Here is a 57,671-nt window from a genome sequence, read left to right on the forward strand (position 1 = left end):
GGCCCGGGTTGCCATGCAGATCGGGCTGACTTTGGCATGCCTGAATATGAAAAAACTGGCAAATCTGCTGTACCGAAAACGAATGCGTTTTGGGTTGCCTTCACGTTTTATTCTGTTTTTTCATTTTGGGGCAGCAATATAAAAACCCGACTACAGCTTTGTTTGCTTGTAATCGGGTTTGTCTTCGCTCTGGGAGCTTTTATTAAGCTCTATTTTTAATGTGTCCAAAAACGGAATTTCAAGGCCACCTTGATTTCTCAATTATTTTATATTGACATCTAAAATATTGTCTTTATAATGAAAGGATAGACTTAATACTTTATTATGATACTTTTATTTCTGTTTTTAATAAATTTTCCACCTGAAGTTTTGATTAAATAAAACTTTAACATTTAAAAAACGTCAATAAAACTTAGAATTTTTTCAAATCAATTCTAACTCAAGGAGCTAAATTATTGAAAAAGTCAACCTTTATAACTTCTTTGGTTCTGTTTGCAGTCTTTTTTATTGTTTATTTAACTTCTGTTTTATTTCTATCTACCTTCTGGGTTAATATTTTATCTCCGATTGGAGATTTTCTCGCCTTTTTTTTCTTACTCATGACTTTCGTCAAATCAGATCGAACACATCCTGTTTATTATTGTTGGTTGCTGTTTAGTTTAGCCTGTTTATGCTTTTTTTTCGCCGATGGTCTTTGGGCGATTTTCGCTATAATAATTGGCGCCGATCCTGCCGAAGTTTCTCTGATCACCTTATTTTATACAATGACAAATGTATTTTTCACTTTCGGAATTTTGCTCTTCGCCTCTTATCAGTATAAACATTGGCACATGGCAAAACTTGTCCTTGATATCGTAACCTTTTCCGGTATCTGTCTGTTACTGGCATGGATCATTTTATTTAATAGAAGCACCACCGATTTTCTTTTCCTCTTCACTTCAGAAGGTGTTTTTTCTGTTATTAGCATCTTAGGAGACCTCATTTGTTATGTGGGTATTGCCATCTGGTATTTATCCATTAGAAAAGGCAATATACCATTATATTTTCGTTTTGTTCTAGGTGGCATTTTTTTCTTTGCTCTAACTGATCTTTATTATTATTATGTTCTCTATCATCATATTTATATTGTCGATTCATCCGTCGATTTTTCCTATCTGATGACATTATTACTGGTTGCTTTTGGCGGTCTGTTAGCCATGAGATTCGATAAAACAAATTTCATCAACTCAAATGAACTTTACAGTAACACCGGCAGACGCTCTAAAGAATTGATTACGCTTCTTTGCCCCATTATAGCAATCATTGTTCAGGGCTTTATACTAGCGGAATTTCTAATGTTTATTTCCCTAATTGTAATCTACATCGCGCTTGACTCCTATTTTGAATCGTCGATTAAAAATAAGGACCTTCTAAAAAGGGAGCTGCAAATCAATAATGAGCTTGAATGCATTATTGCCGACCGAACGCAAAAGCTGTCTGAAACAAATATGGAACTACATAAAAAGAACAAAGAGTTAAGCTATTTATCCAATGTGGATACCCTTACCCAATTATATAATCGCAGATATTTTCTAAAAACATTAGATATAAGCATTGCCAAATTAGATTCTGATCAGACAATCTCACTTTTTTATATGGATTTAGACCGGTTTAAGTTAATCAATGATACCTATGGCCATCAAATGGGGGATCAGGTTTTGATCGAAATTTCCAACCGGCTGGCTAGATCCACTTGTGAAAATTCGACCGTTGCCCGGATGGGCGGCGATGAATTTGTATTCGCTTATATCGGTTTACTGGATCATAATTCCGCCATTGAAATGGCCAAAAAACTTATTTCAACCTGCAGTGAAGAAATCATAATTGATGACTATGTCTTTAATCCCGGCTTGTGCATTGGCGTTTCCATTTATCCCCATGATGCTCAAACTGCAGATCTGCTGATGAAAAATGCCGACATTTCTCTTTATCATGCAAAATCCCAGGGTACTAATAAATTTGCAATGTTTGATTTTTCAATCAATAAAAGAACACAGAAGAGAAATGAAATTGAGCTTTTCCTGCAAAAAGGAGATTTTTTCAAGGATTTAAAGCTTTTTTATCAGCCCCAATTTAGTATCCCGGATGGGAAACTGATCGGTATGGAAGCATTGATCCGTTGGATATCCAATAAAAATAAAATTATGACCCCTGTCGAGTTCATCCAAATTGCTGAAGAAACCGATCAAATTAATGAAATCGGAATTTGGGTTCTCAAAGAAGCCGTTGAACAAATTATCGACTGGAACACCACCTATGGTCAAAACTTAAAAATGGGAATTAACATCTCGCCAAAACAACTCGACAGTACCAATCTATTTAAAGCATTAAACGACGTCACTCAGGAATCTCGTTTTGACCCCCAATGGCTGGATATTGAAATTACTGAAAATATTGCAATGGATAGCGAGTACCGTTTATCGCAAATCTTCAACTTGTTTAAATCCATCGGCATGTCCGTTTCCGTCGATGATTTTGGAACGGGTTATTCTTCCATTTCTTACCTGAAACATTATACCTTTGACCGCCTCAAGATTGCGAAACCTTTGATTGATTCAATGGTAACAAATCAGGCGGGAAAACAGATCGTCCAGGCCATTATTTTATTGGCTAAAACTATTGGCATTAATACCATTGCCGAAGGTGTTGAAACGCAAGAACAGCTTGATGTCCTGACTGAGCTCGGCTGTGAACAAATTCAAGGATTCCTGCTTGGCAAACCCATGCCGGCTGATGAGTTTGAAGCCCTGTTTCTTAGTACTCAAGGCGAAGCATTTCAATCTCTAGGAACCACTAACACACACTTGGCGAATTTCTCTCTCGTTCCCGGACAGGTGCCAAATATATAACGACTGATTTACATCGCGTAAAAAAGGACGGCTGCAAACTCATAAAGCCAATTCTGAGTTTTGCCGTCGTCCTTTTTTATGTTTACGTTAAACTAGTGTCACCACTAATTTCTTCCAGTGATTTTCCCATCGTCTCTTTTCCAAATAAGATTACGACCAGGGTGACAATTGCAAATACCAATGTCAGCATGATGAACACATTTCGATAGCCAATATCAGTTCCATAATAGCTATAGATTACCGGTACAATAAAAGGCGCTATGAATGCACCAATTCGTCCGAAAGCAGCTGCCCATCCGGCGCCGGCAGCTCTAAATAAAGTTGGATAGACTTCAGGCGTGTAGGCATAAACACACCCCCAGGCCCCCAAGCTGAAGAAATAAAGCATTGAACCGAACATTAATATTTGTTCTACGCTTCCGGCCTGTCCGAATAGCCATGCCGACAAAGCCGTTCCGGCAAAGTAAATCGCCAGCACTTTTTTTCGGCCCACTTTTTCAACCAGATAAGCGGCGCTAAAATATCCCGGGAGCTGAGCAAGGCACATGATTAGTGTAAATTCAAAACTTTTTGTAAGATCAAATCCTCTCGCCACTAAAAGCGATGGTGTCCATAAAACAAAGCCATAATATCCAAAGTTAATACCAAACCAAATAACCCATAATACAATCGTAGACCGGATATATTTTTTTGACCATAAATCAAAGAACGATGCTTTAATATTATTATCTGCCATCACTTCGGTTTGGTCACTTTTTGCCTGGCTGGTGATATTTGCTTGTTTTTCCATCTTCATCACCAATTCTTCAGCTTCATTTGTTTTTCCGACCGATAGCAGATAGCGTGGCGATTCAGGAACAGCCATTCGGAAGAAGGCAGCAAAAAGTGCCGGAACTCCGCCGACAAAGAATGCTATCCGCCATCCATATACCGGAATAAGCATATACGCCACAAAGGCAGCAATGATCCAGCCCCAAGCCCAGAAGCTTTCTAATATAATAACATTTCTGCCTCGTATTTTTGTTGGAGAATATTCACTCACCAAGGTCGATGCGGCAGGCAGTTCCCCCCCAAGGCCAAAACCGGTTAAAAATCTTAAAATTAATAACATTGTAAAGTTGACCGCAAAACCGGATAGAATACTAGCAATACCATAAATAACCAAGGTCCACATAATTACGGATTTTCTGCCCCATTTATCCGCCGCCATTCCCGACAGCGCAGCACCTAAAATCATGCCAAGCATGCCGATACTGCCCAGTAATCCAATTTGGCCAGTGCTCAGTACCCACTCCTTGCCGATGGCAGCCATAACACCTGATACCATGCCCTGATCCATAGCATCAAACATCCAGCCAATACCTGTTAAAAGCAAAATTTTCTTTAACATGGGTGTCATCGGCAGTTGATCAATACGTGAAGCAATGTTTATCATTATTCGTTAACCTCCTTATAAATTAATCTGACGTTATTATAGCATATTTTTTTGTTTTTTTACACCTGTCTTTTCAACTGCCATAAAAAATATGGAAAAGATACTTATCTATTCGTCTTACCTTTCTAAACATCGTCTTCAACCAAAGATGAACCTTTTATTTCTTGTCACTTTCGCACAAAGAAAGTGCGCCATAAAGAAATAGAAAAATTACTCTTTATGACGCATCTTATATTAAAATTATTATTTTACGTAATTATTTATAGCACTGCTCTGGCGGCACTATTTATTCTGGAGATACTGGTGCCGGCGCTTTTACAACAATCAGTTCCAATGGTTCTTCATGCAAATTCCATAGGTTCAGTTTTGTTTTGAAAGGAATTTTTAAAACGGTTCCTGCTTCATACTCATGGTTTTCCTGTTCATCCAATCGTAGGGATAGTGTTCCTTTCAGGATCGTCATATAAACGTTCGCGTTGGAATAATGTTCTGGAAAACCATCATCCTTATTTAAGGTCACATGTGTGTAATGAATGTTTTCATCCTGTATGACTTTTTCCACTGTCTTCTCGTTACTCTGACTTAATTTGAATATTTCTTCAACCATTTGGCACGCCTCACTTTCTCCTGAAAATAATTTCATATATTGCTTTTACCCAGTATAACGATTTCCAATCAAAAGTTCTGTGATTAATATCACAATTGCGTGGATAGACGAAATTTCTTATTCAAATTATTCGTTGATCGAAATATAAACATGAATTTCTGAATTTTCCATATCCCCTCCGCCTTGGTACTCTTCAAAATCACAACTGAATTTTCGATCCAGATCCATCCCCCACAATTTTGTCCAGAAATCCGCTACCGCCGTCTGGGCATGTCCCCGAACCACAAACCTGGCATATTTTCCCGCATCAATGGTTTTTGCATCTAAGTCAGTCGTCAATTCCTTGATTTCAGAAACTTCGCAGCAGACTGTTACATCATAGGCATCGCTGGCCCCGTTGTTATAATTCGAATACAATCCGATACTGCAATCGTTATTTTTGTCTGGAATCGATTCGTAAACCCCTTCTCCATAAAACTTCTGCCATAAACCGCCGATGGTCTTTGTCATGTTCTCATCTTGATTGCTCGTTCGCGCCGTTAAGCCCACAACCTTCTTTTCTTTTAGTTCAACTACTTCATAATTCATTTTTACACCTCATTCATTTAATGAACTCAGTTTAGCACAGCTAATGTGACACCAGCATGTCACATTATAAATACTTTTTCAGCGCTTTTTGATATTTTTCCGCAATTTTCCTTTTCATCCGTTCCGGTTCCAGCACCTCAACGCGTTCCCCATAGGACATCAGATAACCGTAAACCCAATTGGCCTCAGGCATACAGGTCTTAACGATAAAGCTTCCGTCCGGATTTGTCTTGATGTCTTCTGCCGAAAACTCATCGTACAGACGGTAGGCCATCTCCGCATCAAACTTCAATACCAGGTTGACAGTCCGACTCTCATAGCCGCTGTCTGTTTCCGTCCAAATGTTTTCAGGTGTCTCCCTTTCAAACGTCTCATCCTTCATGTTGATATTTCTGATCCGGGTTATTTTAAAAATCCGATAGTCACATTTCAACCGGCAGTACCCATATAAATACCAGCTTTGCCCTTTAAACATCAGTTTTAACGGTTCAATTAATCGCGTTGATTTTTCTCCGTAAGAACTGTAATAATTGAAGTCCAGTACTTTTTTATCCAAAATCCCCGTCTTTATTAGTTTGAACTTTTCTTTTTCCATTTCATCACTGCCCCAGCGGGAAAAATCCACATCAATCCAATTTGAACTGTTTTTATTAAACAGTGTTGCCATTTTATTCAATATCGGATCAACGCTGCTACCATTAAGGGCATTCAGACTTTGAAGCGCAGAAATAATTTCATTTTGTTCGGTGTCCGAAAGGATTGATTTGTTAAAAACAAACTCCGAAAGGATACTGATCCCTCCGCCTTTTCCCTTTGTTGTGTAAATAGGAATGCCTGTCTGGCTCAGAACTTCCACATCCCGATAAATAGTCCGTTGTGAAACCTCGAAGTGTTCAGAAAGCTCCCGGGCCGTCACTGTTTTTTTATCTAATAAAATATATACTATTTCGAATAATCGATTGATCTGCATTTTCATCACCCGTTGGTATTATATCACATTAGCATGACAGCATCTTGTCATATTACAGCCTGTTAACAAACTAAAAAAGCCAATATTATCATCCTTTGACTGTCCCCGATAATTTCATACAATCAGAATAATTAATTGACCTAAAAAGTTTTTTATACACTTTCATATTACATTTCGTTATTAAAATTCTATGTCAAAAATAGTCCTGATCATTTTATAAACTCAAATTGACAATCGGCTTTAATTTTTAAGCATCAATGAATTTTCCCTATATTATAATGCTGACACTCAACACAATTTTTACCCGAACAGTAATCTGATAAAATGTTGTTCAACGCGCAGGCACTGCTGCTGTGAGAATACACAATTTGAGCGCCCGATTTTTCGCCACTTTTTATTGCATTATGAACCATCTTATGTGAAACCGTATTCGTAAAAAGAACCAGGAGGTCTGGACTTCCAATCATGTTTTTCATGTCCCCAGGCATTTGTGTAAAAACCTTCACTTTGCATTTATATTGTTTGCAAATTTCTTTATATGTACAAACCATCCGATCATGGCCTCCAACAATTACTACACTCATATCAAATCACTGAAAATGGCACTTCTTATATCAACAACAACTTCTATAAACTAACACAGTATTTTTTGTAAAAGTAAAGTCATGTGAAATTTCAAAAACTCTGATTATCCAATTGTTGATAACAATTGGTGCCATAATTTCTTCCTCCTTTTTTTTATTTCATTCATATTATTCTTATATGTTTAATATATATTAACATGTCTTCTAGCTCACGTCAATATTTTTATTAATCTTTTTATTGTTCTCTTGATCAGTTATTTCAAAATAAATAAAAAGGATTAGTTCCTTTTTATAGCAACTAATCCTTACCTATTATCTGACAACAACATTCAATTTTAAAATGATTTTAAAATCGATATACCGCAGCTATGTCTCTTTCAGTTGGCATTTCTCCTTTTTCCATGATGACAACTTCTCCGCCCCGGCTAAGAACCGCCTCGGCCATATCATCATAAATATCGCCAATGTAATGATCCGCTGATTTGCCCTCTATGATGGTGCCGTGGTTGCTATCGAATCTTCCTGGATGGACTTTATCTTCCTCTAAATAGAGCGCTCCAACCCGGTTATCGGTAATTGCTCTGGCAATTTGAACAACATCGTCAGATCCCATATCTTTTGAATGTGCTTGAGTAAATGCTTCCATTCGCTCTTTCACTTCTTTTTTTAAAATCACTTTCATAATATCCTGAACCTTATCATGAAGTGTTTTTTCATCCATCGAATCAATATCACTTTTGATACCTTCATTAATGATGTATGCGTTTTTTGATAACTTTCGGAATTCTCCCTGATGTTCATCTAAGCCAACGAGAATCAACGGTACTTTGTAACGATTTGAATATTGCTCTTGAATAAAGGCATCAGCGTGACGAAAAAAACGCTCCTGATCCATGTTTCTCTCATCTTTTGCACCTCCATGTCCGCGATAAACAGATTCTCCTCCGCTTACTCTGGAAACACTTTGATAACGAGATGTTATTTCCGATCCCAAAACACCTTCCATCGTTGAGTCTTTTTCATCCAGCTGAATTTTGTGCATGCCATATCGATCTGCTTCATAGAGAGTAAAACTATCCCGATTGAGGCCAAGAACATGATAGCGGCCATTCAACTGGTAACTTTTCAATATCGGTTTTATATAAAAACTATCTGCAACGATGGTTCGATTGGTTACACTAATCGGCAGTTTGTATACTATACATTCTTCCTCATCTGCCAAGATAGCCATGCCTTCTGTGGCACCTTCCCAGAACAAAGCATCATCCTCAATTTGTTTAAAAAGCGAAAACAGATCTCTAAACCCTCTCACTTCCTCATGTTTTATAGACTCCTGCGCTTCTCTCACAAGATTTTTAAAATAGATGGGATTTTCAAGGCGATCTGGTTTTTTTATTTTGGTGTCAATATAAATAGAAATCACCGGGCTTTTTCCTTTTTCCATAATAGAATGAGGAAATTCTTTGACAATTTGGTATTTCATAATATTAATCCTCCTCTCTGGTTGTGTAATACATATTTACCCATTTTATTGCTATAATCACACAAACAGCCGTGCTCTTTAATACTTTTATTTTTTATCTTTTGGTTTTGTCAGCAAGGTTGAAATAACTATCTTTCCTCTTCATTCCAGTAAAATCATCTATCTTGACTTGATGAATTTCACCTCTGTTTTTTCTGATTATGAGCAGCTCATGAAAATAGCACAAAATAGTATCATAAAGCTTCTTTGACAAACGTGAAAAACAATGCTAAGATAGTGCCAACAATTAACTGTAAACGTTAATAAAACTTTGTGCCTGATCACAGGAAACTGTTCTCCGGCATGAAGCTTGTCATATTTATCCTAACCGAAAAGATTTTTCTGACCGGAAAGGTGCGCATTTGGCAAAGTGTGTAATTTTTGCTCTTACGCTCTCTTTCTGTCTATTTTCAGAAAGAGAGCTTTTATTTTTTGAAATTTTGAAATGAGGAAAAAATGCGAATAGAACATGATTTACTAGGAGAACTTGAAATAGAAGATAATGCCTATTACGGCATTCACACAGTTCGGGCTTTACAGAATTTTCATATAACTGGTATTCCCATCCACAAAGAACTCGTGGAAGCTTTGGTCACCATTAAAAAAGCAGCCGCCATCACCAATCGCAATATTAAGTCCCTGGATGAAAACGTGGCGGAAGCCATTATTCTGGCGTGTGATGAAATTCTGGCGGGCGCCTTTAGAGATCAGTTTGTGGTGGACTGCATGCAGGGCGGTGCCGGCACCTCTGCTAATATGAATGTCAATGAAGTCATTGCCAATAGAGCCATTGAGCATTTAGGCGGAAAGAAAGGGGATTACCATCTGATCCATCCACTGGATCATGTGAACATGCATCAATCCACCAATGATGTTTTTCCCACTGCCGTCCGTATTGCTGCCATCCGCCTTTTAAAACCGGTCACCGAGTCTTTTGCCAATCTTCAAACGGCACTTCAGGAAAAAGAAGAAGCGTTTTCAAGAATCATCAAGGCCGGACGAACCCAATTACAGGATGCCGTTCCCGTCACTCTTGGTCAGGAATTCGGTGCCTGGGCTCAAGCAATTTCACGAGATCGCTGGCGTCTTTACAAGGCGGAAGAAAGACTGCGCCAGGTAAACATCGGCGGAACCGCCATCGGAACCGGACTGAATGCCCCTCGTTCCTATATTTTCACCATGATCGAACGCCTGCGGGACCTGACTGGCATCAGTCTTGCTCGGACGGATTATATGATGGATCCTACCCAGAACTGCGACGTCTTTGTAGAAGTTTCCGGCCTCTTAAAAACAGCGGCCGTGAACCTTTCAAAAATAGCCAATGATTTACGGCTTCTGTCTTCCGGACCATACACCGGCATTGGCGAAATTACTTTGCCGCCCGTTCAGGCAGGATCTTCCATCATGCCCGGGAAAATCAACCCCGTGATTCCTGAAGCCGTCAATCAGGCTGCTTTTCAAATTATGGCCAATGACATGGCCATCACGCTGGCCGCCATGTCCGGGCAATTGGAACTCAATGCTTTTTTACCGGTGCTCTCCAAAAATCTGTTTGAAGCACTGGACATTTTAAAAAACATCCTGCCCTTGTTTACCGAACGGTGCATTGAAGGGATCGTGGCCAATGCTGATGTCTGCCGGCAAAACTTGGATAACAGTACCGTAATGCTTACGGCTCTGACTAACTATATCGGCTATGACAAAGCAACCGAAGCCGCATTATTGTTAAAAGAAACCGGAAAATCCATTAAGGAAATTATTATCGAAAACAACTGGATGGATGAAAAATTATTAGATGATCTCTTAAGACCCGAACGTCTGACATCACCCAGCTCAAATAAGGAAGGAAAATAAAAATCATGAATAGTATGAACGAAACACCCATGGCCAACAGAATGGCAATTGGTCTTTTTGGAAAACGAAATGCGGGAAAATCTTCACTCATTAATGCTTTGACGGATCAGCCCGTTGCCGTTATATCCGATGTCGCCGGGACAACAACCGACCCAGTTTATAAAACCATGGAGCTGTTACCCATCGGACCAGTTGTTTTTATTGATACCGCCGGTTTAGACGACTCCGGTGAACTGGGACTGCTTCGCATTGAAAAAACCTATGAGGTCCTGCGAAAATGCAATTTCGCTATTGTCGTCGCCGATATTGAAACCGGGATTACTGACTTTGAAAAAGACTTTATCGATCAACTCGCGCAACGAAAAATTCCCAGCGTCTTTGTCTTGAACAAGTGTGATAAAGGCGCCCCAACATCTGAAGAAATCGATACCTTACAAAAGTCGATTAAAATTCCACTCTCATTTACCAGCGTTTACGACGGCACCGGCATCAAAGCCCTGAAAAGAAAAATCATTGATCATGCCAATTATGAAGACGTGGAACCGGCGCTGGTCGGAGACCTCATTGACTCTGGCGATATGGTTGTACTCGTGACGCCAATTGATAAATCAGCTCCGAAGGGACGTCTCATCCTCCCACAGCAACAAACCATCAGGGATATTATCGAAAAAGATGCGGTAGCTATGATCACTAAGGAACATGAACTCAAGCATACCCTGGAAAGCTTAAAGAACCCTCCGGCCCTGGTCATAACCGATTCCCAGGCTTTTTTAAAAGTCTCTGCCGATACCCCGTCCGAAATTCCGTTAACCTCTTTTTCGATATTATTTGCACGACAAAAAACCGATCTTGCCGAAATGGTAAAAGGTATTAAACGGATCGAACAGCTCGTTCCCGGGGATAAGGTACTCATTGTGGAAGGATGTACCCACCATCGCCAGGCGGATGACATCGGCAAAGTGAAAATTCCCCGTTGGATCCGGCAGATTGCCGGCGGAGATATTGAATTTCATTGGGCCGCCGGCGCTCATTATCCAAAAGAGATTGACGAATACGCCGTCATTGTCCACTGTGGCGGTTGCATGCTCAATCGCCGGGAAATGCAATATCGAACGCGTACGGCCAGACAAAAAGGGGTGTATATTACAAACTATGGCATGCTGATTGCCTATGTTCAAGGAATCCTCAGCCGCGCTTTGGAGCCCTTCCCTGCCGCAAAATTGGCATTGGAAGAAAATGATCTGGCTTAAGGCTTATCCCCTTTCTGATGCATCCAAAACGCTAAAATGTTTTTATAAAGAACATTAAGACAAGTGCCTCCAATGAAGTGTTTCACTTGACTTGAATATTCATCCTATAATAGAATAGAGAAATAATTGCGTTGATTCATATCGACCATAATTTTAAAAGAAACTTTTAGGAGGAACAAATAAAAATGCCGATAACGGAAATATTGTCTCAGAATGCCAAAAATTTCGGTCAGGACATCAGCCTGGTTGAAATTAATCCGGAGACATTAGAAAAACATCAGATCACCTGGAGTGAATTCGAATTGGTTGAAGCGACTTCAGGAATAAAATTTCGGAGAGAGCTTTCCTGGGGCGATTTTGACAACCAGGCGAATCAATTTGCCAATCTTCTGCTGGACAGAGGTATCAAAAAAGGGGATAAAGTCGCTATCCTATTAATGAATTGCCTGGAGTGGCTGCCGATTTATTTTGGAATATTAAAAACCGGTGCCATTGTTGTTCCCCTAAACTATCGATATACTGCCGACGAGATAAAATACTGCCTGGAATTATCCGAAACTGATTTCTTAATTTTCGGCCCGGAATTCATTGACCGCATGGAAGCGATAAAGAATAACATTCCTCGTGTGGAAGCCCTATTCTTTGTTGGCAATGACTGTCCGCCCTTTGCTGAAAGCTACGATCTTCTCTCGGCAACATATTCCGCTGAAGCACCGGAAATCAAACTAACAGATGAAGATGATGCCGCCCTGTATTTTTCTTCAGGCACCACCGGTTTTCCGAAAGCAATTTTGCATACCCACAGCAGCCTGATGTCGGCATGCTATACCGAAAACAATCATCATGCTCAAACAAGGGAAGACACTTTTTTGTGCATTCCGCCCTTATATCATACCGGTGCAAAAATGCATTGGTTTGGAAGTTTTTTAGTCGGCGGAAAAGCCGTTTTACTTCGTGCCGTTAAACCAAAATGGATTTTGAGAGCTGTTTCAGAAGAAAAAATTACCATCGTCTGGCTTTTGGTGCCCTGGGCTCAGGATATTCTGGATGCCATTGAAAGAGAAGAAATAAAACTGGAAGATTATGATCTTGACCAGTGGCGACTGATGCACATCGGTGCTCAGCCGGTTCCGCCAAGTCTTATTCATCGTTGGAAAAGATACTTTCCAAACCATCTTTATGACACCAACTACGGCCTGAGTGAATCCATCGGACCCGGCTGTGTCCACCTGGGCACAGAAAACATACACAAAGTTGGGGCGATTGGAAAGCCCGGTTACAAATGGGATTTGATGATTGCCGATGAATCCGGATCCCCGGTTCCCCAAGGACAAGTTGGTGAACTGGTCGTCAAAGGGCCGGGCTTAATGAAATGCTACTACAACGATCCAGAAGCCACCGCGGCTGTTCTCAAAGACGGTTGGCTGTTTACCGGTGATATGGCCCGGATGGACAACGACGGCTTTGTTTATCTGGTCGACCGAAAGAAGGATGTCATCATCAGCGGCGGTGAAAATATATATCCGGTCCAGATTGAAGATTTTCTTCATGGGCATGAAGCGATCAAAGATGTTGCCGTGATTGGTTTACCAGATCATCGACTGGGTGAAATTACAGCAGCTATCATCGAGTTAAAGCCGGATTGTCAATGTGCAAAAGAGGACATCGCAGACTTCTGTACTACGCTTCCACGCTATAAACGTCCACGCCAGATCATATTTGATATCGTACCGAGAAACCCGACCGGAAAAATTGAAAAGCCAAAACTTCGGGAAAAATATTGTGGCGGCAGCGTCGTTGAAGCTCAAACCGAAAACTAAATAATTTATTAAAACATAAAGGACTGCTGACGAATTAATTGATTCGTCAGCAGCCTTTTAATATTCTCAAACTATTCTTTTCACCCTTATCCTGCCAGTTCGATAAATCTTCTTATCAAAGTTCCGCCATATGAATTTTGACAAGTCGCTTCACAAAGAAAATTATCGGTACATTCGGGATGAAACTGCACGCCCCATATTTTTTCACCATACAAAACTGCATGATATGGTTCGAAATTATTTTTTGCAAGAACGATTGCATTTTTAGGCAACTGTATAACAGTCTGTAAATGGGAAGCATAGGCTAAAAATTTTGCAGGCAATACCCCCAGTAATGGATCCTTTTTTCCTTCTGCAGTCAGTTCAATTTCGATTTCTCCCTTTTCCTCACCTAATTTATGATAACCCACAGAGCCGCCAAAGGTTTGAGCCAAAAGCTGATGCCCATAGCAGATACCCAGAATTGGAATACGCTTTTGTGCAATTGTTTTAATCCATTGTGAAGTGGCAACGCTCCAGGGATCACAGTCTGTAACCATAAATGGCGAACCGGTAATAATGATGGACGAAACATCGTCCATCATTATTACCGGTTTTATATTCTCATATACCGATACCACTTTTACATCTTTATCAGGAATTCCCGCGCATCTTGCGATGCGAATGTCGCAATCGCCACATTTTTTAATAATTAATTTATCGGAAACTCCGGTTTTTATAATCAATAACTTACCCATCAAACCTCCCACTATGAATCATTCTTAATTATGCTATTCAAATAGGATTTCATAGATGGCCTATATGATAGTTGTATTCTATTGTCTTTTGTTGAAAATGTCAATAACCTATCGGGATGTCAAATACAAGCTTACCTAAGTGAACACTCTCCACCAATTCAGAATCACACCCTAACTATGATAGTTTATCTGTCACCTTTAAGAGCTTACCGGTAACCGCGAGTTCGTATATCTTCTTAATTTGTTGAGTTTTGATTTTCAAACCGCTAACATTTTATTAAGCTAGTTTACTTGTTTCACTAAAGACAATATGATATCCTAAAAGCGTACAATTTTTATTGAACAAATTTATGTTATTAACACTATTTTGATAACTTTTTTCGAGTCAAACTTATGTAAGTTAAACTTATATGATTTTAACTTGTCACACAAATAATTTAATTGAGGTTTCCATGAATATCTTATTAAGCCGTTTTTTAATATTTACAGCTATAATCCTGATTATCCTAAGTGTTGTCGGAATTAAACATAAAACAGTTTCCGGAGCAAGAGCTTTTGCCATTCTTTTGATCGCCATGGCCCTTCATTCGATGGGATATGGCGTTGAACTTATAAGCACAACTGAAGAGAGCCTGTATTTTTGGGTCTGTATTGAATATATTGGTGCTGCCTTTTATCCCATCCTTATTTTATGGTTTGCCAGAGAATATGCGGAAGAGAAGAAATTTGCCAACCGATTCGTTTTAGCTTTTATCTTGGGATTGAATCTATTAACACTGATTTTTGTTTGTACAAATCAGCTGCACGGATGGTATTATTCATCTCTTGGCATTAATTTCAGTCTTGGCTTTCCTTTATTGGTTACTGGAAGGGGAATTTGGTACCTGGTCCAATTAGGCTCTTTTTATTTCGCTATTGGATATGCATTAACTGTTTTTTTTAAGTGTTTTCTTAACGCACCAATTTTTTCCCGCAAACGGATTGCCCTAATGTTTACCGGAATGCTGATCCCTGCTATTACCAGCATCCTTTATTTAATGGGATTAGGTCCAGCCTATATTGAGCTCCCCCCTTTCACTTATTTATTTTTAAGCATTTTTGTAGCCAGTGGATTATACCAATATGACATTCTGTTTCTAAGTGAAATTACCCATGAAATGGTTTTTAATACCATTGAAGAAGCCGTCATTGTCATCGACCATGACGGTTTTATTTTAAATCTTAATCAGGCCACGGATCAATTATTTAATACACTCGGAGTATTAAATATAGGAAATAATGTTAATATGTATCCCGTTTTATCTGAGCTTCTCGTTGGCAACATGGCTCAACTTATAACGATGAAACAGCAACATTACCAGGTTCGGATGATACCAATTGCAAAACACCATGGGCTTATTGTGGTATTCACTGATGTAACCGAAATTACAAATGCAAAGAAGCAATTGGAAGTCTTGGCAACGACGGATCAATTAACTGGCCTTTATAATCGTCGTTATTTTATCGATTATTTTGATAAATTAACAAATGATGGCGTCATGATATTTCTGGATATTGACGAATTTAAAAAAGTTAATGATCAATACGGACATTCTTCCGGAGATCAGGTTCTAATCGAACTTTCAGTTTGTTTACAAGAGTATTTCCCGGATGGCATTATTTGCCGTTTGGGTGGTGAAGAATTTTCCGTCCTGATTGAAAATGAAACGACAAAAACAATTTACTCTCGGTCTGAGCAATTTCTGCATGCCTTTGATCATCGAAAAACAAACTTCCCATGTACTGTATCAATTGGTTTGTGTCCCTATGAACAAGGAAATTACAATAACACGATAGACATGCTAGATAAACTTTTGTACCAGGCAAAAAATACCGGTAAAAATCGTGTTGTAGCTAGCGATAATTAAACAAAAAATAACCAAGCTCTCTTTATAAAACAGTTTGTTTGATCTGACTGTCCATTCTAAAGAGAGCTTTACTAATATGAACAATTAATAACACTTCTGCACGATGCCTTTCTCATTCTTATCCTGCTAGTTCAACAAAACGTCTTAACAAAGTTGCACCATGGGTGTTTTTGAGTGTGGAGTTGCAGAGAAAATGATCCGTGCATTCAGGATGAAACTGCAATCCCCAAACCTTTTCGCCAAAAGAAACTGCATGAAATGATTCGAAATTATTTTTTGCAAGAACACGCGCATTTTTAGGCAGCTTCGTAACAGTCTGAGTATGAGAAGCGTAGGCTGAAAAATGTGAAGGCAACACACCGAGTAAAGGATCTTTTTTGCCTTCATTTGTCAATTGAATTTCGACTTCACCCTTTTCTTCACCCAGCTCATGATAATCCACAGATCCTCCTAAGGTCTGCGCCAACAGCTGATGCCCAAAGCAGATCCCTAAAATTGGTATATTTTTCTGTGTAATCTCTTTAAGCCATTGCGATGTTGCAACACTCCAAGGTTCAAAATCAGTTACCATGGCCGGTGAACCGGTAATAATAATGGATGATATCTCGTTCATCAGAACTGGTTTCATATTCTCATATACCGATACGACCTTTACATCTTTATAGGGAACGCCCGCGCATCTCGCGATGCGAAAATCACAATCGCCACATTCTTTAATAACCGATTTATTCGAAACACCTGTTTTAATAATAAGCAGCTTCCCCATAACAATTCCCCCCATTTATATTTCAATATTTATTTCATATTAAACATGTATGTTTTATTTAATGACACAATTTTACCGTCTATTTATAAAAATGTCAATCCCTTAAATGGATTTATTTTTGATATAAAAAGAGGACATAATCCCATATTTTAAATTAGCATGCGATATATCCCTATATTGTTATATTTCAATGTACTTAAAATCACTTCATTACCTCTTACTGTTAATGGATTGATCGCTTCTTTTGTTTTCCGCCCATTACATCAAAAACATCACTGATTGTGAGAAATGCATGTTCATCTTTCTCAGCAACGATCGATTTTAGTTTGGAAATTTCCAAACGTGTAATGACCGAATAAATAACGGTTTTAGACTCTTTTGAAAATCCGCCTTTACCCTCAAGAAAGGTTACCCCTCTACCTAATCGCGCCAAAATTGCCTCGGCAATCTCATCTGGATTATCAGAGACAATAATTGCTGCTTTCTCCTCATCCAGGCCCTCAATCGTGACATCGATCACTTTGAACGCAATATAATATGCCAACAGTGAATACATTGCCCGATCCCAACCAAAAACAAGTGCCGCACTGCATAGTATAAAGATATTGAAAAACATAACAATTTCGCCCACCGAAAAGGAACTTCTTCTGGTAAAAACAATCGCCACCATTTCAGTTCCATCCAGCGAACCGCTGTTACGGATGATTAAACCGACACCGATCCCCAGGATAATCCCCCCGAAGACTGCTGCAAGGAGTACATCATCCGTGAGTCCGGGTATGGGTTTGAAAATTGACAACCAGAATGATAAAGACAAAATAGCCAGCGTGGACGAAATGACAAATGTTTTTCCAATTTGTTTATATCCCATAATAAGAAAGGGAATATTCAAAACAACAATGTATACACTCAGTGGAACTCCAGTCAGATAACTCAGTATGATTGAAATACCGGTGATACCACCATCGATAACATTATTGGGAACAAGGAAAATTTCCAACGCAAACGCTGCAATAATCGAACCGGCTAAGATAAAGAAATATCTTAATATTTCTCTTTTCACACGATTTTTTTTAGTCATTCATTATCCTCCCATTTTATTTGATTCTACTTCTTTATTATAAAACAAAAAATGAAACGGCTATTATTAAATAGACGGCAAGGAGCTGAACCCCTTCCAGCCAGTTGGATTTTCCATCACTGGACACCCTGTTCGCAATGAGAACGGAAAATATCAGGGCAACCAATTCAAACTCATTGAAAACAATGCTCATTGGGGTAAAGAACAAGCTGAGGAATATTAGCACCGGTGTCACAAAAAGGATGATCTGCAAACTCGAACTGATTGCAATTTCAACCGCCACATCCATTTTATTTTTATAGGCCATCACAATGGCAGTGCTATGTTCTGCCGCGTTTCCAATAATCGGCACTAGAATGATACCTACAAAGAATTCGCTTAAACCAATCGCCGCCGACATTGGTTCAACCACACTGACAAAGAGCTCACTCTCGACACCAATGAGTACCGTTGCTCCCACTAAAACTATAATTGCTTTTTTAAGCGACCATTTTGAAATGACTTCCTCGTCATGCTGTACCGCGTAAATATCCTTGTGGGTATAGAACGAAAAGTATAAACTCATCAGATAAATACTAAACATAATAACGGCAACGATAATGCTTAACCCTTCATACCGGGTATTAAGAAGGTCTGAAGCGACTGTATGCGTAAAAATCGCCGGTATTGTCAATCCGATCACTGCAAACAACAACATACTTGAAGAAACTTCAGTCGATTTTTTATTAAACGACTGTGATTTAAACTTGATTCCGCCAACCAGCATACTCATTCCCAATACCATCAGGATATTGCCAATGACTGAACCGGCGATCGATGCTTTAACGACATCAAACAGTCCAGCTTTCAATGCAAAAAAAGCAATGATGAGTTCGGTCGCATTGCCAAAAGTTGCATTCAGAAATCCACCAATCCTTGGTCCGGAATAAAAAGATATTTCTTCAGTTGCCTCACCCATTAGGCCTGCTAAAGGAATAATCGCCAATGCCGCCAGAACGAACATTAGGGTTGGAGAAACTTGCAACAATTCTCCGATGATACTTATCGGGACAAAAATCAGTAAATATCTCAATATTTTCATTTGTCATCTCATCTTTCTAATTTTCTTTTAATAAAAGCATAACATAATGCAACCAAAAAAACAAATGAAACGGGGCTTTTATCGGGAAAAATCAGTCCTTCAGCGATCACTTCATCTGTATAAATTATTTAATTAAAGAAAAAGCAACATTAGTAATGTTATTATATAATAGCCGCTGGAGAGATTCATCAAGTCATACTGGACCTATCTACACCTGAATTATCATATGCCAGCGTATTGATCCTTCAACGATCTGATAAATAAATAGGGACTTAGAAGCATCTTCATGGATCAACTTCCATAATGCACATAAAAGGAGAGTGAAAAACATGTCAATAAGTGAACAAAGACTGGCGTTAATCAAAACTATTATTAAAGATGATGAAAGCGCAACCGAAGAAGAAGAAATTCTGCACAAACTCCTGGAAGAGAGTTTATCAAAAAACACCGTTACCGAACATGAAAACAAACTAACTTTTGGTCAAAAAGCGGCTGACCGACTTGCAAAATTTGCCGGCAGTTGGGTTTTTATTATTTTGTTTTTCCTAACACTGGTGGTGTGGATTACCATAAATACACTACTCCTCACAAAACCATACGATGTTTATCCTTTCATTCTACTCAACCTTATTCTATCTTGTCTAGCCGCTATTCAAGCACCAGTCATTATGATGAGCCAAAATCGTCAAGAAGAAAAAGATCGACTCCGAGCAAAAAACGATTACCGCGTTAACCTTAAATCCGAAATAATCGTTGAAGACATTCACCAAAAACTGGATGATATCCTTGAAAATCAGGAAGAACTTATTAAAAGACTTACTGCTTTAGAAGAAAAACAAAACAGCTAAATATAATATGCTAAAAAGCATGATTTGAAGTCACCATTATAAATAAAAAATTAAACCATTTGAGGGGAGCGACGATAATGTCACTCCCCTCAATATTTTACAAATCAATGTAACCATGACTAATGTTGTTTTTACTAATCAGCTTTTTTCATGCCTGACTTTTCTTGAGGTTTACTGCCAATATCAATAACATCACTAATCCCACGGCAACAAACAACTCACCAATTGCATAAAAGACTGCTATATATACAGAACTTGTTCCTGCAATATCAAAAATTCCCTTGAGCAAACTACCGATAGTCAACGTTGCAATTCCCGAATTATAAATATTGTAAAACATCCGATACTCAACAATGCGAGCGATATCTGGAACCAACAAGAAAATTAAAAGATATAAAATCGCTCCGCCCAATAGCGGATATAAAAACATCCATGTCATATAAGATGAGTGAACGCCATGTCCAAAAAGACCGTAGACATAGTTTATAATAATCGCACTTAGCGACAATACCAAATAAATCAGAGATGTTTTCAGAATTTTCTTTTTATGATTCTTTATTTTAGTATCCAAAATAAACAATGTCGCTTACCTCTCTTTCTCCGGTACTTTTACCATCTGTCGGATTATTAACAACTTTCCCATTGAAGTACATGGTGGATGATCCTCCTCCATCAAGATTATAGGCCGTCGTACAGCCTCTTTCCTGAAATTCCTGAGCAAGTTGAAGCAGGGAAAGTCCGGCACTCTCACTGGTGCGGCCATCAGAAACGATAACGATATAATGCAGAGCAGAAATCTGACCAATGGCAGTTCGTGGATTGCTTGTCATCGATTGTGAAACTTCACTTGAGTTGTCCACGACAATTTGTCCGTTTTCCACAAGTCCGGGACCAAAAGATAGTACTTGCCAATTATTGCTCAATGACTCCATACTCGTCTGGTTTTCCGAAACAATGGATAGATTTCCATCTTTGTCAATGACTAACGCATCATCATCTCCGGCGCTTCTGGCGGTATTCCTGTAAGTTACCCCATTACGCAAGACATAACCACCATCTCGGAATCCATAATAGTCACCATTGATAGCAAAAATAGCATTCTGCGCTTCTGCAATTTCAGATGTTGTGGCTTTAATATTTCTTCCGTAGGTATTATTGGCAAATGCTGTTTTTAAATAAGAAGCGTCTGAAACCTGAATATCCGCTACGTAAATTGTTGAGTCATCATCGCGAACTGTTTCAATACTGATTTTTATATTATCATCCTCGTAAGAGTTGTCGCTAATTACCGGATCTGATTGAGAAGCAGCGGTCTCATTTGCTACCATCGCCGACTCTGGTTCAACGACGACAAGGGCTTTCTGTATTGCAAACGTATCTAGCAGAACAAAAGCAACGGCTCCCATCAATAGAATTGAGAAAACCGCCGCCCATCTGTAGGGTTTTGAGAAGAAATTTTTCATTTTAAATTGTACCCTTTCCTTTTTTTATGAAAAATCAAATTCTTTTGAATTTGATAACTGAGCAAAAACAATGAGCTGTCTACTAATATTTTTATAATGGTGAGATTAACAGATAAGTTGCTCAGACAGGTTACGAAGAGCCAGCTCAACATCATCTGAGAAAAAAACAAAACCATATATTGCAGTACCTCACTGCTGTTATTATTCTTACTTTGAAAAACCCAATGTTTATTGATCATAAAATTCACACAACCGGACATCACTCGTGCAGTGACTGTTGCTGCCAATATTCCGGCTGATCCTGTTCCAAACAGATAATTAACAAACACTGTAAATAATGTTAGATCAATAATCGCAGAAGCCAAAGACGACAGGCTGAATTTTAAGATATTTAAATAAATGCAGACGGAGTCTTTAATCGCATGAAAATGAGATGATTTATTATCTTCCAAATAGATTGTTTCAATCGGCACATAGATAAATGGAATTCCATTTTTTCCAGTTTCCAACAGCATGTTCATCTCATACTCATATCGATCACCCGGTATTGAAAGACACATTTCTGTGAATTGTTTCGGAATCCCGCGAAGACCCGTTTGTGTGTCGGAGCATTGATGACTTGTGCTTAACAAAAAGACAAAAGATGTGATTCGATTTCCCCATCGGCTTTTAAAGGGAATGTTTTTTTTATCAAAATCTCGTGTACCCAAAACTAAACTATCCGGGTTTTTATCCAGGGTATCGGCTACCTTCAGAATATCTTCTGTTGAATGCTGACCATCAGCATCTGCCGTAACGTAACCGCTGCAATCCGGGTATTTCAACGAAGCATACCGAATTCCAGTTTTTAACGCAACGCCCTTCCCCATATTTTTAGTATGGGTGCATAATTCACACCGAAACTTGTATTTTAGCAGTTTAAATATATTGTCATATTTCTCTTCACTTCCATCATTTATTATAACAATACGTATATCGTTCTGTTTTAATTTTTCAACCAAAGTAATTAATTTTTCATCTGGATTAAGGGCGGGTATGATCAAGACAGATTCCATTTCTTTGACCTCCTTGTCTTTCTGTCAATATCATAGCGCGCCAATGTGATTGTTTCGTGACAATAAAATGAATTGTTTTTAAATCCACTCAAAAAAAGAGTCTCGAAATATCGAAACTCTTTTTCCTAAATTTATCTAGTAAACAGATTAATAATGACCAGCAGTATAACCGCTCCCACAAAAGAAACAAAAATGCTCCATAAATTAAATCCGGTAACGCCCACGCTTCCAAAAAAGTTAAAAACATAACCGCCCAATATGGCTCCGATAATACCCACTACAATGTTTTTTATCAAACCCATATTCCCATTATTTTTTGTTACGAGGCTCGCAAGCCATCCGGCTAAACCGCCGAGAATAATCCAAGAAAACAATCCCATTGATACACATCCTTTCTTTTAATTCATTTATTGGCACAGTACCCTATTTAATTCTCTTTGAAATATGGTATCATCTAAGTCAATCAAAATCAAATGAAACGAACAAATACATAAAGGCAGTAGCAGCGAAAATCCAATGCCGAAAGTTTCTTTTGACACGCAGAAATATTTGCGTGAAAACAAAAAATAATTTTATACATTTGAACCAACTGACTCAGACTTTAAACCCAAATTTTTCGGCTATCATTTCATAAGTGGGCATTTTTACACCATACTCTCTACCCAAACGCACCACCTCAAATATAAGACCGTCCATTTCAGAATTCTTTCCCTGTTGCAAGTCCCTCTGCATCGAAGTTGAAGCGGTGGGTTCCAATGTATCCAGAATATATAAATTAGTCTCTACAATATCCACATCGAAATGTATGCCCAGGGCTTGAGCCAATGCCTCAATCTCCCGCATTAGTGCTACAAAAGTTTCTCTAACTTTTCCCTTCTGCTGGGCCGCCCCTGCATCAATATCGTAATATGCACCACAAGCAGCCATCGGAGATACATAGGCAAATTTCTGGAGTGCATCTCTTCCGATATCATCGGATACAACACTTGTAATCCCGCTATCCTTTAAATCTGAAGCAATCCCATAAAGGACGGGTTGACCCTCTGGTTTATTTCTCTCGCCATATACAATTCGAAAAATATCACCTTTTTGCAGGATTGTTCCCGGTTCCTTGATCTCCGCCGCGATATAAATACATCCATCCGTTACCAATAGATCTGGCAACAGTTTCTGCATTCTTCCGCCGGTGCCATAGATGTTCAAAACCGGAATAACCACCGTATTCTTATGAGCAACTCTTTTGATAAAGGGTATGGTATCTTCCAGTGAATATCCTTTTACACAGACAAAGATTACATCTGGCTGTTCATTATAATGTTTCATTTCACAAGCTTTCACAGGGTAAACAGTATAATTCCCTTTGCTGGTTGTTTCCATTCTCAAACCGTTATTTTGAATTGCTTCCAAGTGTTTTCCTCTGGCAATGACCGTAATGTCTTTATCCGCCACTGTCATAAATGCTCCGATGCTTCCACCCGTTCCACCAGCGCCAATCACTAAATACTTCATTTTGTTTCCTCCGTTGGGTAACACCATAATAACAGTCGATTTATAATAGTTCTCTTTAAAACAAATGCTTTTTTAATAAGTGTTCCAACAAGGATTATAATAGAGTTAACATTTTCTATCAAGAAAAAAAGTTCAAATAAAAATTACTTGATTCCGAAAATTTTTATTTTTCCGTATTGCAATTCATTACTCTGTTTTATAATTATTCGTATCCATTACATCCCCTTCATTATGCTTTTGGTGGATTTCTTAACTTATATCTAAGGTTTGAAGATTAAAATGAGGCCTTAGGCAAATAATTTGTGATTATACAAACGCCATATTCATAACAATTTTAGGTTACTAGTTAATGCTTTTTACCGATAACAAGGCTTTTATCTTTTAATACCCTGATCAAAAATAATAATCAGCGAAAGGCACTTTTCATGATTAATGATGAATAAGTGATATGGAATCATGCAAATCAATTCAAAAGATATATCTTATCCCGACAATCTGGAAATTAATGAAAATTTAGAAGAATTTGTTCTTCAACAGCAAATTTATCGAGCGGCCATCAAAGAAATAAAAACCAAACTTGAGATACTGGATGAAGAATTTCAAGTCAAATATGATCATAATCCAATTCATCATATGGAATACCGATTAAAAGCTCCAAAAAGTATTGCCGAAAAAATGAAAAAAAAGGGATTGGAACTCAATGCCGACTCAATTAGAAAAAATTTAACGGATATCGCCGGAGTTCGCGTTATCTGCAATTATTTAGACGATATTAATCGCATTACCAATTTACTGCTCCGTCAGGATGACATCAGTCTTGTTCGCAAACGTGATTATATTTCAAATCCTAAGGAAAATGGCTATCGCAGCCTCCACCTCATTGTTCTCGTTCCGGTGTTTTTAGCGGAAAAGACGGAATCTGTCCCTGTGGAAATTCAAATTCGAACCATTGCCATGGATTTCTGGGCCAGTCTTGAACATCAACTTAAGTATAAATCTCATAGCGAAATATCCGAAGCATTACGGGAACGTCTTAAATCTTGCGCTGAATCCATTACTCATCTTGATATGGAAATGCAGACAATTTATAAAGAGATAAAATCAGAAATATGTCTATTTGAATGATACCTTGTCAAATGACCCTATATTTGTTATACTATAATATTCTATTAGTCATTACTTTAATTTTTCTATTGCTATTGATACAGAAGAATTAATTGAAATTTATATTACCTCAGGAGGTTATACTAATGAAAAGAATATGTGTATATTCAGGATCAAATCTGGGTGTCCGACCAGAATATAAAGAAATTACCAATCAACTGGGTGATGTGCTTGTCCAAAATAATATTGAATTAGTCTATGGTGGATCAAACGTTGGTTTAATGGGTGAAATCGCCAATGAAATCATGAAAAAGGGCGGTCGGGTTACTGGGGTTATACCCAGGGATCTTTTCCCTAACGAGGTTATTAACAATCAACTTACCAGATTGATTAAAGTTAAAAACATGCATGAAAGAAAACAGACAATGGCTGATCTATCAGATGGTTTTATCGCCATTCCCGGGGGCGTTGGCACCTTCGAAGAGCTTTTTGAAGTTCTTAGTTGGGCACAGCTTGGCATTCACAAAAAACCGGTTGGCATTCTGAATATATCAAATTTTTTTGACCCTTTTATTGCCTTGATTCAAGAAATTGTTAAAGAAGGCTTTATGAATGCATCAAATACCAAACTTCTTTTAGTTTCAACTGAACCCCATGAACTGATTAAAAAAATGGCAATCTATACCCCGCCGACTTTAGGCAATAAATGGCGGCAGCTAGATCCGGTCTTATCAAAACTGTAAAAAGAACACTTTTTTTGTAATAAAGAATTAAAAACTTTGAATATACTTCTGTTCATATCACACTTTTTGTTATGAAAACTAATCGCACTAAGATGAGTTAGTCGATCCTTTTATCTCGTCCTAGTGCTGTTCTTTCTTAGCCCGCCATGCTTTTTGCAAATGACAGTCGATACGCTTTGTTTTCCGATATCATGCAAACAAAACGCTTCTGACCCTCTTAATCTTTTGATCCTCATTTTCTTTCAGCCATTTTTCTTAATACCGCTGCTTTATCCGTCTTTTCCCAAGGCAGAGCCAAATCTGATCTCCCGAAATGTCCGTAACAGGCCAACTGAAAATAAATCGGTCTTCTTAAATCAAAATCCCTAATAATAGCTGCCGGCCTTAAATCAAAATTTATTTTGACCAGTTCTTCAATTTTATCCTCTTCTATTTTCGCCGTTCCAAAAGTATCAACCATAATGGATACCGGATGAGCGACTCCAATCGCATAGGCGAGCTGCACTTCGCACTTGTCGGCCAACCCTGCCGCCACGATGTTTTTCGCCACATATCTTGCCGCATAAGTTCCAGACCGATCCACCTTAGTTGGATCCTTGCCTGAAAAAGAACCCCCGCCATGCCTGCTGTATCCCCCATACGTATCAACGCTTATTTTTTTGCCGACCCAACCGGAATCCCCCTCGGGTCCTCCAACAACAAATCTACCGGTTGAATTTACATAGAATTTTGTCTTCTCATCCAATAGTTTTTCCGGTATGACTGCCTTAATAACTTTTTCGATCATATCCTTCCTGATTTGTTCATGGACAACCCACTCATCATGCTGGCACGCGATGACCACCGCTTCAATCCGCCTGACCTGATTTCCTAAATACTCTACCGTGACCTGAGTTTTTCCATCGGGTCTCAGATAGGGAACCACTCCCGATTTGCGCACCGCTGTCACTTTCTTCGCCAGCTTATGTGCCAGCGTAATTGGCATAGGCATCAATTCCGGAGTCTCATTGCAGGCAAATCCGAACATCAGCCCTTGATCACCAGCCCCAAGCAGGTCTAATTCATCTCGGGAACCGGCCTTATACTCCAATGATTCATTCACGCCGGCAGCAATATCCAAAGACTGCTTATCAATTCCGCTGAGAACTGAACAGCACCTCCCATCCATGCCAAAGTCGGTATCTGTGTAACCAATATCCTGGATGATATTTCTGGCAATTGCAGAAATATCAACTGTGGCAGATGTGGTTATTTGTCCATAAATCGTAACCAGCCCGGTACTAACTGAAACATCACAAGCCACACGGCTCAAAGGATCTTTTTCCAAAATTGCATCCAGGATGCCGTCCGCTATTTGATCACAGAGTTTGTCCGGATGTCCTTCCAAAACTGATTCTGAAGTAAAAAGCCACTTTTTCATAGTGATCGCCTCTCTAACCTTTTTAATTGTTTGTAAAAACTTCTATCTAGCTAATTGCTGATTGATTAATCTCAATGATTACTCATCCGAGCACCTTATTAAGTTTGACATTCCTCAACCTCTTCCTGTTATAATCATACTGTTAGCCACTTATGCATAATAACAGCCTTGTTCCCTATACCTGACCGCAATACTAAGCTTCATAAACTTCTTAATAAAAGATCGAAAAGCCAAAAGTCATTCGAACAATGGTTTAAGTTAAGTTGAAATTTTAAAATCATTGTTGACAACTTAGTTGACAATATTGAAAAAATATAATACAGTAGTTACTAAATAGAAAACCTATCAAATAGATGATTAGAGGAAAAAAATGGAAGATGATTATTTAAGTATTAAAGAATTTTCAGTTCGCGCAGATGTAACACCCCAAGCAATTTACAAACGTTTAAACAACGATCTGACAGCTTACACTAAAGTTGTCAACGGAAAAAAGATGATTAACATCAGTGCTTTAACATTATTTACCGCCAAGCCAGTTGACAACCTTGTGCAACCGGCCGATCAACCAGTTTGTGAAGTGGACAACCAGCTGTTGACAACTATAAACAACGTCGTTGAAACATTAAACAAGCAATTATTGGTTTTAACCAATCAATTAATAGAAAAAGATAAACAGATTTCTGAAAAGGACCGGCAAATGGCAGAGTTAAATGAACATTTACGTCAATCTAATACTATGAATGTCAATCAGCAAATTCTTCTGGGACGGCAGCAGGAAAAGCCGAGGATAGAGGAAATTAATCAAAATCAAGAGCCTGAAAAGCAAAGTTTCTGGAGCCATTTCAAAAGAAAATAGCGGCATTTCTGGTCTCTTCTTATCTCAGTTCTCTTTCAATATCTATTATTTCTCCTGCTGTATTCCTCTCAATGAAATTCAGCACATGATCAATCATGCTGTCAGCAACGTCGACCTCGTTAACAATACATGCGAGTCCCAAGACGACGCGTTGATGGATGTTCTGATCCTCAACCTCTGCTATGGATACATTGAATTTATTCCTTACCTTAGCACAGATACTCTTTACGATCATGCGTTTCTCTTTTAATGAATGCACCCATGGGGCATAGATCGTGATTTTGGCTGTTCCAACAATCATAAGCTCATCTCCTTAATCCTGCATTCTTCTATAACCATATTATGTTCTTACCCTTTTTGAAATTCAACACGCAGCATGATGCTAAAAACCAAACATTTTCTCAAGTAGCCGGCACCCGCAATTGTTGATCCGTTTGATTCCTAAGCGAATTGTTTATCTCGCGCTGCAATATTTTTTTGAAACAAAATAAAACTATGATATAATAGCAGTTATTATTTCGTTGACTATTAATTTTTGAAAGTTACCAAATTTAGGAGGTAAACTAATATCATATGGGTAATTTAATAAATATAATCATCGTACTTTTACTTGTATCCATGAACGCATTTTTCGTTGCCACCGAATTTTCGATGGTAAAAGTCAGAAAATCCAGACTGGAAACCTTAGTAGCGGATGGAAATAGAAGTGCAAAATACGCTTTAAAAGTTGTCAGAGATCTAAACTCATACTTATCTGCCTGCCAGCTGGGAATAACTTTAGCCTCTCTGGGCTTAGGTTGGGTAGGCGAACCGGCTGTTGCAAATATGCTGGAACCGCTGTTTGAATTAATGAACATGCCGGAAAATTTGGTCCATTCGGTTTCATTTATCATCGGTTTTTCGCTTATAACAACCTTTCATATCGTCCTTGGTGAATTATGCCCTAAGTCCGTGTCGATTTTATTTGCCGAAAGAATCGCAATCTTTACAGGCCTGCCGCTCATCCTTTTTTATAAAGCAACCTATCCGATCATGTGGGCTTTTAATCACAGCACCAACTTGATTTTAAAAGTATTTGGAGTCTCACAAGTTGATGAAGCTGATGAAGCGCATACTGATGAAGAGATAAAACTACTGGTTGAAGATAGTTATAAACATGGTTTAATCGATAAAACCGAATTGGCTCTTGTTGATAATATCTTTGATTTTACTGAAACCACCGTAAAAGACATTATGATCCCACGTACCGATATGGCCTGTCTTTATATTGAAGATTCTTTTGAAAAGATTGTCGCCTTTACCTTGAACAACCCCTTTACTCGGTATCCCATCTGCAAAGCCAGCAAAGATAATATTATCGGTTTTATTCATATCAAAGATTTATATAAGCAGCAGGTTGAGGGTACCCATAATATCGAAAATGCTATCCGTGACGTTAACTTTGTTCCTGAATCGATGTCTATCAGCGAATTATTAAAATTATTCAAAAAACAAAAGTCCCAGATCGCCATCATTATTGATGAATACGGCGGAACCTTTGGTCTGGTAACTGTTGAAGATATTTTAGAAGAAATTGTCGGAGAAATGCAGGATGAATTTGATATCGGCGTTGATGAAATTGTTAAAAATGAAGATGGCAGCTATATTGTAAATGGCAAAGTTCTTATTGCAGACATAACCGACCTGTTGGGTATCGATAATGCCGTTGAAAATATTGATACCATTGGCGGATGGCTATATTCCCAGCTAGAATCATATCCCAAAGTTAATGACACATTCATTTATGAAAATTATGAATTTACCATATTGAATTGCAGCAAAAAAAGGATCAGTACCGTGCGGATTAAAAAAACTCCTGCGAAATAATTGACAATTGAAGCACCTGCAAAAAAAGTTAGTTTTATTCAAGAGATATTCTATAACTTTTATAAGTCTAAAGAATTGTTTGCACGATGCTGTCATTTTCTATGCTACTATTTATTTAATACTCATTCCGATTTTGATGAATGAAAGCATCATGACTCCATTAACTGTTGTCATGATGCTTCCCCAGATTATCCGGCCAGAAAAGCCCGGCATTATTCACTCAGAAAACCGCTCCCGGGCAATTAAAGCTGCCCCAATAGCACCTGCGTATCTTCCCAGTTCCATTGGAACAACTTCTGTTTTCAATTTTAGCGACATCAGTTCCGCAAAATAGTTGCAATGACTAATCCCTCCGGTTAAAATCACCGGCTTCGACAGCCTGCATTTAAAACCTAGGGCAGCTACTTTTTTCGCCACAGAATCCACCACTCCCGCAGCAATATCCGCTTTCGCTCTTCCTTCTCCCATAAAATTAATGACTTCCGACTCTGCAAATACCGTACAAAGTGAACTAATCGAAATGGCATTTCCTTTTTGTGCCAGCTCAAACAGTTCATCAATGGTAAGTCCCAGCCGATTTGCCATAATCTCGATGAACTTTCCAGTACCTGCTGAGCATTTATCATTCATCAGGAAATCCGATACCGCCCCCTGCTCCACCGTAATCACTTTCGTATCCTGTCCTCCTACATCAACGATGCTGCAGTCTTGACCATAAAGATGCAAGCCGCCTTTTGCATGGCAGGTTATTTCTGTTACAACGGCATCTGCATAGGCGACTGAAATGCGACCATACCCGGTGGCTATGGTATGGACTTCTTCGGAAGTGACATCAATCCCCTTTTCCAATAACATTTTCTGAATGGCGCTTGCGGTTTCCTTGCTGTTCCATCCAGTCGGGATCGAAAAATAGTTGAAATTATTTTTCAAAACTGCGATTTTAGATGCGGTGGATCCAATATCAATTCCAATATAATCCATGCCATACTCCTGTTTCTAATTTTTAAATTTCTAGCAGAATTTATGTCGATTGCTGTCAAAGCTCTGCTCTATATGAACGATATCCAAAATATCCATCTGGTATTCTGCAATGTATTTACGTATTACTTCTTGATCTTCTGCCAAAAACATTAACGATATCCCGCAGGAAGTGCTTGCACTGCGAGGTGTTGGGGCAATAACAGTACGGATGTTTTTTTCTTTTAACCCCTGGTATAAAGCCATCCCACTGGTATGATTTCGAAATAATATATAATGCTGTGTTGCCATCTTATTTTGACAGCATCTCGACAAATGCACCAATTCTGGTACTCAATTGCTGTGCATCACTGTCTGTATAATCTGTTTCAATGCCTAAAATCGGAATACCGGCTTCTTTCAGAGCTCGTTCAACTTTGTATCCTTCTGTATCATAAAGCTCACAGAACTTCAGATTAACATCAATAACGCCATCTGCTTTGTATTCTTTGGCAAGACGAATAATATCATCAATTCGCTTATCGTTTGGAGTGAAGCAGGCACAATTGATATTCATATAACGTTCCGCCAAAGCTTCCGCTTGACCATCGATTGTTGTTGCCGTCTCATCAACCGGGTGTTCAAAATAGCGAATTCCTGTACACATTTCTTCCCCAACAACTGCCGCCCCGGAGGTTTCAATAATATGATGCAGTTTCCAGTTTGGAATTGCCAATGGTGTACCGGTCAACAGAATTCTCTTTGTCCCTTTAGGGAATACACTGACGCCATCTTTTACCCGCTGGTCTAATTCATCACATAACTTATTAACCTTCTCTGTGAAACGGGTGGGATCATCATAAAAAGCAATCTGGGAAATCACTAGGACATCTTTTCCACTGATTGGAATATTCTCATTTTTTCGCAAATCATATAATCTTGCCAATGCTGTCCGTTTGGCATTAATTAATCGAATGCTGTCTGCCAGAGATTCTTCCGTTACTTTATTGCCGGTAAAATCTTCGACAACTTTTATGAAATCCTTAATCTCTTCAGCCCATGCTAAAATATCTTTCCGACGTTTCATTTGCGGTAGATTCATGACATACATCGGCACATCTTCACCTAAAATCTCATAGGCTTTTTTCTTGCCATCGCAGGTGGTTTCACCGACAAACATATCTGCGATTCGGAAGAATGGACATGTTCGATCTAATCTTGCCCCAACGGAAGCTTTAATTAATGGACAGGTGTTGACTGGCAATACTTTTTCGCCCCCCGGCACCCAAAACTGTGAGCCCCCGCAAAGACCTGTCGCAATCGCTCCGGCTGCAAAGACAACTTCATCCGGCACATAAAGACAGAATGTACCAAATACTTTTCCGCCTTTTTTCTGATGTTCGATTAGTTCCACCGGGCGGACTCCATGAATCTCAGCTACGACAAAATTGAAATAGTCCATCGCCTCTGGACGGTTTTTCTGTGTTAAATACACATCACCAAATGCCTGAGGAAGTACCTCGCACAATTGATTGTGCATTTCTACATCCATTCCCAGATCTTGCCACATTTTTAAATAGTCTGCCATTACAAATTTCTCCTTCAATTTTTTTATTTTATAAAACTTGATTCGTTTTAACTAAATATCATGTTTTTTTCGCTGTTAAATAAATATAATTAATAAGATTTTACCTTTTTTATTAGTTTTTTGCAACCATATTTATATTTAAGCAATAATTTACAATAATTCTGATGCTTAAGCTCTATAAAAAAGCAGCTCATTTATTTGTCGCATTTTCCTTCTTTAAAAACACGCAAATCATATTAATAATCGATCATTTTCTGTGAAAAATAGCACTTACAAAAGACATGGAAAATATGGTATTATAACACTAACAACACTTATGACAATTTATAACGATTCGAGGAAATAAATGATTCAATTTGATAAAAACAGAGAACTGGAAATGGCAATAAATAACCTTATCTGCTCCATGGTTGATATGGATGACTACGTCACTGCTATTCTAAACTATACCGAAAAGGTTCTGACTCCCCAGAAGGAAAAAGAACTGATCAAAATATTGAAAAAATATAACGTTCCTCATGACAGTTTGAAATACGACTTGAAACGCCTGACTGAGAACCCCTATTTCAGCGACATCAAACTTGACAACGTGGCTACTGAGACTGTGAAGTATCAAACTATCGCCATCAAGAAAAGAACTTTAATGAGCATGAATTTCCATCAGCCTTTGGGAAAATACCTGTTTCACCAACATCCCATCGGATACTTTGAAAAAGATGTTGAACTACCCGTCCTGACGGAAAACGGAAACGTATGGATGTCTCCAGCCATTAGCGAAACAGAAAGCATGCAAACCGGAATTGAAAAAGGGTTCGGAAAATGTCTTACCATGGGACTTGGAATCGGATTCCTCCCCTATCTCTGGCTCCAGAAAGATAACGTCGAAGGTGTAACGATCGTTGAACTCAACCAGGATGTCATCGATTTATTCGAAAAGTACATCCGACCACAGTTTAAAACCGATAAAAAGCTTGAGATCATCCATGGTGATGCTTTCGACTATTATAATGAGAAGTTTCTGAACCAGTTCGACTATGTATATCTGGATTTCTGGGAATCCAGCGGTGACGGTTTGGGATTTTACACACGACTGATGCAAATAAAACGCGACTTTCCTCATGTCGATTTCTGGATCGAGGACTCGATGCTTTACGATGTGAAATACATTGTCGCCCCCTATCTTTACGCCGTCTATGTCGGTGATAGCATAACTGAATTCATCGCCTCAATGACTGGCGATTTGAAGGAACTTGCCAAGAAGGTAAACCGATACTTCAAGGCAAGAAACGATGTGATCAAAACGGAAGATGAATTGCTGGGTATCATCCACGACAGGGATGTTTTGAGGGCAATCCTTGCCCAATAAAATGCATTGATTTCGTTTTATGACAATACTTTCATTCTCTATTTTTAAGCACTTCCGCCGGTTTCATTTTCTGCAGTCTTCCCGTTAAAATCCGATTTATTCCCAGATAGCAAAGCATCACTCCGGCATAGATCGCGATATACATTTTCCATGAAAAAGAAAAATCCATGCCACATGCTACATTTGCGATTAAATAGGGATACATTAAATCCATTGCTTTTTTGGCAAGTGGGATGCAGAGTGCCGCTGATACGGCGACCATAATAAAATTGCCATCCAAATATAGTTTCTGTATTTCATTTTGCCTGAATCCAAATATCTTCATCAGTGATATATTAAACGCTGAGCGATCCACCATGACCTTCATCATTAAATACATGACGACTACGAATATAATCACGGAAACACTGATAAGGCTTATCACCATTGGCTTCATCTGATTAATGAATACTTCAGAGTTCTTAACGATATCATTTTTAGTTGTGGTTGCATATAATTTTCCTGAATCAATATTTAAATCTTTGTCGGAAAAAACGACATTGTAATAATCCTCTTTCTGATTAAACAGTTGTCGCATATCATCTATATCCATAAAGACATATAAGCCAACGGAGTATGGCACGATGCGATCAATTGTAAAAGCATAATCAATATTTTTTACGTCATCAGTGAGAACCAACTTTTCTCCCACTGCAAGATGGTATTTTGTTGCCACCGATTGTGATATGGTAACATTATTCTTTCCTTTCGCCACATTAAAAGCAAAGTATTTATTATCTTGATCCATTCCCAGAAGGGTAACGTTAAGATCATATCCGTACGCTTCCTTTTTCAAACTTTCGGCATAGCTGGCTTCTCCCCCTTCCGGCACTTCTTTTGTGGGATACTTGTAAGAATACATATATTCATAGGTTGTATCCGCCTTACTATTGCTGCTCATATTGTTGCAGAGCACATAGCAATCAACTCCCATCATCAAAATCAATAAAGCAATAAACATTCCAAATACTACGGTAAAACTGGTTCTGATTTCACGAAGAAACTGCCTGATTTGGAAACGTTGTATAAATTTTATATTTCCCAAATTCACATTACTGATCTTATTCTGTTTCTGCTCATTACGAATCATTTTAAGTGCTGGTTGCGATAATTTTTTATTAATTACCAAGTAGTTCACAATGATTGCAACAAGTGATGGCATCACAATGCCGTATAGCAGCAAATAGACCGGGTATACGGTGTTAAGAACCGGCAGTGAATAATAACTTGTCGTGTCAACGGATTGAACACCAACGCCCATCGGGCTAAATCCAATGATCATTCCAATCATTCCGGCAAAAAAGGTAATCATGACAGGTAGTGTCAGATAATGTTTCATCAGCTGTTTACTGGTCGCTCCAAGCGCATATAAAGTTCCAATAATGGTGCTGTCCTTTTCTATTCCATGGATAACGAAAACGGATATTACATATGTAAATAAAACCATTATAATCACTCCGGCTACCATTCCGGCATATTTATTAATCATCACATCATTGACGGATGCTCCAATTCTGGGATTATTCCCTTTTTCCACAAACTGCGTCAGATTATCAATGTCTACCGTAAAATATTCATTCATTAATTTTTCTGTTTTGTTCTTTAATTCACTTACTCCATCTGCCAGCTCTTTTGAACTGTTTGCTGCATCTTCTTCCGCATTCGTGTATGTTTCTATTCCTTCTTTAAAATCTTTCAGACTGTTCAGTTCTTTTAATGCTGTTTTCGTTTGAAGAGCCGTACTGGAATTACTACTCCCATCGATTATGTTATTCAGAATCGCTTGATAATTATCTTCGGTCAATTCTGTTCCCAATCCATAAGCCGAAAGCGTCTTTGAAGTTTCCTGCAAATACTGTTTGAAAATCGCTGAAGCACCGTTTTTTAGCTCTTCATTGTTGCTTTCCAGTTCAATCAATCCACTGCTGAGTTCATTCGTTCCGTCTGACAGTTCGCTTATTGCCTGTTGTGTTTCTGTTTTAGATTTTTCCAGTTCATCCAGCATTTCCAAAAAATATGTATCTGTCACTTTGCTTCTGTCAATTTTAAGCTTACCCAAAATGTCTTTGAGTTCATCCGCAGTCATGATCCCATTTAGACGATAACTATACACACATTCTTCTGATTTTGATGCGTTTCCATTTTCTTTCAATTGATCATATTGTGCCACACTGACAAATCCAGTTCCAAAGCCGGCACTCTCCACCGATGAGTCGGTCATCTTTTTTAAGGCCGCATCATAATCCGGTGACGAACCTATTCCCGTAACCCTGAATAACTTTCCGCCTATTTCAATTTCACTTCCTACCGAAAAATCATTTTTTTGAGCGTAGTGCTTTTCCAGCACAATTTCGTCCTTATCAACAGCCAGACTTCCTTCATCCAGTTCAATGCGATTTATTTGATCTCTGTTTTTATAGATTCGGACTGTTGATCCATTCGCCAATGCATAATCCAGATAGAATTCTTTTTCTAAAGAAATTCCTTTGTTCTGCAATTGTTCAATTGTATTTTTCTCCAAAGGAATAAAAACAGTAAATTCTCCATCTTCAACCTGATTTCTGTCTGCCGCTTCATTAACGTTGACAACCACCGTATCCGCCGCCCCGACCAGGCTTATGATTAAATACATTCCGACAGTAATGAGTAAAAACAAAGCAAAATAGCGAAAGAAATTTACCTTTAGATCTCGAAAAATTCGTTTATTTAACACCCTCTGCATTTATAAGTCCTCCAGATCTGCCGCCGAAACTAAAACTTCGTTGGCATAATCTCTGGTTATTTGCCCGTCTTTAATTTTTATGACGCGATGCACCATCTCCTTTATCGCTGCATTATGGGTAACAATCAGCATGGTGGTTCGATATTTTTTATTAATCTCTTCAAGCAACATTAAAATATCTTTTGATGTCTTAGAATCAAGTGCTCCCGTTGGTTCGTCACACAGAAGCAATTTCGGATTTTTAATCAGCGCTCTTGCAATCGCACATCGCTGCTGCTGCCCTCCTGAAAGTTGTGATGGGAATTTATGCTGATGCTCTTTCAGTCCTAACGTCCCAAGAAGATCGTCCATATCAAGGGGATCTGCAGTCAGATATTCACATACTTGAATATTTTCCTTAACGGTAAGGTTGGGCACCAAATTATAAAACTGAAAGATAAAGCCAAGGTTATCTCTTCGATAATCCGAAAGATCTTTCTGTTTTAGGCCGAAGATTTCTTTTCCAGCCACTTTTATCGAACCCGAATCTAATTCATCAAGTCCGCCGATGACATTTAAAAAGGTCGATTTTCCCGAACCGCTTGGTCCATATATCACACACATCTGTCCCTTTTCCAGACCCGTTGTAATACCTTTCAATACCTCCATGTAGCTCCCGTTTTCGCCATAACTTTTTTTCATATCCTTAACTTCTAAATACATCTGTTCCTCTCATTCTTCAGCAACTTCACTTTTGTTATTGCTGAATTTTCGCCGTTGACATAACATCGTTATGTCAACGGTATTTTTTTAGCTATATGACCTCTATTCTATTTCATGTCATATAGCTAGTAAATTTTTCACGCCTGATCATTAATATATTCCAAACCATCCATTAATTAAAAACTTAACAATTGTATGGATATGTTTTAATGCTTCTTCCTTTGAAATATCATGGGTAATCAGCTGGACAAAGGAAAGAATTTGAAGATGCGAAATCCAATGAATTGTATAATCATCAATTTTCTCAGTCTGACAACGCTCGGACATTTCATCAGCCAATACCCGGTAATGTGCTTCTGATATCTCTACAAATCGATCCGTACAATTTTCGTATCGCGAGCCCGCCGACTTAGTCAATAACAGCACAAATTCATCATGATGTTCAAACATATAGTTTAATGCCATTACCGCAGCTTCTGAGTCTTCTCTATAATCATGATTCTTGGTTGCCGCCGTTTTTATTTCTTTTATTTCTACTTCATAATGAGTTTTCATAAACTCATATATTTTTTTTAAAGGTTCATCAACTAAAGATCCAAATAAGTCTTCCTTATCCTTAAAGAAAAAATAAAGCGCGCCTGTTGTTACATTGGCCTTCCTGCATATATTTCTAAGTGACGCTGCCGCATAGCCCTTTTCCATGAATTCTTCTTTTGCTGTTTGTTGAAGTTTTTCTCTGGTCTGTGTTTCCTGCTTCATTCAGAACCGCCTTTCATAAAATGCGCCCGCGTTAGATAACACTGTTATGTTATCATTCCACCCCTCTTTTGTCAACGAAATTAATTTTTCTTTGTACCATTTATGATAATATCCTATTCTTCTACCTTCATTTTCTCGAAAATATAAAAAAACGAAAGCAATACCAGTATTTGGCATGCTTCCGTTTTTTACTTTGAAATAATTTGACTTCAATCTGTCATTTTTGAATTAATTACAAGAGTAACTGCACTTATATCATTTTGGATATTTTAGCTCAATCCATAACTTAGCGTATGTATCATTTAATGTCACAATATATTTATTATGCTCGCAATTCTCGATGATTCCATTTCTGGAGCAAAATTGAATTACGCCAAACGCCATATTTCTTACTTGAGTTAAATTTTCAATATCAGCAGAGACACTCATCTGCACATACAAATCGACTAAATAATTTTCAAGAATGGCTTTATTAATTTCCATCATCCTCATTCAAACAAGCAGTAGGTCGCTATCCTTATTTTATTTATATTAAAGCACGAATTGCAACCTGATGCAACTTATATTTAAATGCTTCATTATATGCAATCGGATTATCAATATCCGTAAGCTGACCCGCATCTTCGATCAAATACTCCAGCAGATGTTTGTTCAATGCTGAAATATTCACGCTCATACACCTTTTACCTTTCTAACGATTATGCAGCTAGTTCATAACCCACGAAAATAGATAATTCACCTGATCTGTCGCTTGAATTCCGGTATCTGCCAATTTTTCAAATTTTCCCGGAAAATCCCTTTCCATTGCCGCCAGATGAAAATGGCAGGCACCGATTCCAACATCCGTCCGCTGAATGTCAATCCCAAGCTTGCTCTCTTTGGTGGGACGGACTTCATAAAAATGATAAGCATTCTGATTCTTAACAATCCGCCATGGCTGTTTATTCACCGCAGACGGAGCCAGACGCAGCATCTCCAATGGAAAAGCATAGTCTCCCGCCGCAGTCGGCGTCAGGGGATGAGCAAAATCATCGGCATAAAAGATCTCATTCCATTCGCGACGGTGATCGGATTTTGCCACCCACCGTGCCACGAATTCCAGCATCCTCTTTTTGCCTGCAGGATAACCGATCGGAGAAATAACCGGAAAAAGGTCGCCCGTCTTCAGCTTCATCGCCGCAGAAAATCCGCTGCGGTCAAAGGTTCCTCCCAGCCAGCAGGTTCCCAACCCCAGCGAGGTGCAATATAAAACCAACTGTTCAAAGGAATAACCCAGCGCCTCAAGCCCCAGTTCACCCGGGGCCACGGACACACCGACATAATTGGTGGCTCCTTTGATTACACCATAGGTTCCCAACTTTTCGCCGTTAGCCGACGACGTGTTCTCAAGCAGGTGAAAGTTAACATCTATTGAAAACGGATTGGTCAAACCGGCAATATAAGTGCTAATTTTATCCTGATCCTCTGCCATCAGTGGGCAATTTTGATAGGTTCGCACACTTTGACGGGCTTTCACTGTTTCTTCAATCGAAAAATCCATTTTCATCTACATATCCTCCTCTGGTCAAGCCAGCGTTTTATAAAGATTAATTTCACCAGGTTTTTCCATATAGCTTTCAAATGACGCTATGATTTGATCTTGCTGTGCCAGTCCCTCCGCGGTTGTACACACAATTACACATTATCACGTCTTCGTTTCCTTGTCAATTCTAGCATGAACTACTTTTTTATTGTATAAGCCCAAATATCATCAACCTATTGACAACTAGATTCTAAAAAATACCATCAAGATATTATTCAATCAAAAGACGGTGGAGATGGGGGCATCCGGGACCAGTGAAAAAGTCATCATATAAGGCCGAAACGTCAATATCATTTTATATTATAAATATAGTGTTAAAATCAGCGCACTACCTTGACAGGCATAGTAGTATGTCGTATAATGCAAATATGGAGGTGATCATATGAGTGATAACAAAATCACATCCGACCTGCTGCGCGGCCATACCGATACGATGATCTTACGGCTTTTATCTGAAGCTGACCGCTATGGCTACGAGATTGTCAAACTGATCGCCGAGCGCTCAAGTGGTGAGTATGAATTAAAAGAAGCCACAATGTACTCAAGCGTTCGGCGGCTCGAGGCGGATGGTGACATCGAATGGTATTGGGGCGATGAATCCCAGGGCGGACGGCGTAAGTATTTTAGGATTACCAAAAAAGGTAAAGCTACTTACACCCAAAACAAAAGCAATTGGGAGTACGCAAAGCGTGTGCTTGCTAATTTATTGTAAAGGAGATTGGATATTATGAACGAGAAATTAACAAACTATTTAAACGGCGTTTTTGCCCCATATGATGGAGTAAAAAGCGTCACCGAACTAAAGGCTGACCTACTCTCCGATTTACAGGAGCGGTTTTGTGAACTCAAAGCTGAGGGCAAGGACGATGAAACAGCCTTTGCGATGACACTTGATAGTATCGGCGATATTGAACAGACTGTTCTAGAAGTTGCCAACCTCTCCCGCTCACTGGAGCAGCAGGTGCTGACAAACTTCAGTGCCAGTAACCTGCCAAAAAGCGACTTTGCAGGCGTTACCGCACATAAAGCAAAATTTGAAACAAGCGCACTGCGGGGCTCCGATTTTGCGGGTGCAGACTTGACCGGCAGCTCCTTTAAGTCCAGCGATCTGCGCGAAGCCAATTTTGACGGTGCAAATCTGACCGACTGCAACTTTACCACGCTTGATCTGGCGGGTGCGAGCTTTAACAAAACCATTCTTGTCCGTACCAACTTCAGCGCGTCGGGGCTGATTGGAGCAAAATTCATCGGTGTAAAACTGACTGATGTCAAACTGACTAAGACCGACCTGAGAAAGACGATCTTTGAAAACTGTATCTTCAACGGCGTAGATTTCGGAGAATCCGACCTGCGAGGGTTATGTCTTGACGGGCAAACCTTTATCGGTGTCAATTTTGACAAATCTACAATGAACAACGTTTCGTTTAAGTCCGCGACACTCAAAAATGTGTCTTTCCGTTGGGCGTATATCTTATCCAAAAAATATTTTCGTGCCACTAAAGGCATTTGCTTCGACGGCGCAATGATGGATAAGCTAACCTATGCCGCACTCAAAGGCATGTCGGCTGATTTGTCAAAGGTTACTATTATCTAAGGAGGCAAAGCATATGCAAAACAATTCAATTCAAGTGAAAGGACTGCAAAAGTCCTACAATCAGCTTCATGTCCTGAATAGCGTCGATTTCGAGGTGGAACAGGGCAGTATTTTCGCCCTGCTCGGTTCCAATGGCGCGGGCAAAACGACGATTGTCAAAATCCTTACCACGCTGCTTAAACAAGATGGCGGAACCGCCACCGTAAACGGCTTCGATATCACATCAAAGCCCGACAATGTGCGGCAGTCGATCAGTCTGACCGGGCAATTTGCCGCTGTGGATGAGATTTTGACCGGAGAAGAAAATCTGATCATGATTGCTAAGTTAAGACACCTCAAAAATCCGCATCAGGTTACCGACAATTTGATAAAACGCTTCGGCTTAACAGACGCCGCAAACCGCAGGGTAGCTACTTATTCGGGTGGTATGCATCGCAAGCTCGACCTCGCCATGAGTCTGGTGGGAAAACCCCAACTCATTTTCCTTGATGAGCCGACCACCGGGCTTGACCCCGAGGCGCGTCTTGAGGTATGGAAGATTGTCAAGGAGCTTGCCGATAGTGGCACGACGGTATTCCTGACCACCCAGTATTTAGATGAGGCTGAACAGCTTGCCGATCAAATTGCCATTCTGCATGAAGGTCGGATTATCGCCAGCGGCACTCTCGCCGAGCTGAAAAAGCTGCTCCCCCCGACAAAGGTGGAGTATGTTGAGAAGCAACCGACATTAGAGGAGATATTCCTTGCTATTATTGGTACGAAGGAGGCAAAGTAAATGGAAGCTACAAAGAAACACTTTTTTAGCGATATGAACGTTATGTTGGGACGTTCCATGCGCCATATTTTTCGCAGCATGGACACCATCATCACGGTCACCATCATGCCGATTGGTTTTATGCTGCTGTTTGTCTATGTGTTCGGCGGTGCAATCCAAACCGGCACGGATAACTATGTGAATTACCTGCTGCCCGGTATCCTGCTGATAGCGATTGCCAGCGGGATATCCTACACTTCTTACCGCCTGTTTATCGATGTGCAAGGAGGAATATTCGAGCGTTTCCACTCCATGCCAATTGCACGTTCAACGGTACTGTGGGGACATGTGCTGTCCTCGCTGGTATCCAACGCTCTTTCGGTTGTTGTCATTATTGTCGCAGCACTGATGATGGGTTTTCGCTCATCAGCGGGGGTACTACCATGGCTTGCCGTGGCTAGTATACTCATGCTATTTACGCTGGCCTTATCTTGGGTCGCAGTGATTGCCGGATTGTCCGCAAAATCGGTGGATGGCGCCGGCGCTTTTGCCTATCCGATTGTCTTCCTGCCGTTTATCAGCTCAGCCTTTGTGCCAACCGAATCGATGCCGCCGATCGTTCGCGCCTTTGCCGAAAACCAGCCGGTAACCGCTATCGTGGAAGCCATCCGTGCGCTACTGTCAGGTCAACCGGTAGGTAATGATATATGGATCGCTCTTGCATGGTGCATCGGGATTACGATCGTGGCCTACATCTTTGCGATGAGAGCGTATAAAAAGCGGGTATAATGAAGGGACATCTCGTTTGTCATGTAAAAAGTCAGAAGACCCTGCTTTCTTCACGATAGCAGGGTCTTGATTCGTTATTTTCTTTTTACCGGAATCCATATCTCCGCATAATAATTTTCATCCTGTGTTCCCTTGGGATATTTATCGGGGGCATCATACATTTCCACACAGTAACCGGCGGCAAATTCATACTCCCTTAATGCGGGAAGCCATTCCGAAAATATTTTCTCATTCACATTTTGAAGCGACATTGGCATTGCTCCTTGACAGGGAAAAACCGCCCAGGTGAACGCCGGAATTGTTTTGGTTATAAAACCTTCGGGAATATCCATCGCCGGATTATAAACATCGGCGATCAAATACTCAAATTTTTTATTTCCCATTTCCTCGTCGATGTTAATTCCAAACATTCCGCAAACAGTCTGGCCTTTCCCCGACGCATAATGCTCCTGCCAGAAAGCGGGAATTTCCTGTTTGGCATTCTCGTAAGAAAATTCTTTTGCTGAACCAATAATGGTAAAACTGTCCTTTTTCGTAATTCTGTAATCCATAAGATAACCACCTTTCAACGCTATTGTTAATTTCAGCGGTGCAAAGGACTTAAGCATTGTTCCTTCTTTTCGCACCTGAGAAGGTGTGATGCCATGAAAGCGAGTAAAAGCTTTGGTAAAACTATCCGGTGAATCATATCCGTACATCATTGCAATATCAATGATTTTAGCATCACTATTCGTTAATTCGACGCCGGCCAGAGCCAGCCTACGATTGCGGATATATTCCATAATCGAGTAGCCACATAACATGCTAAATCCTTTTTGGAAATAGAAGGTCGAGATACAAACATGTTTCGCAACATCATCCACCGTAATATCTTCGGTCATGTTGCTTTCTATATAATCGACCGCTTCACCAATGGCTTTCATCCATTCCATGCCAATCACCTCCTGCTGTAATGACAGTATATCCTTTGGCAGTTACCTCTTCCCGATAATGCCTGCTTTGTTTTGTCTGATTTTACATTGATGTAGGTAACTGTTGACTTCAACGCCTTTCTATTATGACAAGATGAGATTTTATGATCCACACTTCATTTTTGTTTTAACTAGCTCTATTTAAAATCATGTCCCACAATAGGTTTTATAGGGACTATTCGAAGGTTCTGGTGGTGTCATATATTGCTGATTAAACGAATTGTAATCGTATGGTGCTTGCAGGACTTCTAATAACCGCTGAAAAGGCTTAAAATCATCCTGATCGACAGCTGCTTGCAAGGCTTTTTCAACCTGATGATTTCTTGGGATGACCACCGGATTTGCTTGTTTCATTAACTTCTTAATACCTTGATCTGTTTGATTCTGTCTTTTCAAACGGGCTTTCCATCGTTCTAGCCAATCTTTAAAAGCATCACTTTCATATAATTCCGACGACGGGGTTCGGTCTAGCGTTAAATCAACAAAGGTATTGGTATAATCGGCCTGATACTGCTTCATCAATCCCAATAAATCGGCGATCAGTAACTCGTCTTGCTGCTCTTCATTGGTAATACCCAGTTTTAATCGCATGCCCTGGAGCCACTTCTCCAGATATAATGAAGGAAAATTTCGCAGTGATGCTTCAACTAGTTTAAGTGCTTGTTCCTGGTTTTCATCGATTAACGGAATCAGGGTTTCGGCCAAGCGGGCCAAATTCCATAAGCCAATATTGGGTTGATTCCGATAGGCATACCGTCCCTGCAGATCTATGGAACTAAATACCGTGTTCGGATCATAGTGATCCATAAATGCACAGGGACCATAATCGATGGTTTCGCCACTGATGAACACATTATCGGTATTCATGACGCCATGAATAAAGCCGACCAACTGCCATTTGGCAATGAGAGAAGCTTGCGCTTTGATGACTTCGTCTAATAAACCAAGATAAACATTTTGTTCCGACTGAAGCAAGGGGAAATGCCGTTTAATGGCATAATCAGCCAGGGCTTTGACATCAGCATTGGTCCCCCACTGAGCTGCATATTCAAAGGTGCCGACCCGAATATGACTGGCTGCCACGCGCGTTAAAATCGCCCCTTTGAGAGTTTTTTCGCGATACACCGGATCGCCCGTTGACACGACCGTTAAACTGCGGGAAGTCGGAATGCCCAGATAATGCATCGCTTCACTGATCAGATATTCCCGCAGCATCGGCCCCAGCGCGGCTTTACCATCGCCACTGCGTGAATAAGGCGTTTTCCCTGATCCTTTGAGTTGGATATCAAAGCGCTCCCCAGCTGGTGTGATCTGTTCACCAATCAGCATTGCCCGGCCATCACCGAGCATGGTGAAATAGCCAAATTGATGACCGGCATACGCCTGAGCGATCGGTTTAGCTTTGGCTGGTAAAGCCTGACCGGCTAAGATATTGATCCCGTCCTGCCCCATCAGTGCTTCAGCATCCAAACCAAGATCTTTTGCTAAAAGCTGATTCAAAATAACCAGTTTCGGATCGCTGACAGTCTCTAATTTAAGCGGGATATAGAATAATCCCGGCAATTTTGCGTAACTATTTTCCAAATTCCAACCGCTGTCATTTTTTTCCATCGTTATAACCATTCCTTTCGTTTCACTCAAGGCCCCAAGCGCCCTGAAACGTCATGCTAATTCTGATTTCGCCTCGTGTTGTTTTTTTCAGTCTACCACATTTGTGATGGCATGACAAACGAAACAGCTTATGTCGTACCCATGACATAGCAACAACCTACAGGCAATGCCCGGCAATTTGAAGAACAGGCATAGCCGCATTAAACAACCAATTTCAGACCTAAACACTGCCAAAAAATGATACTGTCATACCCATAGCAACGGTTCTATTTCAAATTTTGGCAGTGTATTTGCATTCATGAAAACAGAAAGATCGCTTAAACATTGTGCTATATCATCATTCTCGAGTATGATATACTTTCATTACTACAGTATAATTTTTCAGCGTGTCCTCATCTCCTAGCGGTATGAGGTAACAAGCAGAAAGGCAGAAAGAAGGTGATTCCGATACAACGAATTTTATTGGTTGAAGACGATCTGATGATTGCATCGGGGCTGGTTTATGCTTTGGCACAGGAGCAGTATGCGCCGTTCCACTGTAAGGATATTAATACCGCCTGCCGCGCGATTGAAACAGAGCGATTTGATTTAGCGATACTGGATCTGCAATTGCCGGACGGGACAGGCTTCGAGATTAGTCAAAAGCTAAAAAACACCAATACGGCAATTATTTTCCTGACCATTGTGGACGACGAAAACAAAATTGTGCAGGCCTTTGAAAACGGAGCTGCGGATTATATCACAAAACCTTTTCGGCTGCGTGAGCTGCTGGCCCGAGTGAAACGAACCCTCAATAGCAGCTCCGGGGCAAATCAATCGCAGTTGATGACCCTTGGAAAAGCAAACATTGACACCGCGGCTGGAAAAGTGTTTATCGGAACGGCGCCGGTCGAGTTGACTGCGCTGGAATATCGCTTGCTTTTGACCTTTGCGGCAAATAAGTCACAGCTTCTTACACGGACGCAAATTTTGGAAAGCATCTGGGACAACGGTGGTAATTTCGTGGAGGACAACACGCTAACTGTCTATATTAAGCGGCTGCGCCAAAAGCTGGGAGACGCCGTTTCCATCGAAACAGTCAGGGGGGGTGGGTATCGTGCTGATTAAAAAGCAGGAAATCACCGCATTATCGGATGATATTCGCAAAGCCATCGATGGAAAAGAAGTCGATTTTCGAGACAACCGAGAGGGCCTATGGAGTATCTTGAAAAACGATATCAGCACCCTTGTGCGCATCAACAATGAACAGCGGAACACGGCGCAGCGTGATCGCGATTTACTGGCGGACTATCTTGCCGATATTTCGCACCAGCTGAAAACACCCCTTACCTCGATGCTGATTATGGTAGATTTACTGGAAAATGCACCTGCCGACAAGCAGGAAGAATTTATCGCCAATATCAAAATTAGCCTCACCCGCATGGAATGGCTTGTTGCAACACTACTGAAAATGGCGCGGCTGGATTCCGGCGCAGTCGAATTTACGATAGCGGAAATTTCGGCAGGCGACCTGTTAAAGAAAGCCCAGCAGCCATTGGAAGTCTTGCTCGATGTGAAAAATCAAACAGTCGAACTGGCCAATGATACCGCGCTGTTTTGCGACCGCCGCTGGACCGCGGAAGCCCTGACAAACCTGCTGAAAAACGCCTCGGAATATTCGCCGGTAAACAGTAAGATCACCGTAAACAGCGGTATCAATCCCATTTACCGCTGGATTTCCGTGACGGACTGTGGCAAAGGAATCTCGAAACAAAAGTATCCCGACCTTTTTAAGCGGTTTGAATATTCCCAAAACGAGAACGGCTATGGCATCGGACTGCCGCTTGCGCTTTCCATTGTGCGCGGCCAAAACGGAGATATTGAAATTGACGGCGGCGGCAAAGAAACCGGCGCCACCTTCACCATAAAGTTTTTTAAGTGAATAGATTGTCATTTTAAAATGTCCCGTAGTCACGCGGCAGTCACTTTTGTCTGCTACAATGTGGATATGAAAATTACAGGAGGACAGAAAAATGGCAATATTAGAGATCAACGACCTTACAAAAACATACGGCAAGGGTGACACCAGCGTGACCGCCTTGGATCATGTAAGCTTCAGCATGAACAAGGGGGAATTTGTTGCAATCATAGGAGCATCCGGTTCGGGCAAATCCACGCTCATGAATTTGATCGGCGGAATTGACTATCCCACCTCCGGACGTGTGAAAATCGACGGCAACGAAATCTACAACCTGAATGAAAGCGAACTTGCGATCTTCCGGCGCCGAAACATCGGGATGATCTATCAGTTCTACAATCTGATCCCCACCCTGACGACAGCGGAAAACATTATGCTGCCGCGCCTGCTGGATCACCGCAAGCCGGATCCGGATAAGCTTTCTTTGATTCTCGAAACGATTGGCCTTTCGGAGCGCGCAACGCATCTGCCCAGCGAATTATCCGGGGGCCAGCAGCAGCGAGTGTCGGTGGGCAGAGCCCTGATTAACGACCCGGCTTTTATTCTTGCCGATGAGCCTACGGGCAATCTGGACAGCAAAGCAAGCCGCGAGATTATTGACCTTTTGAAGCTTGCGAACAAGCGCAGCAATCAGACGCTGCTGGTCATTACCCATGATGAAAAAATAGCCTTGCAGGCAGACCGAATCATCACCCTCGGTGACGGTCAAATTCTTTCGGACGAGGTGATGAAGGCATGAGAATCACGGCAAAGCTGGCATACAGCCAGCTGAAAATCAATCGTTCCCGCACCATCGGTGCCTTGATCGCCATCACCCTTGCCACCGCGCTGATTACCGCCGTATGCAGTTTTGTGGCCAGTGGCAATGCCATGCTGGTTAGTTTTTTAGGCGTTAATTATGGCGAATACGGCAACAGCTATGTGGCGCTGCTGTTTATTCCGGCAATTATTTTTGGCCTAATCATCCTTTCCTTGGCGATCATCGTGATCTCCAACGTTTTCCGTGTCAGCGCCGGTGAGCGCGTGACGCAGTTTGGCGTTTTGAAATGCGTCGGTGCCACCAAAAAACAAATTACAGACACCGTTATGTACGAAAGTATCCTGCTTTCTGCAATCGGCATTCCGTTGGGCATCCTTGCGGGGTTGCTCTTGACCTTTGTTGGAATCGGTGTTGCAAATCATTTCCTGGATGATCTGAACAGTTTGGTTCACATCATGATAAACGAGATTACGCTGTCGCTTTCGTTTGTAGTATCCTGGAAAGCCCTGCTGCTGTCGGCGGCGGTTTGCTTTTTGACAGTACTGCTTTCCGCATGGCTTCCGGCGCATAAAGCGGCGAAGGCTTCCGCCATTGATTGTATCCGCGGCACCGGTGAAGTAAAAATTGACCGCAAACAGGTGCGCACCAGTCCTTTGGTAGAACGGCTTTTTGGTATTGAGGGAACGCTGGCCGCCAAAAACATCAAGCGTAACCGCCGAAATTTTCGTTCGACAGTGATTGCGCTGGCCGCCGGTGTCATATTGTTTATCAGCCTCGGAGAACTGAGCGGTCAGGCAAACGCCATCCAAGCCTATATCCGGCTCGATATTGATCAAACCGTTTTGACAGAGTACACCTCTGCTTACGACAATCGTATCAACGAAGCGACCGGTAAGGAGGAAACTGTTTATATCCATCCCATCAGTAGTGAACTGGGAAACAACATTGCTCAAAAGCTGGAAGAATTCGACCACACAAAGATCTTCGGTATCGGAAACGATTTTGACACATATGAAACTGTTTTGCCAGAAGAACTTATTTCTGCACCGATGCAGAGCGTATTAGAAGCTTCTGACCAGCAGAACAAACCGGAACTTCCTGTAGAGATCATCGTTTTGGATGATACGCATTATGCCGCACTTTGTGAAAAGGCCGGTGCCCCTCTCGGCTCCACCATTTTGCTCAACCACTACAGCTATAACGACAACGGAACAAAGGTTGACCTGGTGCCGTTTTCGCCTAAAATGAAAGCCCTTACGCTTATGAAAGCGGATGGAAGTAGCTCTGAAATGTCGATACAGGGCGTCTTGACGCAGGCCGAAATGCCTAAGGAGCTTTTTTACCCCAACACGAATCCGGTTCGTTTGATTGTGCCGCAGGCCGAGGTTCGTGGCTACTCTTGGTATTCCGCCCCCTCGGATGTGCCGGGTTTTATCACGTACGCAAACGACGTGATGGCACAGACATTCCCCGAAAATACGGATGCCTCTTATATGGAGTCCGGCTTTAATACACGAGTCTATCAAGTGGACGACTACATGAAGGTCATGAACATCGCCATTGTTCTTGCCTCGATCTTTATGTACAGCTTTGTCGTGCTTCTCATGCTAATCGGGTTTACCAATGTGATCAGTACAATGTCCACCAATGTACGGATGCGCTCCCGTGAATTTGCCGTTTTACAGAGCGTGGGCATGACAACGGCAGGATTGAAGCAGATGCTGAACCTCGAGAGCGTTTTATGTTCGATGAAAGCGCTCATGTACGGCCTGCCCATTGGAATTATCGCGAGCATTTTTATAAATTTACCGATTCGATCAATGTTTCCCATTCCGTATACGTTGCCGTGGCTTGCCATCGTGCTGTGCGTGCTTTCAGTATTTCTGATCACCTGGAGCACTACCCGCTATGCCGCCCATAGGCTGCAAAAGCAGAATATCATTGAAACAATCCGGTCGGGAAGCGGGAAATAAATCATCGGACATACCTGATGGTGCCAGTATTTTGCATCCTAATTCCGGTTTCCCGAAAAACAATATGTCCCATAACCAGAACGAAAAATCCAATTTTCTTTACATTTCTCTCGCCACCCCTTATACTCAACATATGTCCATTTTACAGATATTTAAAAATCTTATCTGGATGTAATAGCACATTGATGATCGAGAGGTAAAAAACATGGTTCGAATTTGGGGAAAACTCATGAAAAACAATAAATTTCGGGTAGAAAAAGTTGTCGAAATTGATAACAAATCCTTGAATATAAATGATAAAATCCAAGCTGCTTTAGAGACGATCTGCTATGACTTTGATTTGGAAAAACCAATGTGGTTTGACAAAAACACAAAAGAACTTAACCAGATTTCCAAAACATCTTTTCGCGAAGACCAGTTTATTGAGCCCATTTGGTTTGATTATTTAGAAATCGAAATTATAGACGATCGTAAAAAGAAAGCCTAAATACACTGGATGATCTGAAAATAAAAATGTCAAACATAAATCGGGGATGTTTCATTTGACATGTGCATCCCTTTAATACCCACACTACCATTATCTTGCCCAGCCGCAGTATCCAGCTCAACTGCGGAGACTTCCACCGAGTTCCCAGGACAAACGAAATGTCTCCCATGTCACTTTTTGAGTATTCTCTTTAAGTAGGCGACATCTAACAAATTCACGGTCTCAAATTTTCCTTTATAAAACACCCCCCAGTTATTGAAAACGCAAGGCAGTTCCTTTGCTTTTTGTAGCGTATCCACTTGAATTAAAGATACCGGAACCTCATTTGTTTCACAATACTGCTTAATCTTCTCAATGTTTTGATAGATATAGGGGCATTGCATATCGTAATAAATTGTGAGCTCCTTACTATCAATTTCTTGGTTTTTAACATTTTGTGCGAACTTTGGCGTTGTTCCGTCAAATGAAAGTGCCAGCAATTCATATCCATTATCGGTGGTATCAACAACCTCAAAGCCGAACCGCTTCACAAATGATTGGTCAGAAAGCCAGGCTTTTTGTTTTTTTGCTCCGAGCATGCAAAGGCCGGATTTACCCTTTTCTTTGGCATCAGCCAAACAATACTCCAGCAGCGATTTCCCATATCCTTTTCCTTTATGACTACCAGAGACCCATAAGCAATACAGATAATAATAGTTGTCCCCCGTTATAGGAACCCAAGCGGTTTCAATCGGCGCATATTCTATAAAAACCGTCGCCTTTTCATTTAATTTTCTAAAGACATGACCTTCATTGAGTCGGTCTGAAAGCCATTGTCGCTTTGCGTCAATACCTTGATGGGGCTTTTTACTGCGAATAATGCAGCATAAATGCTCATTGACAAGATTTTCTGTTGTTAAGTTTACAAAATCAGTATTCATGTGTACCCTCTCTTTACATCTAGACTTGTATTCTTGTTTTTTACCTTAATTGCCAAAGTAGACAAAATATTGCCCATCCATTGATAGGCTTGATAGTTGGAACGGCATAAAAAGGGCAAGACAACTCGTTTGTCTTTTTCGTCTTACTCTATGTATTAACTTTCGTATATGGCAGCGATATCATGTATTCTACGCTTCATTTCGGTGCGGATATGTAATGGCTCTAAACACTCGCATTTATCCCCAAAACTGAAAAGAATATTGTAATGGTATTCGTTCTCGATGAAAGGAAAACTAACAATGAAATGTTCATCACCGTCTGGCGAAAAGTGCTCATAAGGGCAATAATCAAGTACCCTGTCCATGACCGATTTATGAATCCGAATTTTTATTTTTGTCTGCAGTGTTGCCAAAATATCAGTAAAATCTAACTACGGTTTTTGATAATCTCGTGGCGTAAAAAATTTCTCTTGTATTTGTAGGTTTGATATGCGGGATAGTTTAAATAAGCGAAAATCATTTCTTTTATGGCAATACCCTTGCCAATACCAATGACTACTTTTCAATACAAGCTGATACGGCTCAGCTGTTCGTGCGGTTTTATAGCCGTAGCGGTCGGCATATTCAAACGACAGTAGCTTGCTTTCCTGTAAGGCTGTGGGGTGAAACTTTAAACATTTCTGCTAACTCCTGGGCGCCGATGCACTTTTTATCAAGGAGTATCATAATAATGCTAACAAGCCTGTCAACTTTCATCGGATCGCCGCCTTCCCAAATTTCTTGTTATCATTATAGATTGTTGCCATACTGTTGTCAACAATTGCAAGGTATAATAAAAAAGCAAACAAATTAATCGATCTATCAGGAGGAAACACGATGCAGAAAAAAGCTTTAGTAATAATCGATATTCAAAATGACATCACAAAGAATTACAAGGATGTTATTGACCCAATCAATAAAGCCATTGATTGGGCAATCAATAATAATGTTCATGTTATTTATATCAGGCATGAAAATTTATCAGCCGGCACGAGGACTTTTAAACCCAATACACATGGGTCTGAATTAGCTTCAGACTTGAAAATAGTATCAAAAAATGTTTTTACAAAATACAAAGGAAACGCATTAAGCTGTGTAGAATTTACTGACTTTATTAGTAAAAATGAACTATGTGATTTCTACATAGCAGGCGCAGATGCTGTTGCTTGTGTTAAATCAACCTGTTACAACTTACGCAAAGCAAATTATGGCGTTAATGTCCTATCCGATTGCATTACCAGTTATGATAAAAGGAAAATAGACGAAATGCTCCGTTATTATGAAAGTAAAGGTAGTAAAATTATTTGTTTGAATGACCTATTAATTTAAGCTCTTTCCATATTAACTGCAAAGCGGCGGGCATTTTTTTGCCCGCCGCTTTTTCTCGTTTCCTTATAAAATCCTTAAAATGACGAGGGGACGTTTCGTTTGTCATATTCATCTCTTCAATGATGGTGCCCAATTTTTCTCCTTCTTTGATCATAAGAATCCCTTATTAAATGTTGAAAAATAAATAAGTTTGGTATAAATCAATATAAAAATAATTAAGTTCTGCTACCGGCCAGCGCTTTATAACGTTGGCCTCCCAATTTCTTAAATACTGCTTATCCTATAACCAATCTTCGTCTTCGCAACTATGTATTCATAATTTTGAAATAGCAATTATACCATAGCAAGTCATGTCATTTTAATCAAGCACTCTTTCGTTAAATATATAATCATCATGATTAAAATAACACCGTAAATAATTCCTAGATTCCCTGATTCCCTCATTCTTTTTTATATGTTTTGAATGCGTGGCAAGTGAAGCATCCCCCCTTGACATACGCTAACATGACAATTAAAACGTCCCCATGCCACACGATATTTCGACATCAGCATAAATGTTTAACTATTCGACTCACCTTATTTGAAACGGACTTTAGTCATAAAGTTTGTTGCCTCTAAATAACTGACTATACGTCATTTGGCTGTTATAAAAATTGTCGTGATTTCCGTCGGTAAACTGTGACTTGATATCTTCATTTAGATTTGGATCATTTGCGATGATCTGCGGCAGTGTATATGCGTAAAAAAAAGCACGCTTTTCCCACACAACTTCCAAACTTTCTGGATAGGTAAATTCGTCTTTTTCACTAACAAAAATATCAGACTTATTTGTTAGTGTCTTTCTCACAAAGCCATTTGCAATAAACCGTTCTGACTGTTCATGAAAATGCCCAGAACCACAGACCACTAGAATTGTTGTTTCAGGTGGCAAAGCATTCAATTTGAGATTAATATTTTCAAATATTTTATCATCACGTTTCTCGTTGGTTGAATTTGATTTGAAATCATTATCAACCATCCACCAATCCAACATTCCAACTTTAATGTCATTATCAAGACAATAACTATATACAACCGTCATATCAACAGGTCCATCAACTACACCGTATTCATTATATATCTCTTCTCTGGCTTCAATTAGAACACTATCTGGTTTTATATTCGCAATCGCACTCGTAATATCTTCCATCGAATATCCCAGAAACTTATTAAAGTGTGATTCATGAAGGGTTCCTAATAGATACACGGTTTGATTTTGCGGTGTATCAAATGAAGCAACCAAACTGTTTTTATTTAGATGTCGATTCCACAAGAATCCAAGTGTGATAACAGCGAGCAACAGTATTATCAACAGACCGATTAGTATCCTATTTCTGTGTTTATGCTTCTTCTTTGCTGCATTCATTATAAAGCCTCTCCTATTGTAATTACATGAATAAATTTTAGTTACCCTTTTTATTCCTGCTTGTGCTGCCATTTCTGACTTCACTGTCTGCTACTTTTTCAATACACCACATTTTTGTTACCATGACAAACAAAACGATCCTTTGTCACATATGACGAAGGGACGTTTCGTTCGTCATGCTCATCGCTTCACTGCCTGTTCGACTATCATCTTACCCAGTCCCAGCACCCGACTTAATTGACGGATACTGCTGCCTGTTTCCTGCTGAATCTGTCGGATCAACTGGTTTCGCTTTTCAAACGGCAGTTCGCCCAGATTCTTATATTCGCTGTTCTGCCGCAGCTTATCAGTAAGCTGCGCATCACTCCATCTGGTTTTTGGGTTGATTTCCAGACATTTATCCTGATTTTCTTCCTCTGAAAAACGTACAAAATCTGCCACCGTCGGAAAATAATCTTTGATGATCTCAATATCAAGTACAGTCGAATTTCCCTGATAGGCCTGGATAACCTTATCATAACTACTCCATGGATATTCTTCCATTTGGGCAATCATCCCCCCTTTTAAGGGATTTCGGTGAATGTATCGAACCACCGTCATCAGATACTGGTCATCCTCGACGGCTTCACTGTTGAAACGATTCTGGAAAAGATGCCCGGTTCTCCCATATTTGTTATTATGCAATTGGACATATCCAACGGTAATCCTTTTGATGCTGGTACCTAACGCTTCACCTTCTTTGATTAGCAGATGAACATGGTTATCCATAAGACAATAGGCGTATAATTGAAATCCACCAATTTCCCTGGCTTTATTGAGCTTTTCCATAAAAATTGATCGATCCGAGTCATCCAAAAAAATATTTCGTCCATCTATACCTTTCAGTATTACATGGTAAATTCCGGTTATGCTTTTAGCTCGTGCCTGTCTTGCCATTTCAAAGCTCACCTCCTGTTATTTTTTTGCAGTATACCACATTTTAGTTGGCATGACAAACGAAACGTCCCTGTGTCATACCGTCCTTGTACACTCATGCAAATTCATCACGTTGACTGTTCCATCATCATTATAAGTGCCAACCATTAAAACCGGCACTGGATAACCGTACGAAAAAGCGTTTGGACCTAAATTTTTCATCATAATAAACAACCTCCCCCTTAGTTCTTCTCTCTCAACTGAAGTCCGTCGCGGTAAGCATTACCGACCTTCTCACCAACGGACAGATATGACTTATTCATCCAATCAAAAGTGATCGGATGGAATTTTTCAAATGATACCTTGCCATCTTCTCCAAGAATCCGTTCATCCAGACTTACATTGACGATTTCGCCTACCAGTCTCCAGGTTTCCTCATCATAGCTCTTCACTCTGCACTCAACGGCAAAAGGAAGCTCATCGATAATCGGTGCATCTACGAATTCGGACTTTGTTGTATGGAATCCGGACTTCTCAAACTTATCTTCCACTTTATTACCTGTTGTTATACCAAGGTAATCACAGGCAACTTCATTTTCCACATCAGCCATACTTACAACAAAGGAACCTCTAGCAATAATTCCCTTTAACGTATTTCTCTGGGATGCTACGGTAATAGTAATTTCTGTTTCATTCGTGATTCCGCCCCATACCGCTAACATGGCGGTCGGCTTTTCAGCCTCATCATAAGATGAAATCATCAAAACCGGCATCGGTGTGATGTATGGCTTTGCTCCGATATTTTTTCTAGACATAGTTGTCCTCCTTAAATTATGTAATAAATCACAGTTATTTGATGCATTATGCTCTTAACGATATGATTTCTTATAGATTTCAAGATAATCTTCATCTGTAAGCGGTAACGGGTCTGCGGTAATGTCGCCGCCGAGCACCTCGTGTATTCTCTTCGGATACTTTGCGAGCTCTTCTTCCTTGATTCCTGCATTATGACGAAGGGTCGTTTCGTTCGTCATGCTCATCGCTTCACTAGCCTGTTCGACTATCATCTTACCCAGTCCCAGTACCCGACTTAATTGACGGATACTGCTGCCAGTTTCCTGCTGAATCTGTTTGATCAACCGATTTCGCTTTTCAACAGACAATTCGCCCAGATTCTGATATTAGCTGTTATGTCTCAGCATATCAGAAAGCTGTGAATCACACCATCTGTTTTTTTGATTGATTTCTAGACATTTATCCTGATTTTCTTCCTCCGAAAAATGGGCAAAATCTGCAGCCGTCGGAAAATAATCTTTGATGATTTCAATATCAAGTGTAGTCGAATTTACCAGATAGGCTTGGATAACTTTATCATAACTACTCCATGGATATTCTTCCAATCGGGCAACCATCCCCGCGTTTAAGGGATTACGGTGAATGTACCGAACCACCGCCATTAGATTCTGTTCCTCTTCGACAGCTTCACTGCTAAAACGATTCTGAAAAAGATGACCGGTTCGTCCGTATTTATTGTTGTGCAATTGAACATATCCTACTGTAATCCGTTTGATACTGGTACCTAATTCTTCGCCTTCTTTGATTAGTAGATGAACATGGTTATCCATGAGACAATAGGCATATAACTGAAACCCACCAGCTTCCCTGGCTTTATTGAGCTTTTCCATAAAAATTGATCGATCCGAGTCATCCAAAAAAATATTTCGTCCATCCAGTCCTTTCAGTATTACATGGTAAATTCCGGATGTGCTTTTAGCTCGTGCCTGTCTTGCCATTTCAAAGTTCACCTCCTGTTATTTTTTTGAAGTATACCACATTTTAGTTGCCATGACAAACGAAACGTCCCTTTGTCATGGACATCTGTCTTGACTTGGAGGCTTGATTCCAACCATTTTAAGTAAATGTCAAAATAATTTCGGATATATCTATAACTACTAAAATCCAAAATGGTACCCACATCATTGGTTCATCTTTTTCTTTATTAATCGCATCAAACACGATATCTTTTATACCTTCCATTGGTTTTTTTATTATATCGATATATATTCCAATAATAGAAGATGAAACCAATAGCGCTAATTTTACCCATTGTGGTTTTATTTCAATTACCATATCTTTAAGTGGTTCCATAAGTTCCTTATCTTTCGTATTCATGTCATCAATTTGTTCAACTATCGGATCAAATACTGTGTTGGCAGTATTTTTAATTTCGCTCTCAGCCTTATAATTCAAACTGCATTCATATATATCTATTCCTATAAAAATTATTAATATGACAAGCGCTACAGCTGTATACCACTTGCACTTATCACTTGCTCTTTCTAAAAATCCATTTATATATTCACACAAGCACTCAAATGTTATACATATTTTTTCTCCCAATAAGACCACCCAATACTTCATTGCAATCACTCCTCGTATGATACCAATTTCAGTAGATATTTAATATCATTTTAAGAATTTAGAAAAGCTATTTACAT

The 57,671-nt window shown here is 39.9% G+C and carries 60 protein-coding genes and 1 pseudogene (1 of these 61 running past the window's edge); 21 read left to right on the top strand and 40 right to left on the bottom strand.

The features are described from left to right. Positions 1-830: 830 nt before the first annotated feature. The gene (locus FZC41_RS12955; RefSeq protein ID WP_170253986.1) at positions 831-2,888 is read left to right on the top strand and encodes a putative bifunctional diguanylate cyclase/phosphodiesterase; all 2,058 of its coding nucleotides are present in this window, start codon (positions 831-833) and stop codon (positions 2,886-2,888) included. An 82-nt stretch (positions 2,889-2,970) separates the two neighbouring features. Here the strand turns inward: FZC41_RS12955 and FZC41_RS12960 are convergent, their stop codons facing one another. The 6 genes from FZC41_RS12960 to FZC41_RS12985 all read right to left on the bottom strand — a co-directional run bounded on the left by FZC41_RS12960 (position 2,971) and on the right by FZC41_RS12985 (position 8,555). Next, positions 2,971-4,323: an MFS transporter gene (locus tag FZC41_RS12960; protein WP_148567837.1), complete on the bottom strand. Its 1,353-nt coding sequence runs from the start codon at positions 4,321-4,323 to the stop codon at positions 2,971-2,973. A gap of 286 nt (positions 4,324-4,609) precedes the next feature. Continuing rightward, positions 4,610-4,930, bottom strand: coding sequence for a cupin domain-containing protein (locus tag FZC41_RS12965; RefSeq protein ID WP_148567838.1), 321 nt, complete (start codon positions 4,928-4,930; stop codon positions 4,610-4,612). 126 nt (positions 4,931-5,056) lie between these two features. Continuing rightward, a complete protein-coding gene (locus FZC41_RS12970) occupies positions 5,057-5,518 on the bottom strand; it encodes a GyrI-like domain-containing protein (RefSeq protein WP_148567839.1) in 462 nt (153 codons plus the stop codon). 64 nt (positions 5,519-5,582) lie between these two features. Continuing rightward, positions 5,583-6,488 carry a helix-turn-helix transcriptional regulator gene (locus FZC41_RS12975; protein WP_148567840.1) on the bottom strand — a complete coding sequence of 302 codons (906 nt, stop codon included), beginning with the start codon at positions 6,486-6,488 and terminating at the stop codon, positions 5,583-5,585. A 254-nt stretch (positions 6,489-6,742) separates the two neighbouring features. Beyond that, positions 6,743-7,072 (bottom strand): DUF2325 domain-containing protein, encoded by a 330-nt coding sequence (locus tag FZC41_RS12980; protein WP_148567841.1) that lies wholly within the window; start codon positions 7,070-7,072, stop codon positions 6,743-6,745. A gap of 346 nt (positions 7,073-7,418) precedes the next feature. After that, on the bottom strand, positions 7,419-8,555 hold the full coding sequence (locus tag FZC41_RS12985; RefSeq protein WP_148567842.1) for a baeRF3 domain-containing protein: 1,137 nt from the start codon (positions 8,553-8,555) through the stop codon (positions 7,419-7,421). Positions 8,556-9,050: 495 nt separating this feature from the next. On the opposite strand from FZC41_RS12985, the gene FZC41_RS12990 reads away from it, so the two are divergent. The 3 genes from FZC41_RS12990 to FZC41_RS13000 all read left to right on the top strand — a co-directional run bounded on the left by FZC41_RS12990 (position 9,051) and on the right by FZC41_RS13000 (position 13,518). Further along, positions 9,051-10,448: an aspartate ammonia-lyase gene (locus tag FZC41_RS12990; protein ID WP_148567843.1), complete on the top strand. Its 1,398-nt coding sequence runs from the start codon at positions 9,051-9,053 to the stop codon at positions 10,446-10,448. A 5-nt stretch (positions 10,449-10,453) separates the two neighbouring features. Beyond that, entirely contained in the window at positions 10,454-11,698 is a 1,245-nt protein-coding gene (gene hydF / locus FZC41_RS12995; protein ID WP_205737078.1) for a [FeFe] hydrogenase H-cluster maturation GTPase HydF, read from the top strand. A gap of 185 nt (positions 11,699-11,883) precedes the next feature. Then, positions 11,884-13,518 (top strand): class I adenylate-forming enzyme family protein, encoded by a 1,635-nt coding sequence (locus tag FZC41_RS13000; RefSeq protein WP_148567844.1) that lies wholly within the window; start codon positions 11,884-11,886, stop codon positions 13,516-13,518. A gap of 86 nt (positions 13,519-13,604) precedes the next feature. Here FZC41_RS13000 and FZC41_RS13005 read toward each other — a convergent pair whose 3' ends face one another. After that, complete coding sequence (locus FZC41_RS13005) at positions 13,605-14,255, bottom strand: glutamine amidotransferase (protein WP_148567845.1); 651 nt, start codon at positions 14,253-14,255, stop codon at positions 13,605-13,607. A gap of 452 nt (positions 14,256-14,707) precedes the next feature. On the opposite strand from FZC41_RS13005, the gene FZC41_RS13010 reads away from it, so the two are divergent. Next, positions 14,708-16,162, top strand: coding sequence for a histidine kinase N-terminal 7TM domain-containing diguanylate cyclase (locus tag FZC41_RS13010; RefSeq protein WP_170253987.1), 1,455 nt, complete (start codon positions 14,708-14,710; stop codon positions 16,160-16,162). A 118-nt stretch (positions 16,163-16,280) separates the two neighbouring features. Here the strand turns inward: FZC41_RS13010 and FZC41_RS13015 are convergent, their stop codons facing one another. From FZC41_RS13015 to cax, 3 genes are all read right to left on the bottom strand, one after another. Beyond that, positions 16,281-16,928, bottom strand: a complete 648-nt coding sequence (locus FZC41_RS13015; RefSeq protein WP_186855154.1) for a glutamine amidotransferase — start codon at positions 16,926-16,928, stop codon at positions 16,281-16,283. A gap of 223 nt (positions 16,929-17,151) precedes the next feature. Next, on the bottom strand, positions 17,152-18,009 hold the full coding sequence (locus FZC41_RS13020; protein ID WP_148567848.1) for a YitT family protein: 858 nt from the start codon (positions 18,007-18,009) through the stop codon (positions 17,152-17,154). Between the two features lie 37 nt (positions 18,010-18,046). Continuing rightward, a complete protein-coding gene (gene cax / locus FZC41_RS13025) occupies positions 18,047-19,090 on the bottom strand; it encodes a calcium/proton exchanger (RefSeq protein ID WP_148567849.1) in 1,044 nt (347 codons plus the stop codon). Positions 19,091-19,419: 329 nt separating this feature from the next. Here cax and FZC41_RS13030 point away from each other — a divergent pair, with 329 nt between their 5' ends. Beyond that, positions 19,420-19,938: a DUF1003 domain-containing protein gene (locus FZC41_RS13030; protein WP_148567850.1), complete on the top strand. Its 519-nt coding sequence runs from the start codon at positions 19,420-19,422 to the stop codon at positions 19,936-19,938. Positions 19,939-20,086: 148 nt separating this feature from the next. Here the strand turns inward: FZC41_RS13030 and FZC41_RS13035 are convergent, their stop codons facing one another. The 5 genes from FZC41_RS13035 to FZC41_RS13055 form a co-directional block, all read right to left on the bottom strand. Further along, a complete protein-coding gene (locus FZC41_RS13035; RefSeq protein WP_148567851.1) occupies positions 20,087-20,518 on the bottom strand; it encodes a hypothetical protein in 432 nt (143 codons plus the stop codon). Beyond that, positions 20,499-21,401, bottom strand: a complete 903-nt coding sequence (locus tag FZC41_RS13040; protein WP_148567852.1) for a phosphodiester glycosidase family protein — start codon at positions 21,399-21,401, stop codon at positions 20,499-20,501. Before FZC41_RS13040 ends, FZC41_RS13035 begins: the two co-directional genes overlap by 20 nt. After that, positions 21,398-22,456, bottom strand: a complete 1,059-nt coding sequence (locus FZC41_RS13045) for a bifunctional glycosyltransferase family 2/GtrA family protein (RefSeq protein WP_148567853.1) — start codon at positions 22,454-22,456, stop codon at positions 21,398-21,400. Before FZC41_RS13045 ends, FZC41_RS13040 begins: the two co-directional genes overlap by 4 nt. 131 nt (positions 22,457-22,587) lie before the next feature. Further along, positions 22,588-22,836 (bottom strand): GlsB/YeaQ/YmgE family stress response membrane protein, encoded by a 249-nt coding sequence (locus FZC41_RS13050; RefSeq protein WP_148567854.1) that lies wholly within the window; start codon positions 22,834-22,836, stop codon positions 22,588-22,590. Positions 22,837-23,050: 214 nt separating this feature from the next. Further along, entirely contained in the window at positions 23,051-23,965 is a 915-nt protein-coding gene (locus FZC41_RS13055; RefSeq protein ID WP_148567855.1) for a ketopantoate reductase family protein, read from the bottom strand. A gap of 456 nt (positions 23,966-24,421) precedes the next feature. Here FZC41_RS13055 and FZC41_RS13060 point away from each other — a divergent pair, with 456 nt between their 5' ends. Both FZC41_RS13060 and FZC41_RS13065 read left to right on the top strand, forming a co-directional pair. Next, positions 24,422-25,090, top strand: a complete 669-nt coding sequence (locus tag FZC41_RS13060) for a GTP pyrophosphokinase (RefSeq protein ID WP_148567856.1) — start codon at positions 24,422-24,424, stop codon at positions 25,088-25,090. Positions 25,091-25,215: 125 nt separating this feature from the next. Beyond that, the gene (locus tag FZC41_RS13065; RefSeq protein ID WP_148567857.1) at positions 25,216-25,812 is read left to right on the top strand and encodes an LOG family protein; all 597 of its coding nucleotides are present in this window, start codon (positions 25,216-25,218) and stop codon (positions 25,810-25,812) included. A gap of 232 nt (positions 25,813-26,044) precedes the next feature. On the opposite strand, the gene metK is transcribed toward FZC41_RS13065, so the two are convergent. Then, entirely contained in the window at positions 26,045-27,232 is a 1,188-nt protein-coding gene (metK, locus tag FZC41_RS13070; RefSeq protein ID WP_170253988.1) for a methionine adenosyltransferase, read from the bottom strand. 370 nt (positions 27,233-27,602) lie between these two features. Here metK and FZC41_RS13075 point away from each other — a divergent pair, with 370 nt between their 5' ends. Beyond that, positions 27,603-28,088, top strand: coding sequence for a hypothetical protein (locus FZC41_RS13075; RefSeq protein ID WP_148567859.1), 486 nt, complete (start codon positions 27,603-27,605; stop codon positions 28,086-28,088). A gap of 19 nt (positions 28,089-28,107) precedes the next feature. Here FZC41_RS13075 and FZC41_RS13080 read toward each other — a convergent pair whose 3' ends face one another. Next, on the bottom strand, positions 28,108-28,389 hold the full coding sequence (locus FZC41_RS13080) for a DUF503 domain-containing protein (RefSeq protein ID WP_148567860.1): 282 nt from the start codon (positions 28,387-28,389) through the stop codon (positions 28,108-28,110). A gap of 272 nt (positions 28,390-28,661) precedes the next feature. On the opposite strand from FZC41_RS13080, the gene FZC41_RS13085 reads away from it, so the two are divergent. Then, on the top strand, positions 28,662-29,954 hold the full coding sequence (locus tag FZC41_RS13085; protein ID WP_148567862.1) for a hemolysin family protein: 1,293 nt from the start codon (positions 28,662-28,664) through the stop codon (positions 29,952-29,954). Between the two features lie 216 nt (positions 29,955-30,170). Here the strand turns inward: FZC41_RS13085 and FZC41_RS13090 are convergent, their stop codons facing one another. Genes FZC41_RS13090 through FZC41_RS13100 form a run of 3 tightly spaced genes read right to left on the bottom strand, consistent with a single transcriptional unit; the run spans position 30,171 to position 32,499 of the window. Continuing rightward, the gene (locus FZC41_RS13090; protein ID WP_148567863.1) at positions 30,171-30,935 is read right to left on the bottom strand and encodes an acyl-CoA dehydratase activase; all 765 of its coding nucleotides are present in this window, start codon (positions 30,933-30,935) and stop codon (positions 30,171-30,173) included. A 30-nt stretch (positions 30,936-30,965) separates the two neighbouring features. Next, the gene (locus tag FZC41_RS13095; protein WP_148567864.1) at positions 30,966-31,223 is read right to left on the bottom strand and encodes a putative Se/S carrier protein; all 258 of its coding nucleotides are present in this window, start codon (positions 31,221-31,223) and stop codon (positions 30,966-30,968) included. A gap of 1 nt (position 31,224) precedes the next feature. Then, complete coding sequence (locus FZC41_RS13100) at positions 31,225-32,499, bottom strand: double-cubane-cluster-containing anaerobic reductase (protein ID WP_148567865.1); 1,275 nt, start codon at positions 32,497-32,499, stop codon at positions 31,225-31,227. 346 nt (positions 32,500-32,845) lie between these two features. Between FZC41_RS13100 and FZC41_RS13105 the strand changes: the two genes are divergently transcribed. Next, on the top strand, positions 32,846-33,865 hold the full coding sequence (locus tag FZC41_RS13105; protein WP_148567867.1) for a spermine/spermidine synthase domain-containing protein: 1,020 nt from the start codon (positions 32,846-32,848) through the stop codon (positions 33,863-33,865). 31 nt (positions 33,866-33,896) lie between these two features. Here FZC41_RS13105 and FZC41_RS13110 read toward each other — a convergent pair whose 3' ends face one another. The 6 genes from FZC41_RS13110 to FZC41_RS13130 form a co-directional block, all read right to left on the bottom strand. Next, positions 33,897-36,626 carry an FtsX-like permease family protein gene (locus FZC41_RS13110; protein WP_148567869.1) on the bottom strand — a complete coding sequence of 910 codons (2,730 nt, stop codon included), beginning with the start codon at positions 36,624-36,626 and terminating at the stop codon, positions 33,897-33,899. After that, positions 36,627-37,328 (bottom strand): ABC transporter ATP-binding protein, encoded by a 702-nt coding sequence (locus tag FZC41_RS13115; RefSeq protein ID WP_148567870.1) that lies wholly within the window; start codon positions 37,326-37,328, stop codon positions 36,627-36,629. It abuts the gene before it with no gap. A 150-nt stretch (positions 37,329-37,478) separates the two neighbouring features. Then, entirely contained in the window at positions 37,479-38,087 is a 609-nt protein-coding gene (locus FZC41_RS13120) for a TetR/AcrR family transcriptional regulator (RefSeq protein ID WP_148567871.1), read from the bottom strand. Between the two features lie 255 nt (positions 38,088-38,342). Next, entirely contained in the window at positions 38,343-38,573 is a 231-nt protein-coding gene (locus tag FZC41_RS13125; protein ID WP_148567872.1) for a hypothetical protein, read from the bottom strand. Between the two features lie 40 nt (positions 38,574-38,613). Continuing rightward, entirely contained in the window at positions 38,614-38,763 is a 150-nt protein-coding gene (locus tag FZC41_RS17350) for a hypothetical protein (RefSeq protein ID WP_170253989.1), read from the bottom strand. Between the two features lie 30 nt (positions 38,764-38,793). Further along, positions 38,794-39,633 carry a nitroreductase family protein gene (locus FZC41_RS13130; RefSeq protein ID WP_148567873.1) on the bottom strand — a complete coding sequence of 280 codons (840 nt, stop codon included), beginning with the start codon at positions 39,631-39,633 and terminating at the stop codon, positions 38,794-38,796. 418 nt (positions 39,634-40,051) lie between these two features. On the opposite strand from FZC41_RS13130, the gene FZC41_RS13135 reads away from it, so the two are divergent. From FZC41_RS13135 to FZC41_RS13150, 4 genes are read left to right on the top strand one after another with little or no spacing between them, the layout of a single operon-like run. Further along, on the top strand, positions 40,052-40,381 hold the full coding sequence (locus FZC41_RS13135; RefSeq protein WP_148567874.1) for a PadR family transcriptional regulator: 330 nt from the start codon (positions 40,052-40,054) through the stop codon (positions 40,379-40,381). Positions 40,382-40,396: 15 nt separating this feature from the next. Then, the gene (locus tag FZC41_RS13140) at positions 40,397-41,263 is read left to right on the top strand and encodes a pentapeptide repeat-containing protein (RefSeq protein ID WP_148567875.1); all 867 of its coding nucleotides are present in this window, start codon (positions 40,397-40,399) and stop codon (positions 41,261-41,263) included. 13 nt (positions 41,264-41,276) lie between these two features. Continuing rightward, the gene (locus FZC41_RS13145) at positions 41,277-42,038 is read left to right on the top strand and encodes an ABC transporter ATP-binding protein (RefSeq protein WP_148567877.1); all 762 of its coding nucleotides are present in this window, start codon (positions 41,277-41,279) and stop codon (positions 42,036-42,038) included. Then, complete coding sequence (locus tag FZC41_RS13150) at positions 42,039-42,806, top strand: ABC transporter permease (RefSeq protein ID WP_148567878.1); 768 nt, start codon at positions 42,039-42,041, stop codon at positions 42,804-42,806. It begins immediately after the preceding gene. A 74-nt stretch (positions 42,807-42,880) separates the two neighbouring features. Here FZC41_RS13150 and FZC41_RS13155 read toward each other — a convergent pair whose 3' ends face one another. Together FZC41_RS13155 and FZC41_RS13160 are read right to left on the bottom strand one after the other, a co-directional pair. After that, a complete protein-coding gene (locus FZC41_RS13155) occupies positions 42,881-43,738 on the bottom strand; it encodes an AraC family transcriptional regulator (protein WP_148567880.1) in 858 nt (285 codons plus the stop codon). A 186-nt stretch (positions 43,739-43,924) separates the two neighbouring features. Beyond that, the gene (locus FZC41_RS13160) at positions 43,925-45,400 is read right to left on the bottom strand and encodes a protein adenylyltransferase SelO (protein WP_420797226.1); all 1,476 of its coding nucleotides are present in this window, start codon (positions 45,398-45,400) and stop codon (positions 43,925-43,927) included. Between the two features lie 426 nt (positions 45,401-45,826). Here FZC41_RS13160 and FZC41_RS13165 point away from each other — a divergent pair, with 426 nt between their 5' ends. The 5 genes from FZC41_RS13165 (at position 45,827) to FZC41_RS13185 (ending at position 50,565) form a co-directional block, all read left to right on the top strand. Then, positions 45,827-46,495, top strand: a complete 669-nt coding sequence (locus FZC41_RS13165; RefSeq protein WP_243136722.1) for a response regulator transcription factor — start codon at positions 45,827-45,829, stop codon at positions 46,493-46,495. Continuing rightward, positions 46,485-47,309 (top strand): sensor histidine kinase, encoded by an 825-nt coding sequence (locus FZC41_RS13170; RefSeq protein WP_148567881.1) that lies wholly within the window; start codon positions 46,485-46,487, stop codon positions 47,307-47,309. Before FZC41_RS13165 ends, FZC41_RS13170 begins: the two co-directional genes overlap by 11 nt. A gap of 91 nt (positions 47,310-47,400) precedes the next feature. Next, positions 47,401-48,084 carry an ABC transporter ATP-binding protein gene (locus FZC41_RS13175; protein ID WP_148567882.1) on the top strand — a complete coding sequence of 228 codons (684 nt, stop codon included), beginning with the start codon at positions 47,401-47,403 and terminating at the stop codon, positions 48,082-48,084. Further along, a complete protein-coding gene (locus FZC41_RS13180) occupies positions 48,081-50,078 on the top strand; it encodes an ABC transporter permease (RefSeq protein WP_148567884.1) in 1,998 nt (665 codons plus the stop codon). The genes FZC41_RS13175 and FZC41_RS13180 overlap by 4 nt, the downstream gene beginning before the upstream one ends. A gap of 205 nt (positions 50,079-50,283) precedes the next feature. Next, positions 50,284-50,565, top strand: a complete 282-nt coding sequence (locus FZC41_RS13185; protein ID WP_148567886.1) for a hypothetical protein — start codon at positions 50,284-50,286, stop codon at positions 50,563-50,565. Positions 50,566-50,735: 170 nt separating this feature from the next. On the opposite strand, the gene FZC41_RS13190 is transcribed toward FZC41_RS13185, so the two are convergent. The 3 genes and pseudogenes from FZC41_RS13190 to FZC41_RS17920 form a co-directional block, all read right to left on the bottom strand. Further along, complete coding sequence (locus tag FZC41_RS13190) at positions 50,736-51,485, bottom strand: GNAT family N-acetyltransferase (protein WP_148567887.1); 750 nt, start codon at positions 51,483-51,485, stop codon at positions 50,736-50,738. A gap of 155 nt (positions 51,486-51,640) precedes the next feature. Beyond that, positions 51,641-52,150 (bottom strand): annotated as a pseudogene (locus FZC41_RS13195) (helix-turn-helix transcriptional regulator); the annotation flags it as partial. Then, positions 52,110-52,241: a hypothetical protein gene (locus FZC41_RS17920; RefSeq protein WP_423243689.1), complete on the bottom strand. Its 132-nt coding sequence runs from the start codon at positions 52,239-52,241 to the stop codon at positions 52,110-52,112. The pseudogene FZC41_RS13195 and the gene FZC41_RS17920, both read right to left, overlap by 41 nt. 120 nt (positions 52,242-52,361) lie before the next feature. On the opposite strand from FZC41_RS17920, the gene FZC41_RS13200 reads away from it, so the two are divergent. Further along, positions 52,362-52,853, top strand: coding sequence for a cysteine hydrolase family protein (locus tag FZC41_RS13200; protein ID WP_148567889.1), 492 nt, complete (start codon positions 52,362-52,364; stop codon positions 52,851-52,853). Here FZC41_RS13200 and FZC41_RS13205 read toward each other — a convergent pair. The 9 genes from FZC41_RS13205 to FZC41_RS13245 form a co-directional block, all read right to left on the bottom strand. After that, positions 52,825-53,007 carry a hypothetical protein gene (locus FZC41_RS13205; protein ID WP_148567890.1) on the bottom strand — a complete coding sequence of 61 codons (183 nt, stop codon included), beginning with the start codon at positions 53,005-53,007 and terminating at the stop codon, positions 52,825-52,827. The two genes, FZC41_RS13200 and FZC41_RS13205, sit on opposite strands and share 29 nt — an antisense overlap. A gap of 438 nt (positions 53,008-53,445) precedes the next feature. Then, positions 53,446-54,258, bottom strand: a complete 813-nt coding sequence (locus FZC41_RS13210; protein ID WP_148567891.1) for a hypothetical protein — start codon at positions 54,256-54,258, stop codon at positions 53,446-53,448. Between the two features lie 180 nt (positions 54,259-54,438). Beyond that, positions 54,439-55,194, bottom strand: coding sequence for a transposase (locus FZC41_RS13215; RefSeq protein WP_148567893.1), 756 nt, complete (start codon positions 55,192-55,194; stop codon positions 54,439-54,441). Between the two features lie 75 nt (positions 55,195-55,269). Beyond that, entirely contained in the window at positions 55,270-55,398 is a 129-nt protein-coding gene (locus tag FZC41_RS17740; RefSeq protein WP_279235188.1) for a hypothetical protein, read from the bottom strand. A gap of 17 nt (positions 55,399-55,415) precedes the next feature. Then, positions 55,416-55,988 carry a flavin reductase family protein gene (locus FZC41_RS13225; RefSeq protein WP_148567895.1) on the bottom strand — a complete coding sequence of 191 codons (573 nt, stop codon included), beginning with the start codon at positions 55,986-55,988 and terminating at the stop codon, positions 55,416-55,418. A gap of 54 nt (positions 55,989-56,042) precedes the next feature. Next, positions 56,043-56,312, bottom strand: a complete 270-nt coding sequence (locus FZC41_RS17660; protein ID WP_243136723.1) for a hypothetical protein — start codon at positions 56,310-56,312, stop codon at positions 56,043-56,045. Positions 56,313-56,354: 42 nt separating this feature from the next. Continuing rightward, positions 56,355-56,966 (bottom strand): REP-associated tyrosine transposase, encoded by a 612-nt coding sequence (locus FZC41_RS13235; RefSeq protein ID WP_243136724.1) that lies wholly within the window; start codon positions 56,964-56,966, stop codon positions 56,355-56,357. Positions 56,967-57,084: 118 nt separating this feature from the next. Beyond that, complete coding sequence (locus tag FZC41_RS13240; protein WP_148567897.1) at positions 57,085-57,594, bottom strand: hypothetical protein; 510 nt, start codon at positions 57,592-57,594, stop codon at positions 57,085-57,087. A gap of 45 nt (positions 57,595-57,639) precedes the next feature. Beyond that, positions 57,640-57,671 carry the final stretch of a hypothetical protein gene (locus FZC41_RS13245; protein ID WP_148567899.1) on the bottom strand. Its footprint extends 616 nt past the window's final position, so 32 of the gene's 648 nt are visible here — the last part of the coding sequence; its start codon lies off the right edge, out of view; the stop codon is at positions 57,640-57,642.

The sequence above is a fragment of the Acetobacterium paludosum genome (assembly GCF_008086595.1).
GTDB classification, from domain to species: domain Bacteria; phylum Bacillota; class Clostridia; order Eubacteriales; family Eubacteriaceae; genus Acetobacterium; species Acetobacterium paludosum.

Excerpts from the sequence above, each read along its gene's own strand:
- FZC41_RS12955 (WP_170253986.1), top strand. The coding sequence starts at position 831 with ATGGCAAAACTTGTCCTTGATATCGTAACCTTTTCCGGTATCTGTCTG.
- FZC41_RS12960 (WP_148567837.1), bottom strand. The coding sequence starts at position 4,323 with ATGATAAACATTGCTTCACGTATTGATCAACTGCCGATGACACCCATG.
- FZC41_RS12965 (WP_148567838.1), bottom strand. The coding sequence starts at position 4,930 with ATGGTTGAAGAAATATTCAAATTAAGTCAGAGTAACGAGAAGACAGTG.
- FZC41_RS12970 (WP_148567839.1), bottom strand. The coding sequence starts at position 5,518 with ATGAATTATGAAGTAGTTGAACTAAAAGAAAAGAAGGTTGTGGGCTTA.
- FZC41_RS12975 (WP_148567840.1), bottom strand. The coding sequence starts at position 6,488 with ATGCAGATCAATCGATTATTCGAAATAGTATATATTTTATTAGATAAA.
- FZC41_RS12980 (WP_148567841.1), bottom strand. The coding sequence starts at position 7,072 with ATGAGTGTAGTAATTGTTGGAGGCCATGATCGGATGGTTTGTACATAT.
- FZC41_RS12985 (WP_148567842.1), bottom strand. The coding sequence starts at position 8,555 with ATGAAATACCAAATTGTCAAAGAATTTCCTCATTCTATTATGGAAAAA.
- FZC41_RS12990 (WP_148567843.1), top strand. The coding sequence starts at position 9,051 with ATGCGAATAGAACATGATTTACTAGGAGAACTTGAAATAGAAGATAAT.
- hydF (WP_205737078.1), top strand. The coding sequence starts at position 10,454 with ATGAATAGTATGAACGAAACACCCATGGCCAACAGAATGGCAATTGGT.
- FZC41_RS13000 (WP_148567844.1), top strand. The coding sequence starts at position 11,884 with ATGCCGATAACGGAAATATTGTCTCAGAATGCCAAAAATTTCGGTCAG.
- FZC41_RS13005 (WP_148567845.1), bottom strand. The coding sequence starts at position 14,255 with ATGGGTAAGTTATTGATTATAAAAACCGGAGTTTCCGATAAATTAATT.
- FZC41_RS13010 (WP_170253987.1), top strand. The coding sequence starts at position 14,708 with ATGAATATCTTATTAAGCCGTTTTTTAATATTTACAGCTATAATCCTG.
- FZC41_RS13015 (WP_186855154.1), bottom strand. The coding sequence starts at position 16,928 with ATGGGGAAGCTGCTTATTATTAAAACAGGTGTTTCGAATAAATCGGTT.
- FZC41_RS13020 (WP_148567848.1), bottom strand. The coding sequence starts at position 18,009 with ATGACTAAAAAAAATCGTGTGAAAAGAGAAATATTAAGATATTTCTTT.
- cax (WP_148567849.1), bottom strand. The coding sequence starts at position 19,090 with ATGAAAATATTGAGATATTTACTGATTTTTGTCCCGATAAGTATCATC.
- FZC41_RS13030 (WP_148567850.1), top strand. The coding sequence starts at position 19,420 with ATGTCAATAAGTGAACAAAGACTGGCGTTAATCAAAACTATTATTAAA.
- FZC41_RS13040 (WP_148567852.1), bottom strand. The coding sequence starts at position 21,401 with ATGAAAAATTTCTTCTCAAAACCCTACAGATGGGCGGCGGTTTTCTCA.
- FZC41_RS13045 (WP_148567853.1), bottom strand. The coding sequence starts at position 22,456 with ATGGAATCTGTCTTGATCATACCCGCCCTTAATCCAGATGAAAAATTA.
- FZC41_RS13050 (WP_148567854.1), bottom strand. The coding sequence starts at position 22,836 with ATGGGATTGTTTTCTTGGATTATTCTCGGCGGTTTAGCCGGATGGCTT.
- FZC41_RS13055 (WP_148567855.1), bottom strand. The coding sequence starts at position 23,965 with ATGAAGTATTTAGTGATTGGCGCTGGTGGAACGGGTGGAAGCATCGGA.
- FZC41_RS13060 (WP_148567856.1), top strand. The coding sequence starts at position 24,422 with ATGCAAATCAATTCAAAAGATATATCTTATCCCGACAATCTGGAAATT.
- FZC41_RS13065 (WP_148567857.1), top strand. The coding sequence starts at position 25,216 with ATGAAAAGAATATGTGTATATTCAGGATCAAATCTGGGTGTCCGACCA.
- metK (WP_170253988.1), bottom strand. The coding sequence starts at position 27,232 with ATGAAAAAGTGGCTTTTTACTTCAGAATCAGTTTTGGAAGGACATCCG.
- FZC41_RS13075 (WP_148567859.1), top strand. The coding sequence starts at position 27,603 with ATGGAAGATGATTATTTAAGTATTAAAGAATTTTCAGTTCGCGCAGAT.
- FZC41_RS13080 (WP_148567860.1), bottom strand. The coding sequence starts at position 28,389 with ATGATTGTTGGAACAGCCAAAATCACGATCTATGCCCCATGGGTGCAT.
- FZC41_RS13085 (WP_148567862.1), top strand. The coding sequence starts at position 28,662 with ATGGGTAATTTAATAAATATAATCATCGTACTTTTACTTGTATCCATG.
- FZC41_RS13090 (WP_148567863.1), bottom strand. The coding sequence starts at position 30,935 with ATGGATTATATTGGAATTGATATTGGATCCACCGCATCTAAAATCGCA.
- FZC41_RS13095 (WP_148567864.1), bottom strand. The coding sequence starts at position 31,223 with ATGGCAACACAGCATTATATATTATTTCGAAATCATACCAGTGGGATG.
- FZC41_RS13100 (WP_148567865.1), bottom strand. The coding sequence starts at position 32,499 with ATGGCAGACTATTTAAAAATGTGGCAAGATCTGGGAATGGATGTAGAA.
- FZC41_RS13105 (WP_148567867.1), top strand. The coding sequence starts at position 32,846 with ATGATTCAATTTGATAAAAACAGAGAACTGGAAATGGCAATAAATAAC.
- FZC41_RS13110 (WP_148567869.1), bottom strand. The coding sequence starts at position 36,626 with ATGCAGAGGGTGTTAAATAAACGAATTTTTCGAGATCTAAAGGTAAAT.
- FZC41_RS13115 (WP_148567870.1), bottom strand. The coding sequence starts at position 37,328 with ATGTATTTAGAAGTTAAGGATATGAAAAAAAGTTATGGCGAAAACGGG.
- FZC41_RS13120 (WP_148567871.1), bottom strand. The coding sequence starts at position 38,087 with ATGAAGCAGGAAACACAGACCAGAGAAAAACTTCAACAAACAGCAAAA.
- FZC41_RS13125 (WP_148567872.1), bottom strand. The coding sequence starts at position 38,573 with ATGATGGAAATTAATAAAGCCATTCTTGAAAATTATTTAGTCGATTTG.
- FZC41_RS17350 (WP_170253989.1), bottom strand. The coding sequence starts at position 38,763 with ATGAGCGTGAATATTTCAGCATTGAACAAACATCTGCTGGAGTATTTG.
- FZC41_RS13130 (WP_148567873.1), bottom strand. The coding sequence starts at position 39,633 with ATGAAAATGGATTTTTCGATTGAAGAAACAGTGAAAGCCCGTCAAAGT.
- FZC41_RS13135 (WP_148567874.1), top strand. The coding sequence starts at position 40,052 with ATGAGTGATAACAAAATCACATCCGACCTGCTGCGCGGCCATACCGAT.
- FZC41_RS13140 (WP_148567875.1), top strand. The coding sequence starts at position 40,397 with ATGAACGAGAAATTAACAAACTATTTAAACGGCGTTTTTGCCCCATAT.
- FZC41_RS13145 (WP_148567877.1), top strand. The coding sequence starts at position 41,277 with ATGCAAAACAATTCAATTCAAGTGAAAGGACTGCAAAAGTCCTACAAT.
- FZC41_RS13150 (WP_148567878.1), top strand. The coding sequence starts at position 42,039 with ATGGAAGCTACAAAGAAACACTTTTTTAGCGATATGAACGTTATGTTG.
- FZC41_RS13155 (WP_148567880.1), bottom strand. The coding sequence starts at position 43,738 with ATGGAATGGATGAAAGCCATTGGTGAAGCGGTCGATTATATAGAAAGC.
- FZC41_RS13160 (WP_420797226.1), bottom strand. The coding sequence starts at position 45,400 with ATGGTTATAACGATGGAAAAAAATGACAGCGGTTGGAATTTGGAAAAT.
- FZC41_RS13175 (WP_148567882.1), top strand. The coding sequence starts at position 47,401 with ATGGCAATATTAGAGATCAACGACCTTACAAAAACATACGGCAAGGGT.
- FZC41_RS13180 (WP_148567884.1), top strand. The coding sequence starts at position 48,081 with ATGAGAATCACGGCAAAGCTGGCATACAGCCAGCTGAAAATCAATCGT.
- FZC41_RS13185 (WP_148567886.1), top strand. The coding sequence starts at position 50,284 with ATGGTTCGAATTTGGGGAAAACTCATGAAAAACAATAAATTTCGGGTA.
- FZC41_RS13190 (WP_148567887.1), bottom strand. The coding sequence starts at position 51,485 with ATGAATACTGATTTTGTAAACTTAACAACAGAAAATCTTGTCAATGAG.
- FZC41_RS17920 (WP_423243689.1), bottom strand. The coding sequence starts at position 52,241 with ATGAAAGTTGACAGGCTTGTTAGCATTATTATGATACTCCTTGATAAA.
- FZC41_RS13200 (WP_148567889.1), top strand. The coding sequence starts at position 52,362 with ATGCAGAAAAAAGCTTTAGTAATAATCGATATTCAAAATGACATCACA.
- FZC41_RS13205 (WP_148567890.1), bottom strand. The coding sequence starts at position 53,007 with ATGATCAAAGAAGGAGAAAAATTGGGCACCATCATTGAAGAGATGAAT.
- FZC41_RS13210 (WP_148567891.1), bottom strand. The coding sequence starts at position 54,258 with ATGAATGCAGCAAAGAAGAAGCATAAACACAGAAATAGGATACTAATC.
- FZC41_RS13215 (WP_148567893.1), bottom strand. The coding sequence starts at position 55,194 with ATGGCAAGACAGGCACGAGCTAAAAGCATAACCGGAATTTACCATGTA.
- FZC41_RS17740 (WP_279235188.1), bottom strand. The coding sequence starts at position 55,398 with ATGATGAAAAATTTAGGTCCAAACGCTTTTTCGTACGGTTATCCAGTG.
- FZC41_RS13225 (WP_148567895.1), bottom strand. The coding sequence starts at position 55,988 with ATGTCTAGAAAAAATATCGGAGCAAAGCCATACATCACACCGATGCCG.
- FZC41_RS13235 (WP_243136724.1), bottom strand. The coding sequence starts at position 56,966 with ATGGCAAGACAGGCACGAGCTAAAAGCACATCCGGAATTTACCATGTA.
- FZC41_RS13240 (WP_148567897.1), bottom strand. The coding sequence starts at position 57,594 with ATGAAGTATTGGGTGGTCTTATTGGGAGAAAAAATATGTATAACATTT.